General features: G+C 75.3%; 55 protein-coding genes, 4 tRNA genes and 1 pseudogene (1 of these 60 only partly in view). 26 read left to right on the forward strand and 34 right to left on the reverse strand.

The genetic code is table 11. The features are described from left to right. On the reverse strand, window positions 1-546 hold the start of the coding sequence (locus ENKNEFLB_RS03290; protein WP_246535817.1) for an acetamidase/formamidase family protein. The gene continues 777 nt to the left of window position 1, outside the view; the window shows 546 of its 1323 coding nt (coding positions 1-546); the start codon lies at window positions 544-546; its stop codon lies beyond the left edge, outside the window. Window positions 547-700: 154 nt separating this feature from the next. On the opposite strand from ENKNEFLB_RS03290, the gene ENKNEFLB_RS03295 reads away from it, so the two are divergent. From ENKNEFLB_RS03295 to ENKNEFLB_RS03305, 3 genes are all read left to right on the forward strand, one after another. Next, a complete protein-coding gene (locus ENKNEFLB_RS03295) occupies window positions 701-2086 on the forward strand; it encodes a C1 family peptidase (RefSeq protein WP_214057888.1) in 1386 nt (461 codons plus the stop codon). A gap of 47 nt (window positions 2087-2133) precedes the next feature. After that, window positions 2134-2940: an SDR family oxidoreductase gene (locus ENKNEFLB_RS03300; RefSeq protein ID WP_214057889.1), complete on the forward strand. Its 807-nt coding sequence runs from the start codon at window positions 2134-2136 to the stop codon at window positions 2938-2940. Window positions 2941-3037: 97 nt separating this feature from the next. Next, window positions 3038-4618 (forward strand): M28 family peptidase, encoded by a 1581-nt coding sequence (locus ENKNEFLB_RS03305; protein WP_214057890.1) that lies wholly within the window; start codon window positions 3038-3040, stop codon window positions 4616-4618. Here the strand turns inward: ENKNEFLB_RS03305 and ENKNEFLB_RS03310 are convergent. From ENKNEFLB_RS03310 to ENKNEFLB_RS22375, 4 genes and pseudogenes are all read right to left on the reverse strand, one after another. Then, window positions 4587-4829: a hypothetical protein gene (locus tag ENKNEFLB_RS03310; RefSeq protein ID WP_214057891.1), complete on the reverse strand. Its 243-nt coding sequence runs from the start codon at window positions 4827-4829 to the stop codon at window positions 4587-4589. The two genes, ENKNEFLB_RS03305 and ENKNEFLB_RS03310, sit on opposite strands and share 32 nt — an antisense overlap. Before the next feature lie 515 nt (window positions 4830-5344). Beyond that, entirely contained in the window at window positions 5345-6904 is a 1560-nt protein-coding gene (locus ENKNEFLB_RS03315) for an HNH endonuclease signature motif containing protein (RefSeq protein ID WP_214057892.1), read from the reverse strand. Window positions 6905-7065: 161 nt separating this feature from the next. Then, a pseudogene (locus tag ENKNEFLB_RS22370) lies at window positions 7066-7557 on the reverse strand (LOG family protein); the annotation flags it as partial. A 56-nt stretch (window positions 7558-7613) separates the two neighbouring features. Then, a complete protein-coding gene (locus tag ENKNEFLB_RS22375; RefSeq protein WP_246535819.1) occupies window positions 7614-7955 on the reverse strand; it encodes a hypothetical protein in 342 nt (113 codons plus the stop codon). 269 nt (window positions 7956-8224) lie between these two features. Here ENKNEFLB_RS22375 and ENKNEFLB_RS03325 point away from each other — a divergent pair, with 269 nt between their 5' ends. From ENKNEFLB_RS03325 to ENKNEFLB_RS03350, 6 genes are all read left to right on the forward strand, one after another. Next, window positions 8225-8893, forward strand: coding sequence for an HAD family hydrolase (locus tag ENKNEFLB_RS03325; RefSeq protein ID WP_214057893.1), 669 nt, complete (start codon window positions 8225-8227; stop codon window positions 8891-8893). 152 nt (window positions 8894-9045) lie between these two features. Beyond that, the gene (locus ENKNEFLB_RS03330; protein WP_214057894.1) at window positions 9046-10299 is read left to right on the forward strand and encodes a sedoheptulose 7-phosphate cyclase; all 1254 of its coding nucleotides are present in this window, start codon (window positions 9046-9048) and stop codon (window positions 10297-10299) included. Beyond that, window positions 10292-11113 (forward strand): O-methyltransferase, encoded by an 822-nt coding sequence (locus ENKNEFLB_RS03335; RefSeq protein WP_214057895.1) that lies wholly within the window; start codon window positions 10292-10294, stop codon window positions 11111-11113. Before ENKNEFLB_RS03330 ends, ENKNEFLB_RS03335 begins: the two co-directional genes overlap by 8 nt. A gap of 41 nt (window positions 11114-11154) precedes the next feature. After that, window positions 11155-12459: an ATP-grasp domain-containing protein gene (locus tag ENKNEFLB_RS03340; RefSeq protein WP_214057896.1), complete on the forward strand. Its 1305-nt coding sequence runs from the start codon at window positions 11155-11157 to the stop codon at window positions 12457-12459. Between the two features lies 1 nt (window position 12460). After that, window positions 12461-13540, forward strand: a complete 1080-nt coding sequence (locus tag ENKNEFLB_RS03345) for a D-alanine--D-alanine ligase family protein (protein WP_214057897.1) — start codon at window positions 12461-12463, stop codon at window positions 13538-13540. Window positions 13541-13542: 2 nt separating this feature from the next. Further along, complete coding sequence (locus ENKNEFLB_RS03350) at window positions 13543-14319, forward strand: TauD/TfdA dioxygenase family protein (protein WP_214057898.1); 777 nt, start codon at window positions 13543-13545, stop codon at window positions 14317-14319. Between the two features lie 3 nt (window positions 14320-14322). Here ENKNEFLB_RS03350 and ENKNEFLB_RS03355 read toward each other — a convergent pair whose 3' ends face one another. After that, complete coding sequence (locus ENKNEFLB_RS03355; protein WP_246535820.1) at window positions 14323-14541, reverse strand: YbdD/YjiX family protein; 219 nt, start codon at window positions 14539-14541, stop codon at window positions 14323-14325. Then, window positions 14538-16742: a carbon starvation CstA family protein gene (locus tag ENKNEFLB_RS03360; protein ID WP_214057899.1), complete on the reverse strand. Its 2205-nt coding sequence runs from the start codon at window positions 16740-16742 to the stop codon at window positions 14538-14540. The genes ENKNEFLB_RS03355 and ENKNEFLB_RS03360 overlap by 4 nt, the downstream gene beginning before the upstream one ends. A 290-nt stretch (window positions 16743-17032) precedes the next feature. Here ENKNEFLB_RS03360 and ENKNEFLB_RS03365 point away from each other — a divergent pair, with 290 nt between their 5' ends. Beyond that, complete coding sequence (locus ENKNEFLB_RS03365; RefSeq protein WP_214057900.1) at window positions 17033-17527, forward strand: DUF4190 domain-containing protein; 495 nt, start codon at window positions 17033-17035, stop codon at window positions 17525-17527. Window positions 17528-17596: 69 nt separating this feature from the next. Here ENKNEFLB_RS03365 and ENKNEFLB_RS03370 read toward each other — a convergent pair whose 3' ends face one another. The 10 genes from ENKNEFLB_RS03370 to ENKNEFLB_RS03415 all read right to left on the reverse strand — a co-directional run bounded on the left by ENKNEFLB_RS03370 (window position 17597) and on the right by ENKNEFLB_RS03415 (window position 27480). Beyond that, on the reverse strand, window positions 17597-18625 hold the full coding sequence (locus tag ENKNEFLB_RS03370; protein ID WP_214057901.1) for a zinc-binding alcohol dehydrogenase family protein: 1029 nt from the start codon (window positions 18623-18625) through the stop codon (window positions 17597-17599). Between the two features lie 156 nt (window positions 18626-18781). Then, entirely contained in the window at window positions 18782-18928 is a 147-nt protein-coding gene (locus tag ENKNEFLB_RS03375; RefSeq protein ID WP_214057902.1) for a hypothetical protein, read from the reverse strand. Between the two features lie 133 nt (window positions 18929-19061). Then, window positions 19062-19739 (reverse strand): HAD-IA family hydrolase, encoded by a 678-nt coding sequence (locus ENKNEFLB_RS03380; RefSeq protein WP_214057903.1) that lies wholly within the window; start codon window positions 19737-19739, stop codon window positions 19062-19064. Between the two features lie 274 nt (window positions 19740-20013). Beyond that, a complete protein-coding gene (locus ENKNEFLB_RS03385) occupies window positions 20014-21366 on the reverse strand; it encodes a glycosyltransferase (protein ID WP_214057904.1) in 1353 nt (450 codons plus the stop codon). Continuing rightward, complete coding sequence (locus ENKNEFLB_RS03390; RefSeq protein WP_214057905.1) at window positions 21363-22343, reverse strand: hypothetical protein; 981 nt, start codon at window positions 22341-22343, stop codon at window positions 21363-21365. The genes ENKNEFLB_RS03385 and ENKNEFLB_RS03390 overlap by 4 nt, the downstream gene beginning before the upstream one ends. Next, on the reverse strand, window positions 22340-23344 hold the full coding sequence (locus ENKNEFLB_RS03395; protein WP_214057906.1) for a WcbI family polysaccharide biosynthesis putative acetyltransferase: 1005 nt from the start codon (window positions 23342-23344) through the stop codon (window positions 22340-22342). The genes ENKNEFLB_RS03390 and ENKNEFLB_RS03395 overlap by 4 nt, the downstream gene beginning before the upstream one ends. Beyond that, entirely contained in the window at window positions 23341-24150 is an 810-nt protein-coding gene (locus ENKNEFLB_RS03400; RefSeq protein ID WP_214057907.1) for a glycosyltransferase family 2 protein, read from the reverse strand. The genes ENKNEFLB_RS03395 and ENKNEFLB_RS03400 overlap by 4 nt, the downstream gene beginning before the upstream one ends. Continuing rightward, window positions 24147-25178, reverse strand: a complete 1032-nt coding sequence (locus tag ENKNEFLB_RS03405; RefSeq protein WP_214057908.1) for a glycosyltransferase — start codon at window positions 25176-25178, stop codon at window positions 24147-24149. Before ENKNEFLB_RS03405 ends, ENKNEFLB_RS03400 begins: the two co-directional genes overlap by 4 nt. Beyond that, window positions 25175-26305: a glycosyltransferase gene (locus ENKNEFLB_RS03410; RefSeq protein ID WP_214057909.1), complete on the reverse strand. Its 1131-nt coding sequence runs from the start codon at window positions 26303-26305 to the stop codon at window positions 25175-25177. Before ENKNEFLB_RS03410 ends, ENKNEFLB_RS03405 begins: the two co-directional genes overlap by 4 nt. Further along, on the reverse strand, window positions 26302-27480 hold the full coding sequence (locus ENKNEFLB_RS03415; protein ID WP_246535821.1) for a glycosyltransferase family 1 protein: 1179 nt from the start codon (window positions 27478-27480) through the stop codon (window positions 26302-26304). The genes ENKNEFLB_RS03410 and ENKNEFLB_RS03415 overlap by 4 nt, the downstream gene beginning before the upstream one ends. 234 nt (window positions 27481-27714) lie before the next feature. Here ENKNEFLB_RS03415 and ENKNEFLB_RS03420 point away from each other — a divergent pair, with 234 nt between their 5' ends. Continuing rightward, a complete protein-coding gene (locus ENKNEFLB_RS03420) occupies window positions 27715-28899 on the forward strand; it encodes a glycoside hydrolase family 26 protein (RefSeq protein ID WP_214057910.1) in 1185 nt (394 codons plus the stop codon). A 154-nt stretch (window positions 28900-29053) separates the two neighbouring features. Here the strand turns inward: ENKNEFLB_RS03420 and ENKNEFLB_RS03425 are convergent, their stop codons facing one another. Further along, window positions 29054-29332: an HU family DNA-binding protein gene (locus tag ENKNEFLB_RS03425; RefSeq protein ID WP_160012121.1), complete on the reverse strand. Its 279-nt coding sequence runs from the start codon at window positions 29330-29332 to the stop codon at window positions 29054-29056. A gap of 323 nt (window positions 29333-29655) precedes the next feature. Between ENKNEFLB_RS03425 and ENKNEFLB_RS03430 the strand changes: the two genes are divergently transcribed. Further along, window positions 29656-30873: a S8 family peptidase gene (locus ENKNEFLB_RS03430; protein ID WP_214057911.1), complete on the forward strand. Its 1218-nt coding sequence runs from the start codon at window positions 29656-29658 to the stop codon at window positions 30871-30873. Between the two features lie 155 nt (window positions 30874-31028). Here the strand turns inward: ENKNEFLB_RS03430 and ENKNEFLB_RS03435 are convergent, their stop codons facing one another. Together ENKNEFLB_RS03435 and ENKNEFLB_RS03440 are read right to left on the reverse strand one after the other, a co-directional pair. Next, window positions 31029-32570 carry a serine/threonine-protein kinase gene (locus ENKNEFLB_RS03435; protein WP_214057912.1) on the reverse strand — a complete coding sequence of 514 codons (1542 nt, stop codon included), beginning with the start codon at window positions 32568-32570 and terminating at the stop codon, window positions 31029-31031. A 166-nt stretch (window positions 32571-32736) separates the two neighbouring features. Continuing rightward, window positions 32737-32810, reverse strand: a tRNA-Phe gene (locus tag ENKNEFLB_RS03440). A gap of 75 nt (window positions 32811-32885) precedes the next feature. Here ENKNEFLB_RS03440 and ENKNEFLB_RS03445 point away from each other — a divergent pair. The 3 genes from ENKNEFLB_RS03445 to ENKNEFLB_RS03455 all read left to right on the forward strand — a co-directional run bounded on the left by ENKNEFLB_RS03445 (window position 32886) and on the right by ENKNEFLB_RS03455 (window position 33656). Next, window positions 32886-32958, forward strand: a tRNA-Glu gene (locus tag ENKNEFLB_RS03445). A 144-nt stretch (window positions 32959-33102) separates the two neighbouring features. Then, window positions 33103-33176 (forward strand) — tRNA-Asp (locus ENKNEFLB_RS03450). A gap of 123 nt (window positions 33177-33299) precedes the next feature. After that, a complete protein-coding gene (locus tag ENKNEFLB_RS03455; RefSeq protein WP_214057913.1) occupies window positions 33300-33656 on the forward strand; it encodes a metallopeptidase family protein in 357 nt (118 codons plus the stop codon). 6 nt (window positions 33657-33662) lie between these two features. Here ENKNEFLB_RS03455 and ENKNEFLB_RS03460 read toward each other — a convergent pair whose 3' ends face one another. The 3 genes from ENKNEFLB_RS03460 to ENKNEFLB_RS03470 are packed head-to-tail and all read right to left on the reverse strand — an operon-like array spanning window position 33663 to window position 35442. Further along, on the reverse strand, window positions 33663-34001 hold the full coding sequence (locus tag ENKNEFLB_RS03460; protein ID WP_246535822.1) for a fluoride efflux transporter FluC: 339 nt from the start codon (window positions 33999-34001) through the stop codon (window positions 33663-33665). Then, complete coding sequence (locus ENKNEFLB_RS03465) at window positions 33998-34414, reverse strand: CrcB family protein (protein WP_214057914.1); 417 nt, start codon at window positions 34412-34414, stop codon at window positions 33998-34000. Before ENKNEFLB_RS03465 ends, ENKNEFLB_RS03460 begins: the two co-directional genes overlap by 4 nt. Next, a complete protein-coding gene (locus ENKNEFLB_RS03470; protein WP_214057915.1) occupies window positions 34411-35442 on the reverse strand; it encodes an ATP-binding protein in 1032 nt (343 codons plus the stop codon). Before ENKNEFLB_RS03470 ends, ENKNEFLB_RS03465 begins: the two co-directional genes overlap by 4 nt. Window positions 35443-35696: 254 nt before the next feature. Between ENKNEFLB_RS03470 and ENKNEFLB_RS03475 the strand changes: the two genes are divergently transcribed. Continuing rightward, window positions 35697-37256: an NAD(P)/FAD-dependent oxidoreductase gene (locus ENKNEFLB_RS03475; protein ID WP_214057916.1), complete on the forward strand. Its 1560-nt coding sequence runs from the start codon at window positions 35697-35699 to the stop codon at window positions 37254-37256. Between the two features lie 7 nt (window positions 37257-37263). Here ENKNEFLB_RS03475 and ENKNEFLB_RS03480 read toward each other — a convergent pair whose 3' ends face one another. The 5 genes from ENKNEFLB_RS03480 to ENKNEFLB_RS03500 all read right to left on the reverse strand — a co-directional run bounded on the left by ENKNEFLB_RS03480 (window position 37264) and on the right by ENKNEFLB_RS03500 (window position 41522). Next, window positions 37264-37899 (reverse strand): hypothetical protein, encoded by a 636-nt coding sequence (locus tag ENKNEFLB_RS03480; protein WP_214057917.1) that lies wholly within the window; start codon window positions 37897-37899, stop codon window positions 37264-37266. Between the two features lie 64 nt (window positions 37900-37963). Continuing rightward, a complete protein-coding gene (locus ENKNEFLB_RS03485; protein WP_214057918.1) occupies window positions 37964-38746 on the reverse strand; it encodes an enoyl-CoA hydratase family protein in 783 nt (260 codons plus the stop codon). Window positions 38747-38853: 107 nt separating this feature from the next. Beyond that, a tRNA-Lys gene (locus ENKNEFLB_RS03490) sits at window positions 38854-38926 on the reverse strand. A 113-nt stretch (window positions 38927-39039) separates the two neighbouring features. Then, window positions 39040-40233, reverse strand: coding sequence for an MFS transporter (locus ENKNEFLB_RS03495; protein WP_214057919.1), 1194 nt, complete (start codon window positions 40231-40233; stop codon window positions 39040-39042). A gap of 65 nt (window positions 40234-40298) precedes the next feature. After that, window positions 40299-41522, reverse strand: coding sequence for a PP2C family protein-serine/threonine phosphatase (locus ENKNEFLB_RS03500; protein WP_214057920.1), 1224 nt, complete (start codon window positions 41520-41522; stop codon window positions 40299-40301). Between the two features lie 115 nt (window positions 41523-41637). Here ENKNEFLB_RS03500 and ENKNEFLB_RS03505 point away from each other — a divergent pair, with 115 nt between their 5' ends. Genes ENKNEFLB_RS03505 through ENKNEFLB_RS03515 form a run of 3 tightly spaced genes read left to right on the forward strand, consistent with a single transcriptional unit; the run spans window position 41638 to window position 44863 of the window. Continuing rightward, window positions 41638-42564: a phytoene/squalene synthase family protein gene (locus ENKNEFLB_RS03505; RefSeq protein ID WP_214057921.1), complete on the forward strand. Its 927-nt coding sequence runs from the start codon at window positions 41638-41640 to the stop codon at window positions 42562-42564. After that, complete coding sequence (crtI, locus tag ENKNEFLB_RS03510) at window positions 42561-44165, forward strand: phytoene desaturase family protein (protein ID WP_214057922.1); 1605 nt, start codon at window positions 42561-42563, stop codon at window positions 44163-44165. The genes ENKNEFLB_RS03505 and crtI overlap by 4 nt, the downstream gene beginning before the upstream one ends. Beyond that, window positions 44162-44863, forward strand: coding sequence for a CDP-alcohol phosphatidyltransferase family protein (locus ENKNEFLB_RS03515; RefSeq protein ID WP_214057923.1), 702 nt, complete (start codon window positions 44162-44164; stop codon window positions 44861-44863). The genes crtI and ENKNEFLB_RS03515 overlap by 4 nt, the downstream gene beginning before the upstream one ends. Window positions 44864-44902: 39 nt before the next feature. On the opposite strand, the gene ENKNEFLB_RS03520 is transcribed toward ENKNEFLB_RS03515, so the two are convergent. The 5 genes from ENKNEFLB_RS03520 to ENKNEFLB_RS03540 are packed head-to-tail and all read right to left on the reverse strand — an operon-like array spanning window position 44903 to window position 49890. Beyond that, window positions 44903-46411: a phytoene desaturase family protein gene (locus ENKNEFLB_RS03520; RefSeq protein WP_214057924.1), complete on the reverse strand. Its 1509-nt coding sequence runs from the start codon at window positions 46409-46411 to the stop codon at window positions 44903-44905. Next, the gene (locus ENKNEFLB_RS03525) at window positions 46408-47538 is read right to left on the reverse strand and encodes a glycosyltransferase family 2 protein (protein WP_214057925.1); all 1131 of its coding nucleotides are present in this window, start codon (window positions 47536-47538) and stop codon (window positions 46408-46410) included. Before ENKNEFLB_RS03525 ends, ENKNEFLB_RS03520 begins: the two co-directional genes overlap by 4 nt. Continuing rightward, window positions 47535-48353, reverse strand: coding sequence for a carotenoid biosynthesis protein (locus ENKNEFLB_RS03530; RefSeq protein ID WP_214057926.1), 819 nt, complete (start codon window positions 48351-48353; stop codon window positions 47535-47537). The genes ENKNEFLB_RS03525 and ENKNEFLB_RS03530 overlap by 4 nt, the downstream gene beginning before the upstream one ends. Further along, window positions 48350-49027 (reverse strand): hypothetical protein, encoded by a 678-nt coding sequence (locus tag ENKNEFLB_RS03535; RefSeq protein WP_214057927.1) that lies wholly within the window; start codon window positions 49025-49027, stop codon window positions 48350-48352. The genes ENKNEFLB_RS03530 and ENKNEFLB_RS03535 overlap by 4 nt, the downstream gene beginning before the upstream one ends. Continuing rightward, entirely contained in the window at window positions 49024-49890 is an 867-nt protein-coding gene (locus ENKNEFLB_RS03540; RefSeq protein ID WP_214057928.1) for a YhjD/YihY/BrkB family envelope integrity protein, read from the reverse strand. The genes ENKNEFLB_RS03535 and ENKNEFLB_RS03540 overlap by 4 nt, the downstream gene beginning before the upstream one ends. 48 nt (window positions 49891-49938) lie before the next feature. Between ENKNEFLB_RS03540 and ENKNEFLB_RS03545 the strand changes: the two genes are divergently transcribed. Together ENKNEFLB_RS03545 and ENKNEFLB_RS03550 are read left to right on the forward strand one after the other, a co-directional pair. Beyond that, a complete protein-coding gene (locus tag ENKNEFLB_RS03545) occupies window positions 49939-50313 on the forward strand; it encodes a lycopene cyclase domain-containing protein (protein ID WP_214057929.1) in 375 nt (124 codons plus the stop codon). Beyond that, window positions 50310-50702 (forward strand): lycopene cyclase domain-containing protein, encoded by a 393-nt coding sequence (locus ENKNEFLB_RS03550; RefSeq protein ID WP_214057930.1) that lies wholly within the window; start codon window positions 50310-50312, stop codon window positions 50700-50702. The genes ENKNEFLB_RS03545 and ENKNEFLB_RS03550 overlap by 4 nt, the downstream gene beginning before the upstream one ends. On the opposite strand, the gene ENKNEFLB_RS03555 is transcribed toward ENKNEFLB_RS03550, so the two are convergent. Beyond that, window positions 50671-51762: a polyprenyl synthetase family protein gene (locus tag ENKNEFLB_RS03555; RefSeq protein WP_214057931.1), complete on the reverse strand. Its 1092-nt coding sequence runs from the start codon at window positions 51760-51762 to the stop codon at window positions 50671-50673. The two genes, ENKNEFLB_RS03550 and ENKNEFLB_RS03555, sit on opposite strands and share 32 nt — an antisense overlap. A gap of 76 nt (window positions 51763-51838) precedes the next feature. Here ENKNEFLB_RS03555 and ENKNEFLB_RS03560 point away from each other — a divergent pair, with 76 nt between their 5' ends. The 5 genes from ENKNEFLB_RS03560 (at window position 51839) to ENKNEFLB_RS03580 (ending at window position 55515) form a co-directional block, all read left to right on the forward strand. Continuing rightward, the gene (locus ENKNEFLB_RS03560) at window positions 51839-52708 is read left to right on the forward strand and encodes an endonuclease/exonuclease/phosphatase family protein (protein ID WP_214057932.1); all 870 of its coding nucleotides are present in this window, start codon (window positions 51839-51841) and stop codon (window positions 52706-52708) included. Between the two features lie 387 nt (window positions 52709-53095). After that, on the forward strand, window positions 53096-54274 hold the full coding sequence (locus ENKNEFLB_RS03565; protein WP_214057933.1) for an alcohol dehydrogenase catalytic domain-containing protein: 1179 nt from the start codon (window positions 53096-53098) through the stop codon (window positions 54272-54274). A gap of 282 nt (window positions 54275-54556) precedes the next feature. Beyond that, the gene (locus ENKNEFLB_RS03570) at window positions 54557-54760 is read left to right on the forward strand and encodes a cold-shock protein (protein ID WP_160004806.1); all 204 of its coding nucleotides are present in this window, start codon (window positions 54557-54559) and stop codon (window positions 54758-54760) included. A gap of 224 nt (window positions 54761-54984) precedes the next feature. After that, a complete protein-coding gene (locus ENKNEFLB_RS03575) occupies window positions 54985-55152 on the forward strand; it encodes a hypothetical protein (RefSeq protein ID WP_214057934.1) in 168 nt (55 codons plus the stop codon). 66 nt (window positions 55153-55218) lie between these two features. Further along, window positions 55219-55515 (forward strand): metal-sensitive transcriptional regulator, encoded by a 297-nt coding sequence (locus tag ENKNEFLB_RS03580; protein WP_214057935.1) that lies wholly within the window; start codon window positions 55219-55221, stop codon window positions 55513-55515. Window positions 55516-55535: the final 20 nt, after the last annotated feature.

The raw sequence follows: 55535 nt of genomic DNA on the forward strand, positions 1-55535 counted from the left end.
ACCGGGACGGGCGCCCCGCACCGCGACCGGGCCGGTGACCACGTGCGGCCCGGGGCCGTCGTGCGGCGTCCTGGCGGCGACCTCGATCGCGTCGTCGAGCACCTGGCGGCGCGGCACCCCCTGGTCGGCGAAGTACGCCCGCGGGTCCTGGCCCTGGTCCTCCAGCAGACCCTCGTGGCTGATCGTGTCGAGGGTGACGACCGAGCCGCTGCGGACGCGCGCGATCGGCGTGCTGTCGCGGTTCGGCAGCCGTCCCCACAGCACCTCGTCGGCCTTCGCGGGGACGTAGCGGCCGGGGGTCCGGCCGGTGCCCGGCTGCAGGATGCCGGCCCTGCCCTTGCCGGGGCCCTTCCCGGGGCCCTTCCCGGGGCCCTTACCGGGCTTGCCGGGAGCGGCCGAGGCGGCGCCGGCGCCCCCGGCCAGGGCACCGCCGGCGAGCGCGCCGCCGGCGGAGGCGCGCAGCAGGGCGCGGCGCCCGAGCAGGGAGCCGAGGGAGCGGGCGAGCTCGTCGTGGTCGGCGGCGTGGAGGTGGTGGACGGACGGCACGGGGTCTCCTGGGGGTCGGTACGAGCGTGGTGGGTCGTGCGGTGGTCCAGACCACCAGCGTCGTGTTGCCGACGTGTTCCGTCCCCGCGTCGGCGCGGTTGCCGCTCGACGGGGCCCCTCCGACGACGGTGCCGCGCGGCGTACTGTGCGACGCATGGAGCGTGAGATCACCCCGGACCTGGTGGAGCGGCTGACCATGGAGCTCGACGCCGACCCGCGGCACCGGCTGCTGCAGAACGCCGTCACCCGCAACCAGGTCGACCAGGTCGCCCTGGACCACCAGCTGGCCCGGTCGATCGACCGGACGATGAGCCACCAGCTCGACGACTGGGCGGCGACCAACCAGAAGCAGACGGGCCGCTGCTGGATGTTCGCCGGGCTCAACCTGCTGCGCGTCGGTGCGGCCCGGCGGCTGGGGGTGAAGGAGCTCGAGCTCAGCCAGAGCTACCCGCTGTTCTGGGACAAGCTGGAGAAGGCCAACCACTGGCTGGAGTCGGTGCTGGCCACCGCCGACCGCGACGTCGACGACCGCACCGTGGCGCACCTGCTGTCGGCGCCGACCGAGGACGGCGGGCAGTGGAACATGTTCCTGGCGCTGGTCGCCAAGCACGGCCTCGTGCCGCAGTCGGCCATGCCGGAGACCGTCTCGTCGTCCTCCACCCGCCAGCTCAACCGCGACCTCGCCACCGTCCTGCGCCAGGCCGCCCGCGACCTGCGCGGCGCCGCCGCGGACGGGGCCGACGCCGCCGCCCTGGCCCAGGCCAAGGCCGACGTGCTCGAGGTCGTCCACCGGATGCTGTGCCTGCACCTCGGCACGCCGCCCACCAGCTTCACCTGGCAGTGGCGCGACAGCGACAAGACCTTCCACCGCGACGGCGAGCTGACCCCGCAGGAGTTCGCCCGGCGCTACGTCACCGTGCCGCTGGAGGAGTACGTCTGCCTCGTCCACGACCCGCGCGCGAGCAGCCCGTACGGCCGCACCTTCACCGTCGAGCACCTCGGCAACGTCGTCGGCGCCCCGCCGGTGGTCTACCTCAACGTCGAGATGGACGTGCTGAAGCGGCTGGCGATGGAGGCGATCGTCGGACGTGACGGCGGTGAGGGGGACCAGGCCGAGCCGGGCGAGCCGGTGTGGTTCGGCTGCGACGTCGAGCCGATGCGCGAGGCGGAGAACGGCTACTGGGACGCCGCGCTCTTCGACTACGACGCGCTCTACGGGTCCACCACGACGATGACCAAGGCCGACCGGCTGCACCACCACGCCACCGCGATGACGCACGCGATGCTGCTGACCGGGGTGGACGTGGTCGACGGACCCGACGGGCCCACGGCCCGCCGGTGGCGGGTGGAGAACTCGTGGGGCACCGACAAGGCCGACAAGGGCTTCTGGACCATGAACGACTCGTGGTTCGGCGAGTACGTCTTCGAGATCGCGGTCCGCCGCGACGCGCTGCCGGCCGACCTGCGCGCGGCCCTCGACCAGGAGCCGCTGGTGCTCCCGGCGTGGGACCCGATGGGGGCCCTCGCCCGCCAGGGGTAACGGTGGACATCTGTGCACCGACGGGTCGGGTCTGGTAGGACCTCCCCATGAGCCAACCCACCGTCCTGGTCACCGGGGCCGCCGCCGGCATCGGCCGCGCCGTCGCCCTCACCTTCGCCCGGCAGGGCTGGACGGTCGGGGCGTACGACGTCGACGAGGCCGGACTGGCCACGCTGGCGACCGAGGTCGAGGGGCTGGGCGGCACCGTGCGTACGGGCCGGCTCGACGTCACCGACGCGGCCGCCTTCGCCGGGGCCGTCGACTCCCTCGTCGGGGCCACCGGGCGCCTCGACGTGCTGGTGAACAACGCCGGGGTGCTGGTCGGCGGCTGGTTCGCCGACCAGGACGTCGAGCGGCACCGCCGCGAGGTCGACATCAACGTCGGCGGCGTGCTGAACGGCTGTCACGCCGGCTTCGAGCACCTGCGGACGACCGCGGCCGCCCACGGCCGGGCGACCGTGGTCAACATGGCCTCGGCCTCCGCGATCTACGGCCAGCCCGAGCTCGCCAACTACAGCGCCACCAAGTTCTACGTCCGCGGGCTGACCGAGGCCCTCGACCTGGAGTGGGGTCGGCACGGGGTGCGCGTCGTGGCGATGTGGCCGCTGTTCGTGCAGACCGCGATGACCACGACGCTGAAGACCGGGACGACCTCGTCGCTGGGGATCCGGCTCGGCCCCCAGGAGGTCGCCGACGCCGTGTGGGCCGCGGTCCACCCCAGCCGCCCGCGCGCGGCCATCCACCAGGTGCACTTCCCGGTCGGGCTGCAGACCCGGGCACTCTCCCTCGGCTCGCGGTTCTCGCCGGGCTGGTTGACCCGGGTGGTCAACCAGCGTCTCGGCGGCGGTCACTGACCCGCCGGCGACCATTGCCACGGTCGGCGGCGCGCCCTACTCTGCGGCAACCGCCCCGCCGATCGGCTCGGGGCCAGAACACCTCGGGAGCACCATCGTGTCCTCACGTCCCACCACCCGTCGCCGGCTCGGCGCCGGCGGCCTGGCCCTCGGCCTGGTCCTCGGCGCCACCGCAGCCGGGGCCACCGGCCTGTCAGCGGCCACCGCCGCGGAGAAGAAGCCGGGCGCGTCCGCGGACCGCAAGGCAGGTCCGACCGTCGACCGGCTCTCGCGGCAGCTGCAGCGCGCGACCACGCCGCAGGGCGTGCGCGAGCACATGCTGCGCCTGCAGGCCATCTCCGACGCCAACGGCGGCAACCGCTCCACCGGCACCCCCGGCTACCAGGCCAGCAAGGACTACGTCGTCAGCCAGCTGCGCAACGCCGGCTACCGGCCGCAGGTGCAGCCGTTCTTCGTCGACGTGTTCCGCGAGAACGCCCCGACCGAGCTCGAGCAGGTCTCGCCGGACCCGACCACCTACGTGGCCGACGAGGACTTCACGGTGATGGACTACTCCGGCTCTGGCGAGGTCTCGGCCGAGGTCGTCGTCGTCGACACCGACCTCAGCCCGAGCGCGACCTCGACCAGCGGCTGCGAGGTCGACGACTTCGCGACCTTCCCCGACGGCGCGATCGCGCTGATGCAGCGCGGCACCTGTGCGTTCGCCGTCAAGGTGGCCAACGCCACCGAGGCCGGCGCCGCCGGCGCGATCGTATTCAACCGCGGCACCGAGGGCGAGGACGGCGTCGTCGCCGGGACCCTGGGCGGACCGGGCGACTACGTCCCGGCCGTCGGCGCGAGCTACGCCACCGGGCTCGACCTGGCCGACGCCGGCACCGTCGCGCGGATCGCGGTCGACGCCACCTCCGAGAACGCCCGCACCTGGAACGTCGTGGCCGAGACGCGGTCCGGCAACGGCGGCAACGTCGTGATGGCCGGCGCCCACCTGGACAGCGTCGCCGAGGGGGCCGGCATCAACGACAACGGCTCCGGCTCCGCCGGCCTGCTGGAGCTGGCCGAGGCCGCCGCCGAGCGCGGCTCCTTCCGCAACACCGTCCGCTTCGCCTGGTGGGGTGCCGAGGAGCAGGGCCTGTTCGGCTCGGACCACTACGTCAGCGACCTGAAGGCCGACAACCCGGGCGCGCTGGCCGACATCCGGATGTACCTGAACTTCGACATGATCGGCTCGCCGAACTTCGTCCGGTTCGTCTACGACGGTGACGGCTCCGCCGGCGGCCCGGTGGGCCCGGCCGGCTCCGCGGCCATCGAGAAGTCCTTCCGCACGCACTTCCGCGGCAAGGGCCTGACCTCCGCCCCGACCGAGTTCAACGGTCGCAGCGACTACGGCCCGTTCATCGCCGAGGGCATCCCCGCCGGTGGCCTGTTCAGCGGCGCCGAGGGCGTCAAGACCGACGAGGAGGCCGCGCTGTTCGGCGGCACCGCCGGCGAGGCGTACGACGCCTGCTACCACCAGGCCTGCGACGACATCAACAACATCAGCATGCGCGCGGTGAACCAGTTCACCAACGCCATGGCCGACGTCACGGCCCGGTACGGGGCGAGCACCAGGGCGCTGAACGCGGACTACGAGCGCACCTCGCGGGCGTTCACGCCGCGCAGCGACGCCGCCCGCCGCTGACCCGGCCGGGCACCACAGCACGACAGCACGCACGACAGGACGGCCCCGGGACCACGGTCCCGGGGCCGTTCCCCTTCCTGCGGCGCCGACGTCGGAGGGTGCGGAGCAGGTCGCGCATCCGGGCGACCTCGGCGGACTGGCCGGACGACACGTCGAGGGCCAGCTCGGAGACCTGGAGGGCGCCGCCGACGACCGCGACGTCGTCGGCCATCGTCACCGCACCCAGGGCGGCATCTCGGCGTGGAACCTCACCAACGCCGCCAAGCCCCGTGAGATCGGCTGGTTCGCCCGTGGTCCGATCTCGGACGAGCGCCTCGTGCTCGGCGGCTCCTGGTCGGCCTACTGGTGCCGCGGCCACATCGACAGCAACGACATCCAGCAGGGCCTGGACGTGCTGAAGATCGAGTTTCCGCGCCTGGCCCGCTCGCCCGCCAGCCCCGCGGTGCGTCCCGGGAGGGCGCTCGTGAACCTCGACGACAGGTCGACGCGGGGTGAGCGCTCGTGCGGGCGGACTCGGTGGTCGAGGAGCGAGCGCCAGTGTCACCGGTGGTCGAGGAGCGAGCGCAGCGAGCGTCTCGAGACCAGGGCCGGTGGTCGGTCGACGTGTGATCTGCATGCATCTGGTGTGTGCAGATCACCCATCGACGGGGGTGAGGGGGCCTGGGCGTGCCGGTACCGCCGGTGGGCGTGGCCGGTCCGGCGGTACGGGTGCTGCTGAGTGGTGGGTCAGAAGGGTGGGGTGTCGTTTCGGGGTGGAGGCTCGGCGGCGCCGTCGGGATCGTCCGGTACCGGGGGCGGTGCCTGGTACGGGGTGGTGTCGGGTTGCTCGGGCAGTGGGTCGGGTGGTGGCCCTGGTGGGAGCTCGTCGAGGGGGTGGGTCCCGGCGTGGGATCTGAGGTACCGCTGGCCGGCGGGACTCCGCCAGAGGTAGAGCCCGGGTCCGAGGACGTCGTAGTTCCATCCCATGTGGGTCTTGGCGCGGTGGTGCTGGCGGCAGGCGGGGGCGACGTTGCCTGTCTCGGTGGGGCCGTCGGGGTGGGGGATGACGTGGTCCATGTCGGCGAAGACGGCCGGGTTGGTGCACCAGGGGAACACGCACGTCAGATCGCGCAGGGCGGTCTGTTCCTTGAGGCGGTCGGAGCACTCGTAGGAGTCGCAATGGATCGTCTCGGCGAGGTCGATGACGGGCCGGATGGTGATGCTGGCGGCGGTGTGGGCCCACTGGCGGACCTGGGCGGTGGTGATCGGGCCCTTCGCTGGGTGGCGGTGGTCCAGGCGGGAGAGCTGGGACGCGCTGGTGGGGCTGGTGGTGCAGAACAGCGGGTTGAAGACGGCGCCGGGGATGTGGGCGTACAGCACCAGGTGCTTGCCGGTCGCCGGTGACGCCTTCCCGGTGCTGGTCGCGGTGTCGGTGTTGTTGTCGGGGAGGGTCTGTTCGCCGAGGGCGAGGGAGCCGAGGGCCTGGGAGCGGCGGACGTCCAACGAGTCGGTGGATCCGTCGGCGGCGAGGGTCTTCGCCCGGTCGCTGACGGCTGCTTCGAGGGCGATCGCGTCGGCGAGGTCGAGGCCGGCGTCGAGCTGCACCGTGCCATCGACGTGCTCGCTCAGGCCGATGCGGCAGTACCTGCCGTCAGCGGCGGCTTTCCGCTTCTCTTCGGCCGCCTCAGGGTCCCAGCGTAGGAGTGCTTCGTCGGTGATCCGGGTCAGCTGGGCGTAGGAGAGGGCGTGCGCGAAGGGGGCGACGAGGCGGTCGACCTCGGCGGCGCCGTCCTCGCACAGGCTCATGGTCTTCTCTGCGACCTGGCGGGCCCGCCACACCGGACACGCGCCGGAGGTGACGCGTTCCCACAACCGGGGTAGCCGGTAGCGCAGCTCGAGCGTGATCGCGACCTGGTTCGCACCGGACCGGGTCGAGACACCCAGCACGGCGGACAGCTCGATGACCGCGGACTCGCGGACCAGGGGGCAGCCGGTCCCGCCGAGGGTCAGGCCGTGGTCGCCGTACCCGGCGATCCACATCGCTTCGTCGTCGGTGAGGGCCTCGTTGGCCACGCACCAGTCCACGATTGATTGGAGGACCGCGACGTCGGCTGCGGCTTGCACGGCCTTGGCGTTCTTGACCACCGCGAGTGCCTCGACGCGGGTGGTCTCGCGTGTGGTGTCGAGTGCGTGGACCCATTCCCAGAACGAGGGGTCGGGTGACATCACCGCCTCCACCTCCACCTGCACGTCAACGTCGAGCGTCGGGTCGGGCCCGGTGCTGTCGTCGTCGGCGGTGGTGGTCATGCATCCAGTATACTCGAACACGCGTTCGAACGCTAGCTGGATCTGGGGGTTGTGGAGGGGGTCTCGAGACGCTCGCTGTCGCTCCCTCCTCGACCACCGGGGCCGACGCTCGCTCCTCGACCACCGGTGGGGTGCTCCCTCCTCGGCGGGCGGCGGCGACCTCAGGCGCGGGCGGCCATCAGGTCGAGCAGGGTGGCGGGGTCCCCGACGCGGAGGAGGTGGTCGAGGCGGTCGCGGCCGACGAAGCCCTCGTCCACGGTGTGCTCGACCAGAGCCAGCAGCGGGGACCAGTACGCCCCGGTGTCCAGCAAGCCGACCGGCTTGCGCTCCAGCCCGTGCAGGCCGAGCTGGGCCCAGGTGAGGGACTCGAAGAGCTCGTCGAGGGTGCCCAGCCCGCCGGGGAGCGCGACGACACCGTCGGACAGCTCGGTCATCAGCGCCTTGCGCTCGTGCATGCTGCCGACGACGCGCAGGTCGGTGAGGCCGTCGTGGGCGACCTCGCGGTCGGCCAGACCCTGGGGGATGACGCCGACCACCTCGCCGCCCCCGGCCAGCGCGCCGTCGGCGACGGCGCCCATCAGCCCGACGCGGGCCCCGCCGTACACCAGGCGCAGCCCGCGGGCGGCGAGCTCGCCGCCGAGGGCGGTCGCCGCGGCGGCGTACTCCGGTCGTCATCCCGACGCGGACCCCGAGAACACGCAGACGCTCCTCACGCGGCCACCGTACGACGCGCCGGGCGCCGCCCGACCGCCACCAGCGCGTACCCGCAGCCGACCAGGACCGCTCCCAGCACCAGGACCTGTCCGGTCATCAGCAGCGGCCGGGCCGGGTCGAGGGCGTCGTAGACGGCGAGGTCGGCGGAGACGTACCAGGCGAGGTAGACCAGCGGCGCGAACGTCCAGGTCAGCGGGTGCCACCACGGCGCGACCGTGCGCCGGCGACCGACCAGGACGTAGTCGAGGACGACCAGGACGGGCGTGACGACGTGCTCGAGCAGCGACCACGCGCTGAGCAGGTTGCCGTTCTGCATCGGCAGGTAGGCCAGCGCCACCAGGCGCCAGCACCACGCCGAGCAGGCCGCTGAGGGCGACCGTCGACCGCCACGCGACGAGGGGGAGGACGGAGGACGGAGGCACCCGCCGGATCATGCCCCGTTCAGGTCCCGTCCACCATCCGTTCGCCCGGGCACCCGCGCCCACCCGTGCGGAGGGTCCCCGCCCCGGGGGGTCCTGGCAAGGTCGTCATGGCGCCACGGCACGTCGGCCCCGTTCGCGGGCCGCTCCGGCGGCGCCCCCACTTCCACGCGACGACAGGACACCCATGACCGCCCTCCTCCTCGGCTCCATCAGCACGCTCGCCGACACCTCCGAGATCCAGCGCGACGCCTTCAACCGGGCCTTCGCCCAGCACGGCCTCGACTGGGAGTGGGGCCAGGAGGAGTACCGCGGCCTGCTCCAGGGCAACGGCGGCAAGGACCGCGTCGCCGACTACGCCCGCGAGCGCGGGCAGGACGTCGACGCCGCCGCCGTCCACGCCACGAAGTCCGAGCTCTACCAGGCCGCGCTGGCCGAGGCCGACATCGCGCCGCGCGACGGCGTGGTGGAGACGATCCGCCAGGCGCAGGAGGCCGGCACCAAGGTCGCCCTGGTCACCACCACCTCGCGCGACAACATCGACGCCCTGGGCCGCGCGCTGGCCGCGCACCTCGACCTGTCCGGCCTGGACCTCGTCGTCGACGCCTCCCAGGTCGACGCCTCCAAGCCCGACCCGGCCGCCTACCGCTACGCGCTGCAGCAGCTCGGCGAGGAGCCGGGCGCGTGCGTCGCGGTCGAGGACAACGTCGGCGGCGTCCAGGCCGCCAACGCCGCCGGGGTCGCCTCGGTGGCGTTCCCCAACGAGAACACCGCCGGCCACGACTTCTCCGCGGCGTCGGGCCGGCTCGAGCAGCTGACCCTGGTGGACCTGCAGGAGTACCTCGCCGCGTCCTGAGCCCGTCCCACCGCCCCTCGCCCCGTCCGCTCCGGCGGAGGGGTGGTGGGGCCCTCGTACGATCCGACAGCACGACCCTGATGTACCCCTGCCGCCCCACCGCACTGCTCCACCGCACCCAGTCCGGCCCGTGTGGGCCACAGGAGATCATCATGAGCGACCCCCAGGCCCGGCTCGAGGCCACCGAGAACGCCTTCCACGTCGAGGCCTACGAGAAGATCGACTACTCGCTGCTCCTCACGCCCCACGTCTTCGACCCGGCGCGCCCCGAGCTCGCCGACACCTTCCGCCCCTTCGGGCGCTGCCTGATGGTGATCGACGAGCAGGTCCAGGCCCTGCACGGCGAGCGCGCGCAGGCGTACTTCGACCACCACGGCATCGACCTCACCGTCGTGGAGGTCCGGATCGCCGAGACCGCCAAGTCGCTGCGCACGCTCGAGGACATCGTCGACTCCTTCAGCGACTTCGGCCTGCTGCGCAAGGAGCAGGTCCTGGTCGTCGGCGGCGGCCTCACCACCGACGTGGCCGGCTTCGCGTGCGCCTCCTACAAGCGCACCACCGACTACGTGCGCATCCCGACCACCCTGATCGGGCTGATCGACGCCAGCGTCTCGATCAAGGTCGGCGCCAACCACGGCAAGTTCAAGAACCGCCTCGGCGCCTACCACGCCTCGAAGAAGGTCTTCCTCGACTTCTCGCTGCTCCAGACGCTGCCGACCGACCAGGTCCGCAACGGCATCGCCGAGATCATCAAGATCGCGACCGTCTCCCACGCCGGCATCTTCGAGTCGCTGGAGAAGTACGGCGACGAGCTGCTGCACAGCGCCTTCGGGTACGCCGAGGGCGCCGAGCACCTGCGCGAGGTGTCGGACTCGATCACCTACGACGCGATCCGCACCATGCTCGAGCTCGAGGTCCCGAACCTGCACGAGCTGGACCTGGACCGGGTGATCGCCTACGGCCACACCTGGAGCCCCACGCTCGAGCTCACGCCCGAGCCGCCCCTCTTCCACGGCCACGCGATCGCCGTCGACATGGCGTTCTCGGCCACCATCGCCGAGCAGCGCGGCTACATCACCACCGCCGACCGCGACCGCGTGCTGGCGCTCTTCAGCCAGCTCGGCCTAGCGATCGACAGCCCGTACTTCACCGCCGAGCTCGTCGAGCGGGCCACGGCGTCGATCCTGCAGACCCGCGACGGCAAGCTGCGCGCGGCCGTGCCGCGCCCGATCGGCACCTGCCACTTCGTCAACGACCTCACGACCGAGGAGCTCGCCACGATCCTGGCCGAGCACAAGCGCGTCGCCGCGGGCTACCCGCGCGGCGGTGAGGGCGTCGACCAGTACACCTCGAGCGAGAAGGTCGGCCCGCAGGTCCCCGAGCTGCCCGAGGCCGCCAGTGCCTGACCCGCGTCCGGTCACGCCGCTGGGCATCGCCGCCGACCTGCTGGAGCAGGTGGAGAAGCGCCTGGCCGGGGTGGACGGCGTCGGCGACGACGTCCGGGCCGACCTGGCCCGGGCCACGTCGCTGGTCGCCGGCCTCGACCCGTACGTCGCGGCGGTCACCAGCCCGGCCTCGCCGGCGCTCGAGGCGCTCGAGACGCGGACCCGCCAGGCCGACTGGGGCACCCGCACCGAGCAGGCCGGCCTGGTGCTGGAGCAGGAGATGCTCTCGGGGCACGTCGAGGGCCGCTTCCTGGCCTTCCTGGTGCACGCCACCCGGGCCCGTCGGGTGCTCGAGGTCGGCATGTTCACCGGCTACTCCGCGCTGACCATGGCCGAGGCGGTCGGTGCCGGCGGCAGCGTCGTGGCCTGCGAGCTCGACCCGGCCACCGCGGCCTTCGCCCAGGACTGCTTCGCCTCCTCCGAGGCCGGCGAGCGGATCACCGTCGAGGTCGGCCCCGCCGCCGACACCCTCGTCCGGCTCGCCGACGACGGCGCGCTCTTCGACCTGGTCTTCGTCGACGCCGACAAGCCCGGGTACGCCGGCTACCTCGACGCCGTGCTCGGCACCGGTCCGGACGACCCGGGGCTGCTCGCCGACGGCGGCGTGGTCTGCGTCGACAACACCCTGCTGCAGGGCGAGCCCTGGGCGGCGACGGCCGGGTCGGCCAACGGCCGGGCGGTGGCGGCGTTCAACGAGCGGGTGGCCGCCGACCCGCGGGTCGAGCAGGTGCTGGTGCCGCTGCGCGACGGCGTCACCCTGCTGCGACGGGTCTGAGGGTGCGGGTGACGACGGCGGCACGCACACGGGGCCGGACCGTGGGCCGGACGCTGGGGGCGCTCGCGCTGCTGCAGGCGACGCTCCCGGTCGACTCCGTCGTGACCGCCGCGGCCCTGCTGCGCCGGCGACGCGCCGAGCCCGCGCCGGCGGCGCAGCGCCGCACGGTCCTGGTCAGCGGCGGGAAAATGTCGAAGTCGCTGGTCCTGGCCCGGGCCTTCCACGCCGCCGGCCACCGCGTGGTGCTGGTGGAGTCCGGCCGCTACCGGCTGACCGCGCACCGGTTCTCCCGCGCCGTGGACGCCTTCCGGGTCGTGCCCCACGAGACGGACCCGGCGTACGCCGCGGCGCTCGTCGAGGTCGCCCGCAGCGAGGGCGCCGACGTCTACGTCCCGGTGTGCAGCCCGGCCTCCAGCATCGCCGACGCCGACGTGCGCGCGGACCTGGAGGCGGTCGGCTGCGAGGTCGTCCACCTCGGCCCCGCCGACCTGCGGATGGTCGACGACAAGGCGTCCTTCGCCGAGGCCGCGGTGGCCGCCGGCCTGGCCGTGCCGGACTCGTACCGGATCACCGACCCCCAGCAGGTGCTGGACCTCGACCTCGCCGGCCGGCCGCGGCCCTACATCCTCAAGTCCATCCCGTACGACCCCGTGCGCCGCCTCGACCTGACCCTGCTGCCGCGCCCCACCCGCGCCGAGACCGAGGCGTTCGTCCGCTCGCTGCCGATCTCGCCCGAGCAGCCGTGGATCCTCCAGGAGTTCGTCGAGGGCACGGAGTACTGCACCCACGGCACCGTCCGCGACGGCCGGCTCCAAATGCACGTCTGCTGCCGGTCCTCGGCCTGGCAGCTGACCTACGACCACGTCGACCACCCCGGCATCCGGGCGTGGGTCGAGACCTTCGTGGCCGCGCAGGGCGAGGGCTTCACCGGGCAGGTCTCGCTGGACTTCATCGAGGACGCCGACGGCGTCGTGCGGGCGATCGAGTGCAACCCCCGCACGCACTCCGCGATCACGCTGCTGGACGGCCACCCGGGGCTCGCCGCGGCGTACCTCGAGGACGCCCCGGCCGGGGCGCCCGCCCTGGAGCCGGTCGGCGCGCGCCCGACGTACTGGACCTACCACGAGCTCTACCTCGGGCTGCGGCACCCGCGGTCGCTGCCGGGCCGGCTGCGCACCCTGCGCGGCGGGCGGGACGCCGTCTTCGACGCCGCCGACCCGGTGCCGTTCTGGTGGCTGCACCACGTGCACGTGCCGGCGCTGCTGCTCGGCAACCTGGTCCGGCTGCGGCCGTGGCTGAAGATCGACCTCAACATCGGCAAGCTCGTCGAGCCGGCGGGGGACTGAGATGACCGAGCCGACCGCCGTCACCGTGCTGCACCTCGCGGGCTCGTCGACCAGCGACTTCTACGCCGACGTCTCCCGGCTCTACGCCGCCGACTGCCTCGAGGCCACCGCGGGGGAGCGGTACGAGTTCCACGTCGCCTACGTGACCCCCGACGGCCGGTGGCGCTTCCCGGCCGACCTGTCCGCAGCCGCGATCGACGCCGCGGAGCCGACCGACCTGCCCGGTGCCGTCGCCCGCATCGCCGCGCTCGCGCCCGACGTGATGGTGCCGCAGATGTTCTGCGTGGCCGGGATGACCCACTACCGGGCGCTGTTCGACCTGCTCGGCGTGCCCTACCTCGGCAACACCCCCGACGTGATGGCGGTGGGCGCCGACAAGGCCCGCGCCTCGGCGGTCGTCGGCGCGCGTGGCGTCCGGGTGCCGGCCTCGCAGGTCGTCCGGCCCGGCGACGCGGTCACCCTCGACCTGCCGGTCGTGGTGAAGCCGGTCGACGCCGACAACTCCCTGGGCGTGACGCTGGTCCGCGACGCCGCCGACCTGCCCGCGGCCGTCGAGGCCGCCTGCGCGCACGCCGTCGGCGCGCGGCGGGCGCTGGTCGAGACCTACGTCGAGCTCGGCCGCGAGGTCCGCTGCGGCGTCGTCGACGTCGACGGGGAGCTGGTGGCGCTGCCGCTGGAGGAGTACGCCGTCGACGCCACCACCAAGCCGATCCGCGACGAGGCCGACAAGCTGCGTCGCGCCGAGGACGGAGAGCTCGGCCTGGTCGCCAAGGACGCCGAGCACGCCTGGATCGTGGCCGACGACGACCCCGTCGTCGCGCGCGTGCAGGAGGCCGCGCTGCGCTGCTACGACGCGTTGGGCTGCCGGCACTACGGGCTCTTCGACTTCCGGGTCGACCCCGACGGCGAGCCGTACTTCCTCGAGGCCGGCCTCTACTGCTCCTACGCCCGCACCAGCGTCGTGGCCGTGATGGCCGGCGCCGCCGGGATCGACCTCGACCGGCTGTTCGCCCTCGCCGTCGACGACGCCCTCACCAGCCCCCCAGCCAGCCCTGCCGCCCGTCCCCGACCCCAGGAGTGACCATGCAGACCGAGATCCTCGAGCCCGTCGGCGTCCGCGTCACCGACGTCGACCTGACCCACCCCGACGCCGACCTGTGGCCGGTGCTGCGCGCGCTGCTCGCCGAGCACGGTGTGGCGGTGCTGCCCGGCCAGGAGATCGACGACGACGCGTTCCTCGCCTTCCTGCAGGGCTTCGGCGAGCTCGCCTTCACCGCGGGCGAGACGCCCCTGGAGGGCTACCCCGACCTGAACCTGATCAGCAACGTCGGGCGCGAGACGCCGCCGGTGAGCAACTTCCACGTCGACACCTCCTACGTCGCGCAGCCCCCGGCGTACACCGCGCTGCGCGCGGTGAGCATCCCCGCGGCCGGCGGCGCGACGCAGTTCACCAACCAGTACCGCGCCTACGAGACGCTGCCGGCCGACCTGTGCGAGACGCTCGAGGGCCGCACGATCACCCACGTGGTGACCGGCGTCGACCTCGGCCCCGACGACGAGGCCGCCGCCGACCACCCGGTCTTCCGCCCGCACCCGGTCACCGGCCGCCCGGCGCTGTACCTGACCAGCCCGAAGCGCTGCTCGGCGATCAGCGGGATGAGCCCGGCGGAGACCGAGGAGACGGTCGCGACGCTGCTGGCCCACTCCACCCGCCCCGAGAACGTCCTCGACCACGCCTGGGCGCCCGGCGACGTCGTGATCTGGGACAACGCCGCCGTCCTCCACCGTGCCGACCACGCCGGCGTCGTGGGCGACCGGGTCATGCACCGCGGGATGGTCGGGGCGTACGCCGCGGGCTGACCCTCAGCAGCACCGACCCTGGGTCGCGCCCTCCCGCACGTGGTCGCGGTGGCGCTCGAACGCGCGGCGGGTCATCGGCTCGGTGCCGTCGCGGTCGCAGCGGGCCAGGTACTCGTCCCACTTCGCCTCGCCGCTGAGCTCCCGGGCGTACCAGCGCACGCCGGCCAGCGCCCGGCGTACGGGCCCCGGGCCCGGCACGGCCCGCGCCGTCGGGGCGCTCACCGTCGGGCCCCCACGTCCTCGTGCTGCCGCTCCTCCCAGGCGCGCACGGCCTCCTTCTCCTCCGCCGTGGCGACGAAGTCGGCCGGGGCGACCAGCTGCGAGGGCTGGGCCGGGACCTCGGTGGTCGGCAGCGACCCGCGGCTGATCGCGCGCACCCACACCAGCACGGCGTTCGCGAGGATCACCAGCACGAGCACTGCGAAGCTGGCCTGCAGGATCCCGTTGAGGGTCGAGTTGAAGACGACGGTGTCCATCTGGCTCGCGTCCGTCGCCGGGGCGAGCACCTCGCCGGCGTCGCGGGCGGCGCGGTAGCGGTCGGCCTGGGCGAAGTACCCGATCAGCGGGTTGTCGGAGAAGACCTTCTGGTAGCTCGCGGTCATCGTCACCACGAGGTCCCACACCAGCGGGATGCCCGGCACCCAGACCCACCTCAGCCAGCCGTGCTTGAGGAACAGCGTCACGCAGAGCGTCAGCGCGATCGCGGCCAGGAGCTGGTTGGCGATGCCGAACAGCGGGAAGAGCTGGTTGATGCCGCCCAGCGGGTCGGTCACCCCGACGTAGAGCATGTAGCCCCAGCAGGCGACCACGACCGCCGAGGCCGACCACGACGCGGGCTTCCAGGAGGTGTCGCCGAAGCGCTTCCAGACGTTGCCGACGGTGTCTTGGAGCATGAAGCGGCCCACGCGGGTGCCGGCGTCGACGGCGGTCAGGATGAACAGCGCCTCGAACATGATCGCGAAGTGGTACCAGAACGCCGCCAGCCCGCCGCCGAACGCGGTGGCGAAGATCTGCGAGATGCCGAAGGCCAGCGTCGGGGCGCCACCGGTGCGCGAGACCAGGTCCTCCTCGACCGACGCCGCCGCGGCCTCGAGGGTCTCGGGGGTCAGCGTGAAGCCGAGGCCGTTGACGAACTCGGTCGCGCCCTGGATGGTGCCGCCGGTCGCGGCCGCCGGGGAGTTGATGGCGAAGTAGAGGCCCTGGTCGATGACGCTGGCCGCGATCAGCGCGGAGATGGCCACGAAGGACTCCATCAGCATGCCGCCGTAGCCGATCATCCGGACCTGGTTCTCCTTGGCCAGCATCTTCGGCGTCGTGCCGGAGCCGATCAGGGCGTGGAAGCCGGACAGCGCGCCGCAGGCGATGGTGATGAAGAGGAACGGGAACAGCGACCCGGCGAAGACCGGGCCCTCGCCGCTCGAGGCGAAGTCGGTGACGGCCTGGTTCTCCAGCACCGGGCGGGCCAGCACGAGGCCGACCGCCAGCAGCAGGATGACGCCGATCTTCATGAACGTCGACAGGTAGTCGCGCGGGGTCAGCAGCATCCACACCGGCAGGATCGAGGCGACGAAGCCGTACAGCACCAGCGCGATGGTCAGCGTCTCCGGCGAGAGGGTGAGGGTGTCGCCGAGCGCGCTGTTCTCGACGTAGCCGCCGCCGATGATCGCGGCGAGCAGCAGCACGACGCCGATCCCGGTGACCTCGAGGACCTTGCCGGGACGCCAGAAGCGCAGGTAGAAGCCCATCAGCAGCGCGATCGGGATGGTCAGCCCGATCGAGAACACGCCCCACGGCGACTCCGCCAGGGCGTTGACCACGACCAGCGCCAGCACCGCGAGCAGGATGATCATGATCGCGAAGACCGCGATCAGCGCGGCGGTGCCGCCGACCACGCCGATCTCCTCGCGCACCATCTGGCCCAGCGACTTGCCGTCGCGGCGCATCGAGAAGAACAGCACGACCATGTCCTGCACCGCGCCGGCGGCGATCACGCCGACGACGATCCAGATCGTGCCGGGCAGGTAGCCCATCTGGGCGGCCAGGACCGGCCCGACCAGCGGACCGGCGCCGGCGATCGCGGCGAAGTGGTGCCCGAAGAGCACCCGGCGGTCGGTGACCTCGAAGTCGGTGCCGTTCTCCAGCCGCTCGGCCGGGGTGGCCCGCGTGTCGTCGAGCTGCAGCACCCGGCGCGCGATGAACCGCGAGTAGAAGCGGTAGGCGATCAGGTACGACGACAGCGCCGCGAACAGGATCCACAGCGCCGAGACGGACTCGCCGCGGCTGAGCGCGAGGACGACCCAGCAGGTGGCCCCGACGAGGGCGACGAGCACCCAGACGGCGATCGAGCGCGGGGTGGCGCGGTCCGCGCGGCGCGGCTGCGGGGCCGCGTCCCCGGGTGGTCGCGAGGTGGTGGACGTGGACATGGGATCTCCTCCGAGCAGGATGGTGAGCGTCGTCACGTTACCTCCGCGAGGCGCCCGCGCGCCGCACGCCCGCCGTACGGGGGCGCGCCCGGGCCGCGCGTGGCGACCCGGAAGGGGGGTGTGGTGTGAGTACCGTGCGGCCATGTCCACCACGACCTGGCTCGTCCTGCTCGTCCTGGTGCTCGCGGTCCCGCTGGCCGCGTGGGCCGGGGTACGCCTGCTGCGCGACCCGCATCGCAAGCGCTGACCACCCCCAGGCCCGTCTTCCCCCACCGCAAGGAGTCCCTGCCATGACCCAGCCCCCTCCCGAGAGCCCGTACGGCAACAACCCGAACCAGCCGGGCCAGCCGAACCCCTACGGCAGCCAGCCCGACCAGTACGGCAACCAGCCGAACCAGTACGGCAACCAGCCGCCTCAGTACGGCAACCAGCAGTACGGCGGCCAGCCGCAGTCGCAGAAGAAGGGCCTGGCCATCACCGCGCTGGTGCTCGGCATCCTGGGCCTGCTCGGCAGCATCTTCGTGGTCGGCGGCCTGCTGAGCATCTTCGCGATCATCCTCGGCGTCGTCGCGCTGATCCAGAGCAGGAAGCCGACGCACGGCGGCAAGGGCCTGGCCATCTCCGGCATCGTGCTGGGGGTGATCGGCCTGGTGATCGCCGGCGCGATCCTCGCCTTCGTCGGATCGATCTTCGGCGACATCGCCCAGTGCGTCGACGACGCCGGCGGCGACCAGGCCGCGATCGACCAGTGCGAGCGGGAGTTCAACGAGCAGTACACGAACTGACGCACGACCCCGTACGCCCACCGAGGCCCCCGTCGTCCGCGACGGGGGCCTCGCTGCGTTCGCGGGGGATCAGGCGCGGACCGTGAGGACGACCTTGCCGATCGTCGAGCCGGACGCGAGCTGGCGGTGCGCCGCGCGCAGGGTCGCGGCGTCGAGTCCCTCGACGACGGTGGTCGCGGTGTGGCGCAGCGTGCCGGCGTCGACCAGGCGGGCGACCTCGTCCAGGAGCCGGCCCTGCTCGACCAGGTCGGCGGTGCCCTGCATCGAGCGGGTGAACATCAGCTCCCAGCGCCACGCGATCGACTTGCCCTTGAGCGGCAGCAGGTCGAGCTGCTCGGGGTCGTCGATGGCCACGACCTCGCCGAAGGGCCGCAGCACCTCGGCGAACGCCTCGACGTTGCCGGCCGAGTGGGCGGTGAAGACGAGGTCGACCCCGTCCGGGGCGATCTCCCGCACCGCGGCCACGAGGTCGTGGCGGTCGACGACGTGGTGCGCTCCGAGCCCCTGCACCCACTCCCGGCTCTCCTCGCGGCCCGCGGTCGCCACGACGGTGAGTCCCGTCAGCTGCCGGGCGAGCTGCACCAGCACCGACCCGACGCCGCCGGCACCGCCCACGACCAGCAGCGTGCCGGTGCGCCCGCGGTCGCCCGGGGTCAGGCCGAACCGGTCGAAGAGCGTCTCCCACGCGGTGATCGCCGTCAGCGGCAGCGACGCCGCCTGCGCGTGGTCGAGCGTGGCCGGCTTGTGCCCGACGACCCGCTCGTCGACCAGGTGCAGCCCGGCGTCGGTGCCCGGCCGGGTCAGGTCGCCGGCGTAGTAGACCTCGTCGCCCGGGCCGAAACGCGTCACCGCGGAACCGACGGACTCGACCACGCCGGAGGCGTCCCAGCCGAGCTGGCGCGTGCCCTCGGTCAGGCCGGCGTGGACCTTGGTGTCGACCGGGTTGACCGACACCGCGGCCACTCGTACCCGGAGGTCGTGACCCTCGGGCGCGGCCACCTCGACGGTGGTCTCGGCGAAGGCGTCCTCGTCGTCGGGCCCGCGGCCGCCGCGGGCCACCCAGGCGGTCGTGGTGGTGGGGGCGGGGGTGCTGGTCATCGGGCTCCTCGGGTCGGCGCTGGTCGGCGGCACAACCACCGTGGCGGCCGCCGTGTTCCGTCGCCTCACCGGTCGCGCCGGCCGGTGCCGCAGACACGACATCCCCGCCACCGGTGCGGTGACGGGGATGCGCGCGGAGCTCGCTGCGGGTGTCGGTCAGTTGGTGCGCGAGCGCGACCGGCTGCGGCGGTTGCGCCGGCGGTTGCGCCGGCGGCGTCGACCGTCCCGGCTGCGCGAGTCGGTGTTGTCGCCGCGGGCGGCGACGGCGGGGGTGAGGGCGGTGAAGATGCCGGACCGGGCCATGGGGTGCTCCTGGGGTTCGTGGTCCCCCGCGTCCGCGGGGCTGATGTCATGAACCTTGGCTGGCCCCGGTGAGGGGGCCGTGAGACGCCGATGAGAGACCACTCACCTCGGGCGCCGCGCCCGGCCGGGGCGGCTACGCCCGCCGGGCCAGGTCGCGCCGGACCGCCGGCAGCTCGGCGGCGTCGGTGACCTCGTGGGCGGGGGCGGGCCCGTCGGGGTCCACGGCATGGCCCGGACGGACCAGCCGGACGACGTCGATGCCGGCCTCGAGCGCGCCGCGCACGTCGCGCGCCGAGGCGGCCACGTGGATGAGCCGGTCGGGCGCGGCCGCGTCGACGGCGGCGGCGTAGATCCGCGGGTCCGGCTTGAAGGCGCCGAGCCGCTGCGAGCTCAGCACCAGGGACGGGTCGACGAGCGCGTGGGCCCGGGTCAGCCGGGCCAGGTCGTCGTCGACGTTCGACAGCAGCCCCACCCGCGCCTGCTCGGCGACCGCGGCGACGCCGGCAGCGACGTCGGGCCACAGCGGCCAGTCGCCCGCCCCGGCGTGCAGCTCGGCGAGGTCGGCCCCGGCGAGGGCCGGGTCGACGCCGAGGGCGCCGTAGGCCTCCGCGAGGGCGCCCAGCGAGACCTCGCGGAACGAGGTGGGGTGCTCGGCGGTGCGCTGGGCGGCCTTGTTGCAGCCGTCCCACCGGTCGTAGAGCTCCTCACCGGTCTGCGACCACCCGCGCCGCCGGGCGATCGCGTCGAACGTGCGGGAGGCGCCGGTGCGGGTGTCGGTGAGGGCGCTGAACAGGTCGAAGGTGACGATCACGCCGCCCATCCTCACCGAGGCTGGTCGTCCTGCGTAGGGAAGGTGGACCCGCGGCCCCTGCTGCCCGCGTCGCTGCAGGTCAGCGGCTGCCCTGACCGCGCCTCGCGCGATCACTACGCGGGACGACCAGGCGGATGCCGACGGAAGAACGTACACAAGCCGTCCCGCCGTGAGCGCGACCAGAGACACACCTGGCTGACCTGGGACGATGCGGCACGGGCGGCGGCCAGATCGGGTCGGGACCGGGTTGTGTACGTTCTTTCGTCGGCGGCGGTCAGCGCCAACCGCCCCAGCGCGCCTGGACGGTCACGTCCTCGCCGACCGCGGTCAGACCGGGCGACGCAGGGCGGGTGAGGCGGGGGTGCAGGTCGTCGCGCCCCCAGCGGGCGGCGCGGCGCTCGGCGCGCAGGGTCGACCACGTCACGAGCGGCGCGCCGCGGGTCACCTGGACGTGCCCCGCGGCGTCGGCGCCGCGCAGCAGGTCGGCGTGCTCGGTCCAGGCCGCGGGCGGTCCGCTGACCGCGGCGTGCAGGTGCAGGCGCCGCCACGCGGTGCGGGCCGGTGCCGTCGTGAGGTGGTCCGCGCCGGCGGGGTGCACGAGGACCCGGTGGTCCCCGAGCAGCAGCGCGTGCTGCTCCGCCGTCGCGAGCACCCGGGCGCGGGGCAGCGCGGCCAGCAGGCTGTCGACGGCGACGACCAGGGCGTCGCCGCCGAGCCCGGGCGCCAGGGTGACCAGCGGGTCCGCGGCCCCGTCCGGGGACAGCCCGGCCGGGCCCAGCCCGGGGGCGGGGATGCGCCGGCCGACGGCGAGGGTCTCGGCGAGCAGCCGCTCCCGGCCCTCGCCCTCGGTGCCCCAGCCGGGGCGCTCGGCGCGGTCGGGGCCGTCGTGCCAGGCCACCGCGTCGGGCACGTGCGCGAGCAGCGCGCCGTGGGTCCAGGCGCGGTGCGCCCACTCCCAGTCCTCCCCGCCGTACCGGTCGAAGGTCTCGTCGAACCCGCCGACCGCCGCGAACATCGCCGCCGAGCAGGACACGACCGCGCCGAGCACCAGGCGCAACGAGGTCTCGTCGGCGTCCAGGAGGTCGCGGCAGCGTGCGAGCTCGTCGCGCAGCCAGGTGGGCGCCGCCAGCTCGTGCGCCGGCCCGGCGACCTCGACGTCGGCGTCGGCGGGGACGCCGGACAGGTCCGCGTGCCGACGGTGCCCGGTGGTGACGACCTCGGGGGCGAGGCCGGGCAGGCGGGCGACGCGGGAGACGTACCCGGGCTCCGGGGTGGTGTCCGCGTCGAGGAAGACCAGCACCTCGCCGGTCGCGGTCGCGGCGCCCCGGTTGCGGGCCTTGGCGGCCCCGAACCCGTCGTGCACGTGCGTGACCACCTCGACCCCGGCGGGCACCTCCGGCGGCTCCGGGGAGCCGTCGTCGGCGACCACCACCTGCAGCCGGTGGGCCGGGTGGTCCTGGCGTGAGAGCGCGTGGAGGGTCCGCGCCAGCTCGAGCGGCTGCCGGTAGTGGGTCACGACGACGGTCACCGACGGCGGGGCCGGGTCGGCCGGGTCGGCCGGGTCGGCTGGGTCGGCCGGGTCGGTCAGCAGGTCCCAGCGGTTGCCGGGGACGGTGCGGCCCCTCACCGTGGCCACCAGCCGAGGTACGCCGCCGCGACCTCCGGCAGGCCGGGTGCGAGGCCGACCCCGGGTGCGAGCCAGGTGCCTGCCGGGTCCGCCGCCGCCCGGGCCAGCGCACCCGGCAGGTCGCCGGCGAGGGTCAGCGTGCCGGGACGCAGCGCGGCCATCTCGCGGGCGTAGGTGCCGTCGGTGACCAGCGGTCGACGTCGCGCCGCCACCCAGCTGTTGACCGACCCCGACGCGGAGACGTGGTGGTGGGCGGCGACCGGCACGTCGACGTCGGCCAGCGCGGCGGGCAGGTCGGCGTCAGCGACCCACCCGCTCACCTCGAGCCCCACGTCGAGCTCGGAGGCGAGCGCGCCCAGCTCGTCGAGCAGGTGGTCGTGGCCGGCGGCGACGCGACCGAGGGCGCGCAGGACGACCGGGCCCGGCCGGTCGCGGCGCAGCCCGGCGCAGGCGCGGAGCACCTCGTCGTGGCCCTTGCCGGGGTAGACCCAGCCGAGCACGCCGACGACCAGCGGGTCGCCCGCCGCGCGTTCCCGCGGGCCGGCGCCGTGCGGCACCGGCAGCGGCATCACCGGCAGCGGCACCACGACGCCGTCGTCGGTCGGGTCGAGGTGGCGTCGCACCAGCGCCCGCTCGTGCTCCGAGCTGACCACCCAGCCGCGGGCGGCGGCCACCACCGCGGCGTACGCGGGCACGCGCCGCGCGAACACGTCGCCGTCGCCGGGCTGCGGCACGTCGTGCAGGGTCACCGTCATCGGCTGCCGGCGCCCGAGCGCGACCAGCCGGGCGGAGGTCTCCTCGCCGGTGGCGCCGAGGAGCCGGTCGGTGACGTGGACGTGGACCGGCTGCGGGTCGAGGTCGAGCAGCGCCGTCAGGTCGAGGGTGCGCGCGCCGACCGCGGCGGCGACCTGCATGGCGTGCAGCGTGACGCCGTGCCCCGGCAGGTCGGGGACCAGGTGGACCGGCGGCGCGCTCACGGCGTGCCCCCCGGCAGCTCCAGGCCGAGCAGCCCGCGCAGCGCGACCGACCGGGCCAGGACGACGTCGAGGACGTCGGGGCGGGTGGCGTACCAGGCCAGGTGGGCGGCCTCGACCTCGGCGACCGGCACCGGTCGGCCACCCAGCAGCCAGTGGTCGCGTGCGGGTGCGGCGGGGTCGAGCACGGCCGCGACCGAGGCCTCGCGCGGGGCGTGCACGTGGTCCAGCAGCGGCCGGGCGACCCGCGTGGGGCGGTCGGTCAGACCCAGCGCCGTGCGCACCCGTCGGCCGAGGGGCTTGAGCAGGGCGTTGCCGGGGTGGTTGACCGTGCGCAGGTGGGCGAAGGTCGGGGCGAGCAGCAGGTCGTGGGCGACCAGGGTGCCGTGCCGGGCCTCGCGCAGGGCCAGCTGGGCCCGCGAGTCCTCGCAGACCGCGGCCACGGTCGCGGCGTCGGGGGCCGGCCCGAGTGCGGCGCCCACCGGCGGCGGGGTGCGCCCGGCGCGCAGCCACGCGGCGCGGACCGCGGTCCGCACGTCGTGGTAGGCCACCAGCGGCGGGTCGGGGTCGGCCAGGCCGGGCGGGTGCACGACCAGGTGGCAGGGGTACGGCCCGGCGTGCCGCACCGGCGGCACCAGCACGTGCCGCAGGTCGGGGCGGGCCCGGTCGAGCACCTGGGCGGTGCCCAGCGGCAGCCCGCGGTAGTCCTCGCCGACCGGCTGGCTGACCAGCAGGTCGAGCCGGGGCAGCAGCCGGTGCAGCGGCTCCAGGTCGCCCGGTCCGAGCTCGTGCAGCGCGGGCAGCCGGACCGTGCGCACGTCGTCGTCCTGGAGCACCAGGCGCAGCGACTCCGCCTGGCAGTTGCCCAGCACCGCGAGCAGCGGGACGCCCTCGGGGGGTGCGGGCGGACCGTCGTAGAAGTCGCCGTAGTGCGCCCGCTCGGCCGGGGTGCGCGCGGCCGTCCAGGCGGTGGAGGTCGCGGCGGGGGAGGTCGGGGCGCTCATCCGGCCACCTCCCAGCCGTCGGGTCCGAGCCGGACCAGTCCGCGCTCGCCCAGCTGCTCCAGCCAGCCGGCCATCGGCCACCAGCCCCACCGGCGGTGGAAGACGTGGGCGTTGCGGACGATGTCGGCGACGTGCTCGACCGGCGGGCTGCTGACGGGGTGGTGCTGGTGGTAGGCCCGGGCGCCGCCGAGCCAGGTCAGGCCGAGGCCGGCGCGCCGGGCGAGCTGGGCGGCGTCGGTGTCCTCGCCGCCGTACCCGACGTAGTCCTCGCAGAAGCCGCCGAGCGCGTCCAGGTCGTCGGCGCCCAGCGCGAAGGACAGCGACCAGAACAGGTCCCAGTCCTCGGAGTCCTCCTGCTCGCCCGGGGCCGGGGCCGGCCGGGCGGGGTGGGGGGCGTCGGCCGCGGCCAGGCGGGCCAGGTCGTAGCCGGCCGGCGGGGCCGGCGGGAGGTAGGTGACCGGGCCGCACCACACGCGTCCGGGGCGCGAGCGGACCGCGTCGGCGTACGCCGTCACCAGGCCGTCACCGGCCAGGCAGTCGACGTCGAGGTGCACCAGCACGTCGGCGCCGAGCGCCCGGGCGCGGCGGGCGCCGGCGTTGCGGGCCGCCGCGAGCGGCAGCCCGAGGGGGTCGCGGTCGACCTCGACCACGTCGGGGACGAGGCCGTCGGGGCGCCAGCGGGCGACGGACGGGTCGTCCATCGCCACCACGACCCAGTGGTCGGGCGGGTCGGCCAGCAGCGAGTCGTGCTGACGGCGCAGGTGCGGCGACCGGCCGTGGACGATCGTGACGACGGCGGTGCTCACGGTCGGCCTCCGGCGCCCAGCACGACGTCGGCCATCCGGGAGGCGGCGCCCCCGTCGACCCAGCCGGCCCAGCGGCCGCCGTCGAGGCGGGCCGCCCTGCGCACGAGCCCGGCCCAGTCCGCGCCGGCCGGGTCGTCGACGACCAGCGCGGGCCACGCCTCGTCGGCCAGGACCCGTCCGGTCGTGGCCTGCTCGTCGTGCGGGCGGTCCTGCGGCACGACCACGGCGGGGACGCGGGCGGCGGCGACCTCGGCCAGGGAGTTCTGGCCGGCCGCGGTGACCACCACGTCGGCGGCCCGGATCTCGGCCCACGGGTCCGCGCTCCACGAGCCCGGCCCGAGCACCCGCCAGACCAGGTCCGGTGCGGCCGCGGCGCCGCGGGCCGCGGCCTCCTGCAGGACCCCCGAGCCGCCGCCGGTGCCGGCGAGCACCACGACGGAGCCCGCGCGGTCGGACGCGACGGGGGAGGGGTCCGGGGCGAAGCGGGACAACCCGCCCAGCGGCTGCAACCGGGCGGCCACGTCGGCGGGCAGCCCGGGCGCCATCCCGTGCGCGGCGCGCGGCCAGAAGGACACGACCGCGGCCGAGACGCCGAGACCCAGCGCGTGGGCGGCGTCGTCACGGCGCCCGGGCAGCACGACCGAGACCACGGGCACGCCGTGCAGCCGGGCCAGCAGCGTCGCCTCCTGGGACACGTCGGTGACCACGACGTCGGGGTCGGCGTCGGCCAGCCAGGCCGACAGCTGCGCCGTACGACGGGCCAGGCCGCGGTGGTGGCGCGGCACCCAGTGCAGCCGCCCGTGCGCGGTGGCGTCGACCGCCCCGGGGTCGGCGACGGCCGGGTCGTCGTCGCGGTCCAGCGCCACCCACTCCCCGGGCCAGCCGGTCGGGCGGGGCGCCGACGACAGCCCGGTCACCACGACCCCGCGACGGTGCAGCTCGCCGGCCACGGCGGTGGCGCGGTGGGCGTGGCCCGAGCCGTGGTGGTGGACGTAGTAGCCGACGGTGCGCGAGCCAGCGGTGCTCACGCGACCAGGTCGCCCTGGTCGGCGCGGGCGTAGACCCTCTCGTACGCCGTGAGCATGACGTCGTGGGAGTAGTGCCGCACCGCGTGCTCGCGCGCCGCGCCGCGGTCGAGCCGGGCGGCGGTCCTGATCGCCCGGGCCAGGGAGGCGACGTCGCCTGGGTCGGCGAGGGCGCCGACCCCGTCGGTGAGGATCTCCGGGAGCGCGCCACGGGCGTAGGCCGCGACGGGGGTGCCGCTGGACAGCGCCTCGATCGCTACCAGCCCGAACGGCTCCTCCCAGGCGGGGGTCACCACGGCCACGCAGGAGTGCGCGGCGACGTGGCGCAGCGCGGCCCGGCCGAGGTGGCCGAGGTAGCGGGCGTCCTCGGCCAGCAGCGGGCGTACCTGCTGCTCGAAGTAGGCGCGGTCGAGGACCGGCCCGGCGAGGTCGATGGCCACGCCGGCGGCGCGGGCGGCGAGCACGGCCTCGTGCGGCGCCTTCTCGGGGACCAGGCGGCCCGACCACAGCGCGCGGCGCCCGCCCGGCCCGGCGTACCAGGCGTCGGTGTCGACCGCGTTGGGTACGACCTCGGCGCGCAGGGCGTGCCGCCAGGACCGGGCGGTGGCGCTGCTGACGGCGACGAACCGGTGCCGCTCCGAGGCCAGGGCGGCCGCGGACTCCAGCCACGGCACGGGCGGGGTGTGCAGCGTGGTGACGACGGGCTCGTCGAGCACGTCGGCCATCGCGATCGGCAGGTGGTGCAGGGAGTTGTCGTGGACGACGTCGAAGCGGCGGCCGGTGCGGCGGCGCAGGCCGAGCATCAGGTCCAGGTACGCGTGGTGCTCGCGCATCCACCGCTCCGGCGGCGCGCCGACGTCGGCGCGGGCCGCGGTGCTGCTGGTGAAGGTGTCCACGGCGAGGTCCACCGCGGCCAGGCGGGGGTCGCTGCCGGGGGCGGCGAAGACGGTGACGGCGTGACCGCGGCGACGCAGGCCGAGGACCAGGGCGTGGGTGTGGGCCTCGAGGCCGCCCGCGAACGGCTCGACCAGCGGGAAGCGGGCCGGCCCGATGACGGCGACGCGCATCCGGGGCCCGGCCCCGCCGCCCACCGTGCTCGTCGGCGGCGGGCCCGCCACGACCGCCGTCACGCGGCGCCCTCGCTCGCGCCGGCGCGCGCAGGACGGGCGGCGGCGGTGCGGACTGCGTCGCGGTAGACCGCGTCGTGGGCGCGGGCGACGGCGACCCGCTGGGCGTGCCGGGCGTCCGCGTCGAGCCCGGGCAGGCCGGTGGCGCGGGCGGCGAGGGCGTGGTGGACCGCGGCCACGACCGACGCGGTGTCGGCACCCTCCCCGTCGGGGGCGTCGGGGTCGGCGGCGTACGTCGCGTCGGCCCCCTGGGTCGCGTAGTGGCCGGTGCCCGGGGCGACCACGGAGGTGCCCAGGTCGTGGCACATCTCCAGCCAGCCGGAGTGGGTGCCGAAGCGGTAGGGCAGCACCATCGCGTCCAGCGCGGCGACCGCCGACCAGAGGTCGTCGTCGTCGAGCGGCTCGTGCACGACCAGCTCGATCGTGCCGCGGGCGGCGGCGTCGTCGAGCGCGGCGACGAGGCGGGCGGCGCGGTCGTCGCGGGGGTGCCGGTGGGTGGCGCGGTGGATGCTGACGACCGGACGCACCCCGTCGCCCGCCAGGGCCTCGAGGGCCGGCAGGAGGCGCAGGACGTCGGTGTTGGCGCGGAGGTCCTTCACCGCGACGCCGACGCGGGGATCGGCGGTGGGTGCGGCGGAGCGGGACGCACGGACCCGGCGCATGACGTCCAGGTCGACCACGTGCGGGTGCGGGACCACGGTCGGGCGCCGGCCCCAGCGGGCGAGGACCTCGTCCGCGGCGCCGTCGGTCAGCGTCAGCAGCGCGTCGGCGGCCGGCACGAGGACGTCGAGCTGGGCGCGCAGCAGGGCGGGGTCGGTGTGGTGGGGGTTGCGGAGGTCGTGGACGGTCAGCACCAGCGCCCGACCGCGGGCGTGCAGCGCGGTCACGAGCTCGTCGAGCTGCGCCGGCGTGCGGTCGTCGAAGCCGAAGTGGACGTGCATCAGGTCGACGTCGCGCGCGGGCACCCACTCCGGGCGCAGCATCGCCGGCGGCCACCAGCGGCCGTGCGCGGTGCGGGTCGGGTCGCCGGGGTGGTCGGGGTCGGGGTCGGGCAGCCGGACGACGGTGCCGGGCAGCGCGTCCGCGGGGGCGGAGAGGTGGCGCACGTACGGGTGGTCGGCCGGCACGGACGCGACGACCAGCGGCACCGGTGGCGCGGCGGCTGGGCGTGGGCTCATGACGTACCTCTCGGGCGCGGGCGCACCTCTCGAGGACGAGGGTGCGCGGGGTTCAGGGCGGCCGGTGGTTCGGGGCACAGCACCTGCCTTCGCTGCAGCCCACGTTCGTCGGTCGGGGCCGGACCTACTACCCCCCTAGGTGACCCTTTCGCGGGTCCGGCGGTCCGGCCGCGTCACACCGCGGGCCTGGTCGAACCGGCACCGGGGCGCCGCGGCGGGCGTACGCTCGTCCCTGTGGCCTCCCCCCGACCACGTCCCCCCTCCCGCCCGTCGCCCCGCACCCGGTTCCTGGCCGGCACGGTCGTCCTCGTCGCGCTCGCTGCGCTCGCGCTGCGGCTCGACGTCGGTGCGCGGCCGGGCGGGCCCGACGCGTCCGACGCGTCGGTGGGCGGCGCCGACGCGGTGGCGGAGGGCGGCGACGTGCTGACCGGGGTCAGCCTGGACTGGGCCACCGACAGCCTGGCGGCCTACGCCGAGCGGCTCGGTCGTACGCCCGCGGTCGTGGTGACCTTCGCCGAGGTGCCGCTGCGCGAGGAGGACCTCGCGGCGGTGCAGGGCGTGGTGGACCAGGCCGGGGCGGCGGGCAGCAGCGTGCTGCTGACCCTGGAGCCGAACGCCGGGCTGGCGGCGGTCGACGAGGCGGCCACGGCCGACCTGGTCAGGCGGCTGCGGGCGTGGAACGACGGCGGCGTCGAGGTCTTCCTGCGCTACGCCCACGAGATGAACGGGTCCTGGTACCCGTGGGGCCAGCAGCCGGAGGCGTACGTCGCCTCCTTCCGCCAGGTGGCCGCGGCGGTGCACGACGGCGCCCCGGGGACGCAGATGATGTGGGCGCCGAGCTATGCCGGCGGCTACCCGTTCCTGGGGGGTGGCTACCACGCCGACCCGGCCGCCCCGGGCGTGCTCGACACCGACGGGGACGGCGTGCTGACGGAGCGCGACGACGGCTACGCGCCGTTCTACCCCGGCGACGACGCGGTCGACTGGGTCGGCATGTCGCTCTACCACTGGGGCGAGGACTACCCGTGGGGCGAGAACGAGGTGCCCGCGCCGGACAAGCTGGTCGACCAGCTCGGCGGCACCTACGTCTCGACCACGCGCGACGAGCGGGTCGTCCCGGACTTCCACGGCGAGTACGGCGTGGCCCGCGGCAAGCCGGTCGCGGTGACCGAGACCGCGGCGCTCTACGTGCCCGGCGCCGGCGGCGCCCCGGAGGCCGAGGTCAAGGCCGCCTGGTGGGACCAGGTCTGGGACCCCGCGCTGGCCGAGCGGCTCCCGGCCCTGGGCATGGTCGCGTGGTTCGAGTGGGCCAAGACGGAGCCGGAGGTGGGCGGCCAGGTGGACTGGCGGGCCACGGCGGACCCGGGGCTCGCGCAGGCGTACGCCGCCGCCCTCGACCGTTCCGGCCGCGCCCGCTGACGCCGAGATGACGCTCGCGGACAGCCGAGATGACGCTTGCGGCGCGTCGAGATGACGGTCGCGGCGCGTCGGGGGACGCAGAAGCCCCCGCCGGTGACCGACGGGGGCGTGCGTGCGCGCGGGGCGCGCAGGGGGTCCTACGAGGTGCGGTCGATCAGCGACCGGCGACCTTGCGCTTGAGCTCGGCGCCGGCCTTGAAGGCGGGGGCCGTCGTGGCGGCGACCTGGATGGCCTCGCCGGTCTGGGGGTTGCGGCCGGTGCGGGCGTCACGGTCGCGGGTCTCGAAGGTGCCGAAGCCGGGGATGGTGACCTTGTCGCGGGCGACGAGGGCCTCGGTGATGGCCTCGAGGACGGCGGCGACGGCGCGGTCGGCGGTGGCCTTGTCGACGTCGGCGCGGGTGGCGACGTCCTCGACGAGCTGGCTCTTGTTCATGAAAACTCCTTGGTGTGGCGTGCGATCTCTTCTCGGCACCGTAGCGGCCCCGCGGCCCGGAACGCGCGCCCGGGCCCACCGCGGCGTGGTGCGGGGACCACCTGGAGCCGGCCCAGAGCCGGCCCGGAGCGCCCTGGACGGCGGCCGATGCGGGCCCTGGTTGCAGCTTCGTGCAGTGCATCGACCTGCATCACAGGTTCGTGGCGCGGGGGTGCCGGGAGGGGCACAGTGACCGGTGACGGCCCCCCGGCCGTCAGCCCTCCTGTCTCGGGAGGTGCCCGCCACGTGGCCGTCCGCGGCCCGCCGGAAGGTGCTTGGAAACCATGAAGAAGACCACCCCGCTCGCTGCCCTGGTCGCGGCCCTCGCCGCCGCCGGCACCCTCGGCGCCGGCCCGGCCTCGGCCGCACCCGCCGCCCCGTCGGCCGCCGGACCCGCCGCGCCCGCCGCCGCCCCCGACCGCCCCGCTCCGTTGGTCACCTCCGATCGTGCCGTGGCCGGTCGGTACGTCGTCGTGCTCGACGAGGCCGCCGCCGGCCAGGCCCGCAGCGAGGCCCGCGCCGCCGTAGACGGGCAGCGCAGCGACGTCGAGCACGTCTACGGCACCCTCGGCGCCTACGCCGTCTCGCTGACCGACGCCCAGCTGGCCGAGGTCCGCCGGGACCCGCAGGTCGAGTTCGTCCAGGAGGACGCCCGCGTCAGCATCGCGGCGACCCAGAGCAACGCCACCGGCGGCCTGGACCGCATCGACCAGCGCGCTCTGCCGCTCTCGCGCAGCTACACCTACAGCCGTACGGGCTCCGGGGTGCGCGCCTACATCATCGACACCGGCATCTACGCCGCGAACCGGGAGGTCAGCGGACGCGTCGCCGCCGGCGTCACCGCGATCAACGACGGGCGCGGCACCAGCGACTGCAACGGTCACGGCACGCACGTCGCCGGCACCGTGGGCGGCACGACGTACGGCGTGGCCAAGGCGGTCACGCTCGTCCCGGTCCGCGTGCTGGACTGCCGGGGCAGCGGCACCAGCTCCGGCGTCATCGCCGGGATGGACTGGGTGGCCGCCAACGCGACCCGGCCCGCCGTGGCCAACATGAGCCTGGGCGGCGGGGCCGACGCCGCCACCGACACCGCGGTGGCCCGGATGGTCTCCGCCGGGATCACCACCGTCGTGGCCGCCGGCAACGAGAACGTGAACGCCTGCACCTCCTCGCCGGCACGGGCGGCCTCGGCGATCACCGTCGCGGCCAGCACGTTCGGCGACGCCCGGGCCTCGTTCTCGAACTACGGCTCCTGCGTCGACCTCTTCGCCCCGGGCCAGAGCATCACCTCGGCCTGGATCGGCGGCACCACGGCGACCAACACCATCTCGGGCACCTCGATGGCCTCCCCGCACGTCGCCGGCGTCGCCGCCCTCTACCTCCAGGGCAACCCGTCAGCCTCGCCGTCGACGGTGACGGGCGCGCTGGTCGGCAACGCCACGAGCAACGTGGTCAGCGGCGCCAACGGCTCGCCGAACCGGCTGCTGTTCTCCTCCTACTGAGCCGGCCGCCGGGCCGCCCCGGCCCGGTCCACGACGCCCCTGCCGTTCCTCGGCGGGGGCGTCGTGCCGTACGGCCCGGGCCCGGCGGGTGCGCCGGAACCGTCACCTCGAGGCGCCGCGAGCGTCATCTCGGCTGTCCGGAAGCGTCATCTCGGCTACACGGCCTCGTCGTCGCCGATCACGAAGCCGTCGCCGGCGGGGTCGAGGTAGAGCCGGCGGGTCTCGGTCTGCGAGCCCCCGTCGGTCGTGTACGTGACCTGGACGTCGACCGTGGTGCCGTCGTCGGCCACGGTGGTGGAGCCGACCGAGACGTCGTCGATCGTGCGCCAGAAGCCCGCGTACGACTGGAAGGACGTCGACTGCCGGTAGCTCGGCGAGAGCTGGGCGTAGGCGGCCTCGAGGTTGTCCGGCAGCTGGGAGTAGTACGACGTGGCGAACGCCGCGGCGTCACCGGTCGACGCCGAGGGTGACTCCGACTCCGGTTCCGAGGGGGACGGGCTCGACGGCTCGGGCTCGGGGGGCGCGGAGGTCGTCGGCGGCGCCGACGTCTCCGGCTCCTGGGTCGGGGTCGGCTCCTCGGTCGGGGACGGCTCCTCGGTCGGCGTCTGCGCGGGGGTCGCCGACGGTGCCGGCGTGGGGTCCGTGGTGCCGGCGACGGGCTGCGCGTCGTCGCGGCCGACCTGCCACACCACCCCGCCCAGCAGCAGGACCAGCAGGACCGCGGCCGCCACCAGCCAGCCGCCCCGCCGACGGCGGCGGTCATCGGTCGCCGGCCCTGTCGCCGGCCCTGTCGCCGACCCGGTCGCCGGCCCCGAGGGCGGCACCGGCGGCGGCACGGGAGGCACGGGGTGTCCGGCCGCGTCGTCCGGCTCCGGCGGGGCAGCCGGTGCTGCCTCGCCACGGTGCACCGCCTGCAGGGACGCGACCACCATCCCCATCGAGGGTCGCGCGCCGGGGTCGTGGTCCATCATCCGCGTGACGTGGTCGGTGAGCGGGCCGCCGTGCGCGGGCACGGGCGTGGGCTCGGAGACGATCGCGTTCAGCACCGCGAGCGCGTTGTCGCGGTCGGCGTACGGCCCGACGCCCTCGACGGCCGTCCACAGCGTGGCCCCGAGCGCCCACACGTCGGAGGCCGTGCCGCCGCTCTCGCCGCGGGCGGCCTCGGGGGACAGGTACGACGGGGTGCCGGTGACCAGGCCGGTCCGGGTGAGCTCGACGTCGCCGTGGGTGCGCGAGATGCCGAAGTCGGTGATCTTGACGTGGTCGTCCTCGGTGATCAGCAGGTTGCTCGGCTTCACGTCGCGGTGCACCGTGCCGCGGGCGTGGGCCGCGGCCAGGCCCTCGGCGGCCTGCGCCCCGAGCCCGGCCACCCGGACGGGGTCCAGCGGCCCCTCCTCGGCGACGATCTCGGCGAGGGTGCGCGAGGGGACGTACTCCATCACCAGCCAGTTGCCGGTCTCGTCCTCCACGGCGTCGTAGATCGCGACGACGTGCGGGTGGTTCAGGGCCGCCGACGAGCGGGCCTCGCGCAGCGCCCGGGCCACGTCGAAGGTCGTCTCGCCCGGCAGCGCCCCGATCTGCTTGACCGCCACCTGGCGCCCCAGCACCTCGTCGCGGCAGAGCCACACGGTGCCCATCCCGCCCCGGCCGACCGCGCGGTCGACCAGGTAGCGGCCGGCGATGGTCCTGGGTGGCATGCGCTCCTCCGTACGTCCTGGTGCCCGGGCGGGCAGGATCCGGCAGCCCGGGGTGGTCGGCCCATCATGACCCGACGACCCCCGGGTGGCTCCACCCGTCGACGCAGAACGCCCCCGCCGGTGACCGGCGGGGGCGTTCGTCCAGGTCGGGACCTGGTGCTGCTCGTGGGCAGGGGCGGGGTCGAACCGCCGACCTTCCACTTTTCAGGCGGACGCTCGTACCGACTGAGCTACCTGCCCGAGCGACGGTCACCTTACCGGAGCCCGGGTCCCGGCCCGCAACCGGACGGCGTGGTCCTAGGATGTGGCCGCCTGGCCCCCATCGTCTAGCGGCCCAGGACCCCGCCCTTTCACGGCGGTAGCACGGGTTCGAATCCCGTTGGGGGTGCCGAGTCCGAGCCCGGGTCCGAGCCCGGGCGGGGCCTGAGTCGGGCCCGAGTTGGGCCTGAGTTGGGCGGCGCAGCCGCCGTGGGTTAGAGTCCTACCGCTTCGTCCGCGAGGCCCGATCCGGGCTGCGCGGAAGAGCGAACTAGGCCCCGTAGCGCAGTTGGTTAGCGCGCCGCCCTGTCACGGCGGAGGCCGCGGGTTCGAGTCCCGTCGGGGTCGCAGGATGACGCCCCGGACCACTGGTCCGGGGCGTCGCTGCGTTCCGGGGGCGTCGCGTGCTGTCGTGGGTGGAGTCGTGACGAGCCCTGCCGGCGCGTTTCGGGCGTCGGGGAGGATGACCGCGTGCCTCTCGACATCAGCCCCGAGGAGTTCGAGCGCCTGGTCGACGCCGCGCTCGACGAGATCCCCGACGCGCTCGCGGAGCGGGTCAGCAACGTCGTGGTGCTGGTCGAGGACGAACCGCCGGCCGACCAGCCGCGCGACATCCTCGGGCTCTACGACGGCGTCGCCCTGACCGAGCAGGAGGGCGGCAACCTGGCCCGCCTGCCGGACCGGATCTTCGTCTTCCGGCTCCCGCTGCTGGCCTACTGCTCGACGCCCGAGGAGCTCGTCGAGGAGGTACGGATCACCGTCGTGCACGAGATCGCCCACCACTTCGGCATCGACGACGACCGGCTGCACGACCTCGGCTACGCCTAGGCCACCTCAGCCCGCGACGAGCGCGAACGCGACCGTGCAGCCGAGCAGGCTGAGCATGAGGGTCCCCACGGCGTAGGCCGCGCCCCGCGCCCCGCCGGTCCGCCGGGTCTGCACCACGAAGCTCGACCAGGTGGTCAGGCCGCCGCAGAAGCCGGTCGCCAGGAGGGCGTACGCGCTGCCGTCCAGGGCCAGTGCCGCGAAGGCGCCGAGCAGCGTCGAGCCGACCACGTTGACCAGCAGCGTCCCCCACGGCAGCGCCCGGTCGAGGTGGTGCGCGGCCACGAACCGCAGCGGCGCCCCGACAGCACCGCCGAGCGCCACCAGCAGCAGGTCCACCGGGCTCACTCGTCGCCCTCCTCGTCGGCGAGGTCCTGCTCGGGCCCGGTCCCCACCGCGGCGGACACGGCCACCACGGCCAGCAGGCCGACGGTCAGGGAGCTCCCGACGTACGCCGCCGCGGTCACCGTCTCCTCGGCGGCCAGCAGCGCCCGGGTCTGGTCCGAGACGGCCGACAGCGTCGTGAACCCCCCGAGCAGGCCGGGCCCGAGGCCCGCGGCCAGGACGGACGACCGGCGGACGGCACCGAGCGCCGGGAGGGCGGCCAGCGCGACGGCCCCGACGAGGTTGACCACGAAGATCACCCACGGGAAGTCCGTGGGGCCGGCCGGGACGACCTCGCCCACGACCGCGCGCAGCACGCACCCGAGCGCGCCGCCGACGGCGACGGCCGCGACCGCCGCCGGAGCCGGTCCCCTCACCGGACGGTCGTCCGGGGGCGCTCGTCGTCCCCGTCCCCGTCCCCGGGCGCCCCGTCCCCGGGCGCCCCGTCCCCGGGTTCCTCGTCCCAGCGCCGGGGCGCCGCTCCGGCCCCCTGCGCCTCGAGCTCCTCGAGGAACCACCGCTGGAACCGTCGCTGCTCGTGGTCGCGGGCCAGGGCGAGCAGCCGCTCCTCGCGGCAGAACACGTCGGCGGCCTCGAGCAGCTCGGCCAGCCGGCCGAGCTCCGCGGCGCCCTCGCGGGTCAGGTCCACGCGCAGGTCGACCGCGGTGTGGCCCTCGGCGTGGTCGTGCACGGCCGCGTCGGCGGCGTCGGCGATGTCGGCGACGGCGAGCAGGAGCCCGTCGTACGCCGGGGCGTCCAGCGCCGTGAACAGCTCGGACAGGTCGCGGGCCAGCGGGTAGGTCGTGGCGTGCGCCAGCGCGAGCAGCCGCACCTCGCGCCGCAGCTCGCGGTAGTGCCGGACGAAGGCGACGTGCAGGCGCAGCGGGACGCCGGGGAGCACGAAGGTGCGCACGCCCGCGCGGTCCAGGGCGCGGCGCCGCGCGGCCTGCCCGGTCAGGCCGGTGACCACGCCCTCGGTGGCGACGTCCTCGACGTCCTCGGCCGGCTCGAACCAGACGACCTTGCCGTCGTCGTCGATGTCGGCACCCCAGGCCCGCGAGACGCGCGCCACGATGCCCAGGCCGCGCCCGAAGGTCAGCAGCGCGTCGTCGTCGAGGTGGTCGCCGAGCAGGGTGGCCTCGGTGCCCGAGCCGATCCGGGGCGCGTCGGTGGAGGCGTCGCGCACCTCCACGCGCGGGTGGGCGGCGGTGCCGGCGACCCCCACCTGGATCGGGGCGGACCCGTGCAGCAGCGCGTTGCTCACCAGCTCCGAGACGCCCACCTCGGCGCACTCGGCCAGCTCTGGCCGGCCGAGGTCCCGGCAGCGGCCGACCACCCACCGGCGTGCGTCCTGAACGCTCCGTGGCCCGGGGGCCAGGGCGATCTGAGGCGGGGTCGACGTCACGAGGGTCCCTCCGAGAGTGGTGGCCGTCGGGGACAGTGTGGACGCTTTACCCGCAGGGGTGGCGTGTCAAGCCACCCCGGCGGGCTTCCGCGTGTCGCCCGGCGACCTGTTCGATCCGGACGCGAGCCGCTGACCTGCGACGACGCGGCCCCACGTCGAGCAGGGGCGCGTGTGACCGATGAGACGACGCGACGACTGGCACCACCCCGGTCGGCGCGAGACGATGGGGGTGCACCCGAGGAGACGGAGCACCCATGAGCTCGACCCAGGACGGACACGACGTGACGCAGCCCCACCACGAGAACCTTCAGCTGGTCGACCACGGCAACGCGGGCGACGCGAGCGGGGGCGAGGGACAGCGGCACCGGGTCGTCGTCATCGGTTCCGGCTTCGGCGGCCTCTTCGGGACCAAGGCCCTCAAGGGCAGCGACGTCGACATCACGATGATCGCCAAGACCACCCACCACCTCTTCCAGCCGCTGCTCTACCAGGTGGCGACCGGGATCCTCTCCGAGGGCGAGATCGCGCCGCCCACCCGCGAGGTGCTCAGCCGGCAGAAGAACGCCCGCGTCCTGCTCGGCGAGGTGACCGACGTCGACCTCGACGCGCGCACCGTCACCCACCACGTCCTGGGACGCCAGACCGTCACCCACTACGACTCGCTGCTGGTCGCCGCCGGCGCCGGGCAGTCGTACTTCGGCAACGACCACTTCGCCGAGTTCGCCCCCGGGATGAAGAGCATCGACGACGCCCTCGAGCTGCGCGGACGCATCTTCGGCGCCTTCGAGATGGCCGAGGTCGGCGCCGCCAAGGGTGAGGACGTCGACCACATGCTGACCTTCGTGGTCGTCGGGGCCGGTCCGACCGGTGTCGAGATGGCCGGCCAGATCGCCGAGCTGGCCCACCGCACGCTGCGCCGCGACTTCCGCTCGATCAACACCCGCTCCGCACGCGTCGTGCTGGTCGACGCCGCCCCGCAGGTGCTGCCTCCCTTCGGCGCCAAGCTGGGGGAGAAGTCGAAGAAGGAGCTCGAGAAGCTCGGCGTCGAGGTCAAGCTCGGCGCGATGGTCACCGACGTCGACGAGCGCGGCCTGGTCACCCAGTACAAGGACGGCCACACCGAGCGGATCAACTCGATCACCAAGATCTGGGCCGCCGGCGTGCAGGCCAGCCCGCTGGGCAAGCAGCTGGCCGAGCAGACCGGCGCCCCGGTCGACCGGGCCGGGCGGATCGGGGTCAACCCCGACCTGACCCTCCCGGGCTACCCCGAGGTGTTCGTCGTCGGCGACATGATCTCCCTCGACAACCTCCCGGGCGTCGCGCAGGTCGCCATCCAGGGGGCGAAGTACGCCGCCAAGGAGATCGGCCACCGCCTCGACAACAAGCCGGCCCAGAAGCCGTTCAAGTACTTCGACAAGGGCTCGATGGCGATCATCAGCCGCTTCCGCGCCGTGGCGCTGGTGGGCAACGTGCGCCTGACCGGCTTCATCGCCTGGCTGATGTGGCTCGCGGTCCACCTCGTCTACATCACCGGCTTCAAGAACCGGATCACCGCGGTGCTGCACTGGTTTGTCTCGTTCCTGGGACGCGGGCGCGCCGAGCGCACCTCGACCGAGCAGCAGATCTTCGGACGCAACGCATTGGCCAGGTTCGACCGCGGCGCCGTCGACCTGGTCTCCGAGCCCGGCGCCTATGAGGCGGCCCAGGTGATGCTCGAGGCCACCCGCCGCGCCGAGCTCGAGGCCGCGGCCGCCGAGAACGTCCGGCTCACCGACGCCGGCGAGCGCGGCGTACGCATGGAGGAGCGGGTCTGACCCGCCCTCAGGGCCGGTCGACGACGTCCGGGCGGTAGTGCGCCAGGACCCGGGTGAAGTGCACCGGGTCGACCATGGAGGCGTCCACGACGTACGGCGGGTGCCCCCGTCGGGCGAACACGACCTTCCAGCCGCGCCGACCGGGCCGCCCGACCACCTCGACCGGGGTGGCCCGGCCGGCCAGGTCGCAGCGCCAGGTTTCGCCGTTGCGGGTGATCGTCAGGTGCCCGCCGTCGACGGAGAGCCGGGCGACCGAGGTCGACGACCGCACCGCCCACAGCACCAGGCTCAGCGCTGCGGCGATGCCGACCGGGACGAGGTCCCCGGCCACCAGGTCGGTGCGGTTCCCGTAGGCCTCCCACGCCAGCAGGGCGGTGACCCCGAGCGAGGCGAGCAGCAGCAGACCCGTGACCAGCCGGGCCGTGCGACGCGGCCGGAACGTCGGGTGGGCGAGGTCCTCGTCGACCGCGGCCGGCAGGTGGGGCTGCTCGGGCTTGCGGACGGGGCGCGCCGGGGCCGGGGGCGCCGGGGTCGGGGGCGCCGGGCTCAGGGGCTCGACCGGGGCCGCCGGCTCAGGCGGCGAGCGGTGGGCCAGCCACCGGTCGAACAGGTCTGCCTGTCCGTCGGGGGCCGGATCGGTCATGCCCGCAAGGTACGGCGATCCGGGGGGCGACGGGTGCGTTCGGCCGGATCCGCGGGGGCCGGTCTCAGCGCCTGCGCTCCAGGAACGCCGTCATCGCCGTCTTCGCCTCGTCGGAGCCGAAGAGGCGGGCCGAGAGACGGGCGAGGTCGTCGCCCCGGGCGTCGATCCGGTCGACCAGGTCGCGGGCCAGCAGCTGCTTGGTCTCGCGCAGGCCCTGCCGGGCGCCCTTGCCGAGCTCGGCGCAGGTCTCGGCGACGGCGGCGTCGAGGTCGTCGGCCGGCACCGCCCGGGTGACCAGGCCCCAGGCGGCGGCGTCGCGGCCGTCGAAGGTGGCGCCCGACAGGCACGCCCAGGCCCCGGCGCGGCTGGTCATCCGGGGCAGCACGGTCAGCGAGATCGCGGCGGGGGCCAGCGCCAGGCGTACCTCGGTCAGCGCGAAGGTCGCGTCCTCGGCGCAGAGCGCCACGTCGGCGGCGGCGACGATCCCGATCCCGCCGGCCCGCACCGGTCCCTGCACCCGCACCACGACCGGCTTGGCATGCGCGACGATCGCGCGCTGGATCGCCACGATGGTCCGCGCGCCCTCCTCCATGCCCTGCCCGGCCGCCTCGGCCAGGTCGGCCCCCGAGCAGAAGACCTTCCCGGTGGCGGCGAGGACCACCACGCGTACGGCGTCGTCGGCCTCGGCGCGGGCGAGCCCGTCGAGCAGCTCGGCCACCAGCTGCCGCGAGAGCGCGTTGCGGTTGCGCGGGGAGTCCAGGGTCAGCGTCGCGACCCCGTCGGACACGTCGAGGTGGACCAGCTCGGGCGTCGCGCGCGCGGGCGTCGGGGGCGTGGTGTCGGTCATGGCGGGCATCCTGCCCGACGACGGTGCCCGGGGTGGCCGGTGGCGACGGGTCGCGTGCCTGAGGACGGGCCACGGACGGTGCTCGGGCACACGACCCGGACGCGCGGTAGGCCCCGTGGGACTCGAACCCACAACCTAAGGATTAAAAGTCCTCAGCTCTGCCAATTGAGCTAGGGGCCCGGGACCTGCGGAGCCGTGGCGTGCGTCGGTCGCAGTCCGGGCGAGCGCTCGGTGCCGCGCTGCCGGGGGCGAGTCTAGGTGGTCGGGTACGCCCGGCGGACGCGGGCGACGACCTATCGGCGCTCGGGAGACCGCGGGGAACGGGGGTGGCCCGGCGCCGCCATGGCCGCAGCACCCACGGCGACGAGCACCGCCAGCGCCACCAGCACCGCGGACAGCCCGAGGGAGCCCGCGAGGCCGCCGACCACCGCCGGGCCGACCACGGCCGCGAGCGCGCCGACGGCGATGACCGCGGTCATTGCCTCGCTCGAGCCCTCGGGGACCAGGGCAGAGGTCCACACGGCGATGATGGAGGCGCCGATCATGTATCCCGGGGCGAACACCACCGCGGCCGCGAGTGCGGCGGCCCACGAGTCGCCGGCGACACCGAGGACCCCGAGCGCGACGGCGAGCATGCCCAGGCACGAGGCGGCGACCCGGCGGGAACCGATCCGTGCGGACCACCGACCAGTCAGCAGCCCGAGCAGGCCGAGGACGCCGATGACGGCGTAGAGCGCCGGGCCGGCCGTATCCGGCAGCCCGCCGCGGCGCAGCGTCTCGGCGGCGTAGGTGAAGAACAGGGTCGTCGTGACGTAGTAGCCCACGGCGTAGACGGACGGGAGGAGGAGCGGCCGCCACACGGGTCGGGGGCGGCCACGGGGCGCGGGGGCGACCCGCGGGGTCCAGCGCAGGTTGAGCGCCGCGGCCGCGGCGGAGGCGAGGCCGACCGCGGCCCACACCGTCCGCCACCCGGGACCGGCCACCGCGACGACCGCGACCGCAACCAGGCCGGCGCTGGTCCCCGTGGCGACGGCCGCGACCAGCCCGGGCCGGCGCTCGGGCGGGGCGACCGCTGCGACCAGGTCGTTGTACGGGGCCCACACCCAGCCCGCTGCGCTGCCCACCAGCACCGCCCCCGCGGCGAGGACCCCGGGGTGCGGTGCGACGACCACGACCAGCCCGCCGACGGCGCCGCACGCGCAGCCCAGCGTCGTGGGTGCGCGGGGACCGGCGCGCCGGGCCAGCAGCGGGGTCCCGAGGATGCCGATGAGGAAGCCCGCGAACGTCGCCGAGGCGATCAGGCCGACGACCGCGTCGGACAACCCGTTGGCGGAGAGGGCGGGGTCCGTGCGCAGGTCGGGCAGCGTGAGCCCGAACGCGAAGCGGCCCATCCCGAACGCGACCGCCACCACGACCGCCCCGGCGGCACCGACGCGGAGGGCTGGCGCGCCCGCTGGCGCAGGGGCGGCGTCGCTCCGGCCAACCACGGCGACGATCCTAGGCGAGGGTCCGCTCGGGGCACGGCGGCGGCCGAGCCTCCCCCCGCCCGGGGCTACCGCAGCCGGCGCACCGCCACGACCGTGAGGTCGTCCTGGCCCGTGGCGTCGCTCCGGGCGGCGGCGGCCGTGATCTCCTCGAGCGCCGCCCGCGCGGTGGGCGCCGCGGACACCAGCGCCGCGACGTGGGACACGGCCTCCGCGGTGGTGGCGAAGTGGTCCAGGATCCCGTCGCTGACGACCACCAGGGTCTCGCCGGGCGCGACGGAGGTCGCGGCGGCGACCCACTCGTACCCGGGCAGGACGCCCAGCGGGAGGCACGTCGACGGCAGCCGGCGGCAGGCGCCGTCCGCCTGCACGACGAGGCCGAGGCTGTGCCCGGCGTCGACGAAGGACACGGCGCCGGTGGGGAGGTCGACCTGGGCGGCGAACGCGGTGGCGAAGGAGCCGTTCTCGGCGAAGTCGTCCTCGACGAGGGCCGCGGCGAGGTTGAAGCCGCGCGCGGGGCCGGCGCCCGAGGCGGTGGCGCGCAGGGCCGCCCGCAGCCCGGCCGCGAGCAGCCCGGGGCCGACGCCCTTGCCCATCACGTCGACGAGCACCACGTCGAGCCGGTCGTCCTCGGCGTGCCAGCCGTAGAAGTCGCCACCGACCTCGCGGGCGGTCACGCAGGTGCCGGCGACCTCGTAGTCGTCGAGCGTGGGGACCGTCCTCGGCAGGAGGCGTGCCTGCACGTCCGCGGCGTAGGCCATCTCGCTGTCCCGCTCGAGCTCGCGCTCGACCCAGGTCGCGAGGTCGGCCAGCATCTGCTGCTCGGGCCCGGTCAGCGTCCGGGGCTCGTCGTCGACCAGGCACAGCGAGCCGACCCGCTGGCCGTTCGCCGAGAGCGGGTGCCCGGCGTAGAAGCGGATGCCGGGTCCGCCGGTGACCAGCGGGTTCTGCGCGAACCGGGGGTCGGCGGTCGCGTCGGGGACGTGCAGCGTCCTGTCGTCGGCCACGGTGACGGTGCAGAACGAGTCCCCGCGCGGGGTGTTTTTGCCGGCGTTGGCGGCCGGGAACGCGGACTTCGTGTACTGCCGGTCCTCGTCGATCAGGTTGATCTCGGCCATCGGCACGCCGAACAACGTCTCGGCGATCCGCACGATCCGGTCGAAGCGCTCCTCGGCCGGGGTGTCGACGAGCCGGAGCCGGCGGAGGGCCGCCAGCCGGTCGCGCTCGTCGGCCACCGCGCTGCTGCGGGACGAGCCGGGGTGGGGGGTGGGGAGGGGGGAGCAGGTGGACATGGGGGGTGCCTCCTGGGGGTTCCGCCCACCCTGGCACGTCACCCGCGCGCCCGCCCCCGGAACGGGTGGGCGGACCGCCTTCTCCGGGGTGGGACGATGGCGCTCGGAGGGATCGATGACACGAGTGCGCAGCGGACGGGGTACGGGCGGGTCGGCGCAGGCGCCGCACCTGGCCTACGACGACGTCGCCGACGCGAGCGCGGCGCTGGTCATCGAGGCGTACTCCTCGTCCTTCGGCCTGGCCTCGCGCCTGCTCGGTGCCCGGGTCCGCCCGCACGTGCGCAACGTGTACGCGCTGGTGCGCGTCGCCGACGAGGTCGTCGACGCGCCGCGCCCGGGCCAGCCCGTCGGCGACCGCGCCGACGCGCTCGACGCCCTCGAGCGCGAGACGCTCGCCGCGATGGACTCCGGCGCCAGCACCAACCTGGTCGTGCACGCCTTCGCCCGGACCGCACGCACGTGCGGCATCGACGCCGGGCTGGTCCGACCGTTCTTCGCCTCGATGCGCACCGACCTGGAGCTCGAGCAGCACGACGAGCGGAGCCTGCGGACCTACGTCTACGGCTCCGCGGAGGTGGTGGGCCTGATGTGCCTGAACGCGTTCCTGATCGACGACCCGGACCGGGCCCGGCGCTACGACGCGCTCGCCCCGGGCGCCCAGCGGCTGGGTGCGGCCTTCCAGAAGGTCAACTTCCTGCGCGACCTCGGCGAGGACGCCGACCAGCTGGGCCGCCGCTACCTGCCCGGGATCGACCCCGACGCGCTCGACGGGACCGCCGTGCGCGGCTGGCTCGACGACGTCGACGCCGACCTGCGTGCCGGGGCCGCCGTCGTGCCGGCGCTGCCCCGCAGCAGCCGGCTGGCCGTCTGCGTCGCGCACGACCTCTTCTCCGAGCTGTCCCGCCGGCTGCGCGAGACCCCCGTGGCCGACCTGCGGCGCCGGCGCGTCCGCGTGCCTGGCCCGGCCAAGGCGCGCCTGGCCGCGGCCGCCCTGGCGCGCGACGGTCGCCCCCGCGACGCGACCCTGGTGAGGGCCTCGTGAGCGCCCGCCAGCGGGTCGTCGTGGTGGGTGGCGGCGTGGCTGGCCTGGCCACCGCCGCGCTGCTCGCCGCCGACGGCCACGACGTGGAGCTGGTCGAGAAGAACGAGGCCCTCGGCGGCCGCGCGGGCTCCTGGTCGGCCGACGGCTTCCGGTTCGACACCGGGCCGTCGTGGTGGCTGATGCCCGAGGTCTTCGACCACTTCTTCCGCCTCCTCGGCACCACGACCGCCGACCAGGTCACGCTGGGCCGCCTCGACCCCGGTTACCGCGTCTTCCACGACGACCACGAGCCGCTCGACATCGCCGCCGACCAGGCCGGCAACCGGGCGCTGTTCGAGTCCGTCGAGCCCGGTGCCGGCGCCGTCCTCGACGACTACCTCGACTCCGCGCGCGAGGTCTACGACCTCGCCGTGCAGCAGTTCCTCTACACCTCCTACGACTCCACGGCGGCCTACGCCGGGCGGCGGATCCTGACCAACGGGCCCCGGCTGGCCGGGCTGCTCACGCGCTCCCTGGAGAGCCACGTCGCCTCGCGGTTCTCCGACCCGCGGCTGCGCCAGGTGCTGGGCTACCCGGCGGTCTTCCTGGGCTCCTCGCCGGACCGGGCGCCGTCGATGTACCACCTGATGAGCTGGCTCGACCTGGCCGACGGGGTGCTCTACCCCGAGGGCGGGTTCGTCACGCTGGTCGAGGCGCTGGCCGGCCTCGCCGAGCAGCACGGTGTCCGCATGCGCACCGGCACCGCCGCCACCGCGATCGAGACCCGCACCCGCGGTGGCTCCGGCCTTGGGGCCCGGCTGCCCGGCCGGCGGCGTACCGAGGTCTCCGGGGTCCGCGTCGTCGACGCCGACGGCGAGCACGTGCTGCCCGCCGACGTCGTGGTCGGGGCCGCGGACCTGCACCACGTCGAGACCACGATGCTGCCGCCCGAGCTGCAGACCTACCCGCAGACGTGGTGGGACAAGGCCGTCTCCGGGCCCGGGGCGGTGCTGGCCTACCTCGGCGTGCGTGGGGAGGTTCCGGAGCTGGCCCACCACTCGCTGTTCTTCACCGACGACTGGAAGACCAACTTCGACGCGATCTTCGAGCAGCCCACCCGGGTGCCCGACCCGGCCTCGATCTACGTCTGCCGCCCGTCGGCCACCGACCCCTCGGTCGCGCCGGACGGCCACGAGAACCTCTTCATCCTGGTGCCAGTGCCGCCCGACCCCGGCCTGGGCCATGGCGGGCTCGAGGGCGCCGGCGACGCGGCCGTCGAGAAGGCCACCGACGCGGCGATCGACCTCGTCTCCCGCTGGGCCGGCGTGCCGGACCTGGCCGAGCGCGTGGTCGTGCGGCGCACGATGGGCCCCGGCGACTTCGTGACGGACCTGAACTCGTGGTCCGGCGGCGCGCTCGGCCCCGCCCACACGCTGCGCCAGAGCGCGCTCTTCCGGGCCGGCAACAGCTCCAGGAAGGTGGCGGGGCTCTACTACGCCGGGTCGAGCACGGTGCCCGGCATCGGGCTGCCGATGTGCCTGATCAGCGCCGAGCTGGTGCTGAAGCGGCTGCGCGGGGACCGCTCGGTCGGCCCGTCGCCGGAGCCGTCGCCCGCGCCGTGAGCCGCGAGGAGGCGTACGCGCACTGGTCCCGGCTGCACGGCGGCCTGGACCCGCGCACGTCCTTCTGGGTCTCCGGGTGGGTGCGGCTGAGCCACGCCTGCGCGCGGCCGCTGGCGCGACGGGGGGTCCGGCCGGACACCGTGACGGTCACGGCGGTGCTGGTCACCGCGGTCGCGGCCGGGCTGGCCGCCCTCGGGGACGGGTGGCCGCTGCCGGCGCTCGTGGTCCTGGTCGGCGCCGCCGTGCTCGACGGTGTCGACGGCGCGCTGGCCGCGCAGACCGGTGCCGCGTCACGCTGGGGGAGCGTGCTCGACCCGCTCGCGGACCGGGTCGCGGACCTGCTCGCGCTGCTGGCGCTGGTCGCCCTGGCCGGGTTCGCGGGGCTCGCGGTGGCGCTCGGGGTGGCCGCGGGGCTGCTGACGCTGCTGCTGGAGTCGGTGCGCTCCACCGCCCAGGTGGCCGGGATGACCGGACCGGGCGCGGTCACGGTCTGGGAGCGGCCGTCCCGGGTGATCGTGGCGTCGTTCGGCTTCCTGGCCTGCGGGATTGCGTGGGCGGCTCGTCGGTCCGGGGTCGACCTGCTGCCCGCGGTCGACCAGCCCGCGCTGGCCACGACCGCGCTGGTGGTCGCCGTCGCGCTCGGCGCGGCAGGGCTCGTACGCCTGCTGGTCGCGGTCCGCCGGGCCCTCCCGCGCTGACCTCCGCGCCGCAACCGTCACCTCGGGTGTCCGCGAGCGTCACCTGGGCTGTCCGGAAGCGTCATCTCGGCGGACGAGGTCGGCCACGATGCGGGCCGAGAGCACCACGAGCGGCAGCCCGCCGCCGGGATGGGCCGACCCGCCGACCAGGTAGAGCCCGGGCACGGGGGAGCGGTTCGCGGGGCGCAGGAACGCCGCGCGCGCCCCGTTGGAGGACGTGCCGTAGATGGAGCCGCCCGGGGTCGAGGTGCGCCGCTCGAGGTCGGCCGGGGTGAGCACCGTGCGGTGGCGCACCCGGTCGCGGACGTCGAGGCCGCGCTCGGCCATCAGATCCAGGAGCCGGTCGGCGTACGCCTCCGCGAGCCCGGGCCGGTCCCAGTCCACGCCCCCGCCCGGGTCGTGGCGCGGGGCGTTGACCAGGACGAACCACGCGCCCGTGCCCGGCCCGGGGACGACCGCGGGGTCGTCGGGCGCGGAGACGTAGACCGTCGGGCGCTCCACGGGCCGCGCCGGGCCGCCTCGCCCGAACACCGCGTCGAACTCGGCGTCGTAGTCCTCGGCGAAGAGCACCTGGTGGTGCGGCTGGTCGGCCGGCGGGTCGTCGAGGGCGAGCAGCAGCACGAACCCGGCCAGCGACGGCGTGGCCCGCGCGATCGACCGGCGGGCGCGCGCCGCCGCCCGACCCGGCACGAGGTGGCCGTACACCTCGGCGGCGTCGGCATTGGCCACCACCACGTCGGCGTCGAGGACGGTGCCGTCGGCCAGGCGTACGCCGGCGGCGCGGCCGTCGACGAGGACGACGCCGACCACGTGTGCACCCGTGCGCACCTCGCCGCCGAGCTCCTCCACCCGCGTCCGGAGGGCCTCGGCGATCCGGCCGAGGCCGCCGGGGACGTACCAGGACCCCCACGCCTGCTCGGCCCAGGGCACGGTGGCCAGCGCGGCCGGCGCGGCGCGGGGGTCGGAGCCGGTGTAGGTCGCGTACCGGTCGAGCAGCATCCGCAGCCGGGGGTCCTCCAGGTAGCGCGCACCCAGCCCGCGCAGCGACCGCCACGGCGCCACCGTCGCCACGTCGCCCACCCGCCGGGAGAGGCGCAGCATCCCGCGCACGCTGATCGGGGACTCCAGGAACGGTCCGCGCGTGACGTCCCAGACCGCCCGGGCGCGGCCCAGGAACGCAGTCCACTGCGCGCCCCGGCCGGGGCCCAGCGCGGCGTCGAGCGCGCCCGGGACGTCGGCCAGCTCGCCCGGCAGGTCGAGCACGGTGCCGTCGGGGAAGGTGTAGCGGCAGGCCACGGCCAGCCGGCGCAGGTCGAGCACGTCGGCCAGCGGGGCGCCGGTCTCCGCGAACAGCTCCTCCAGCACCCACGGCATCGTCACCAGCGACGGCCCGGTGTCGAAGACGAAACCGTCGACCACCTCCGTGCCGAGCTTGCCGCCGACCGCGTCGGCCTGCTCCAGCACGAGGACCTCGTGGCTGTCCGCGGCCAGCCGCGCCGCCGCCGCGAGCCCGCCCACCCCGGCGCCGACCACCACGACCCGGCTCACGGGCCCACCACCGCCGTCGACACCAGGCGGCCCTTCCACCGCAGCGTCCCGCGCCGGTGGCCGCGAAGCGAGTCCAGCACCAGCAGGCCGAGCGCCACGACCGAGACCGGGTGCGCGAGGGCGTCGCCGGCCCGCCCGCCGGTGCGGCGCGCGACCAGGGCCCGGGAGGCGACGCCGGCGGCGTACCCCACGGTCCCGGCGCGCGAGCCGCCGAGCGCGGCCACCGCCGGCACGACGTGCGCCCAGACGAGCAGCCCCACGACGGCGACGCCGCCGGCGGGGGAGCCGAAGGCCGTCCACAGCGACTTGGCGTAGCCCTCGCGCAGTGCGCGCCCGCCGTCGTACATCCGGCAGGTCGCCACCGCGCTGCCGTCCGCCACCCCGCCGCGCCCCCCGACGGCCTTGAGCGCGCGCAGCAGGGCGAGGTCCTCGAGCACGTCGCCGCGGACGGCGGCGTGCCCGCCCAGCCGGCGGTACGCCCCGGCGTCGACGGCCAGGAGCTGGCCGTTGGCGGCGCCCAGCGAGGGGCGGGGCGAGGTCTCCGCGAGCCCGAGCGGCAGCGTGCTCATCCAGGACCACTGCAGCAGCGGCTGCACCAGCCGCTCGGCCACCCCCTCCGCCTGCTGGCGCGGGTAGGGGCAGACCAGGTCGAGCCCGGCGTCGCGGAGCAGGGCCATGGTCGCCGGCAGCGCGGACGGCGCCAGCCGCACGTCGGCGTCGACGAAGACCAGCACCGCGGCGTCCCCGGCGTGCTGCGCGAGCTGGTGGCAGGCCCACGTCTTGCCGAGCCACCCGGCCGGCAGCGGCGACCCGGGGACCACCTCGACGCGGGCGTCGCGCGCGGCGAGGTCGGCCAGCAGCCGGCCGGTGCCGTCGGTCGACCCGTCGTCGAGCACCACCAGCCGGGCCGGTCCGGGGTAGCGGTCCAGGGTGGCCAGCAGCGCCGCCACGCAGCCGGTGACGTGGCGCTCCTCGTCGCGCACCGGCAGCAGCACGCAGACGGGCTCCGGCGCCGGTCGCGCGGTCGGGTCGGGCGTCCGCACGCGACGCAGGTTGTCGACCGTCAGCGCCAGCGACGCCACGGCCAACGCGCTGCCGAACCGCACCGCCGTACGGCCGGGGGTCACCGTCGCCGCTCGCGCAGCAGCGTCACGACCAGCGGCCACGCGACCAGCCCCATCAGCACGCCCCCGACCAGCGCCACCGGCGGTCGGCCGAAGAACACCGCGTGCGCGAGCACGGAGGAGAAGTAGGTCCACAGGTAGATCGTCAGCGGCACGGCGTCCCGGGGAGCGTCGGTGCTGCGCGGGACCAGCCGGTCCAGCAGCCCGACGACGACCAGCGAGACCACCAGCCAGCCGGCGAAGTTGGTCAGCGGGATGCCCTCCACCCCGGGCAGCGCCGGCGTCGGGTCCGCCCAGGTCCAGTGCCCGGCGTCGACCATCTGCGGGTCCAGGAAGACGTCCCAGGCGGTAAGCGCGTACGCCCCGACCAGCACCGTGGCGACCCGACCGCGGGCCCCGACCAGGCGGCGCGCCACGGCCAGCGCGGGCCAGGCCATCATCACCCAGGCCAGCGGCACCAGCACGGGGACGTCGGCGACCTCCGCGCCGAGCGTGCCGGTGTAGGCGTAGTCGCCGAACGGGAGGCCCGTGCGCACCCCGACGGCCTCCGCGACCAGCCCGACCCCGCCGGCCCCGACCAGCACGGACGCGGCGACCGCCGGCCCGAAGCGCACCGCGGCGTCGGCCACCGCGGCGGCCGAGAACAGCGCCACGCTGGCCACCGTCAGGCCGAGCGTGCCGCCGCCGGTGAGCGGGAAGGCGATCTGGACCAGGACCCCGGCGGCGGCCAGCAGCCACGGCACGGCTCGCGGGGCCAGGGGCGGCGTCCGCGGCACGGTCCGGTCGGTGAGGCGGGCCGCGCGGCTCGAGGTGCTCACGGGGCCCGCCCCTCGAGCGTGCCGCGCACGTCGAGCACGGCGAGGCGGGCGAACAGCTCCTCGGCGTACCAGCGCTCGGGTCCGGTCCGGGCGACCGCGTCGCGGTGCGCGGCGTCCCGGTAGGCATAGGCGACCACGTCGGCCGTCGAGCGCCACAGCGAGAAGGTGCCCTGGAGCCCGATTGGCGCCTCGCCGACGCCCAGGGCCAGGCGCAGGCCGTCGGCGGCGTGCAGGCCGGTGACGACCGGGGGCACCGCGCGCCAGAAGGACAGCGCGCGGGTCGGGCGGAGCCGGGCGCGGGTGATCGCGGCGACCGGGCCGTCCCAGCCGGGTCGCGGCACGGCGTCGAAGGGCTGCCGGCCCGACCACAGGCCGCGGGCGGCCAGGGGCGACATCCGCACCCGCAGCTCCTCCGAGGAGCCGGCGCGCCAGCCGCGCACGACCGGGCCGTCGTCGGCCGCGTCGGCCGCCGCCTCGCCGTCCCATACGGTCAGCAGCGCCCAGCGGTGCGGGTCGGCGTCGCGCGGGGTGAAGGTGCGCGCCGAGCCGGTGCCGAGCAGCTTGGCGAAGCGCAGGCCGGGGGTGCCGCGCAGCGCCCGGCGGCCGGTGGCCATCCGGCCCAGCGCGGGCAGCACCCGCGGGGTGCCCCAGACGTGCAGGTCGACGACGCTCACGCACGACCACCGCCGTCGGCCCGGGCGCGGCGCGCGACGCGGGTCTCGAGGGCCCGGGTGGCCAGCCAGCCCAGGAGCAGGAACGTGTGCAGCACGAAGAGCCACAGCCCGACGGCCACGACGCCGCCGACGACGCCCAGCCCGCCGTACGGGACCCCGACGTCGACCGGGAGCGACAGGAAGAGCTGGAAGCCGTGCAGGAACCCGGCCAGGAACGCGCCGGTGGCCAGCCCGCCGACGACCGTGACCCAGGTGCGCGGCGGGTCGGGCAGGATCACCCGGAACGACCACGCGAGCAGCACGGTCAGCACCAGCCAGAGCAGGGTGAAGCCGACCACGACGCGCAGCACCAGGTCGCCGGCGCCGCCACCGCCGCCCTCGGGCGCCAGCGGGACGAGCAGGTCGCCGACCAGCAGCAGCGGCCAGGCCAGGGCGGGCAGCACCAGCACCGGCGCCAGCGCGAGCGCCCGCGCCCGCCAGGCCGGCAGCCGCGGCGGGTGCGGGTCCGGCACGAGCGCGGTGGCGGCGCGGCGCATCCCCTCGCCGTAGAACGAGGCCGGGAACAGCGCGACCAGCGCGCCGACGACGCCGAGGTGGGTGCCGGCGGCGACCAGGGCGTCGTACGCCGGGCGTCCGCCCATGTCCGGGGGCACCAGCACCCGCAGCCGCGCCCACCGCTCCTCGGCGCCGTCCGCGCCGATGCCCCAGGACGTGGTCCAGAGCACGAGCAGCAGCCAGGCGACCACGGCGATCGCCGAGTAGTAGGTCAGCGTGGCCGAGGCGCCGGCCAGGTCCCGCCCGGACAACCGACGCCCGGCGCCCACGACCAGGCCGCGGCCCTCGGCGGCGGCGGTGCGCGTCACACCCACGTGGGTCCCCCGACGTTGCACGGATGGGGGAGGCTGGGCGCCATGCGGGAGCTCACGTACGGCGCGATGCTGGTGTTCGTGCTCGTCGCGACCCTGCCGCTGGAGGTGCTGCTCGGGATCCGGGTGTACGCCCGGGCCCGCCGGCTCGCGCTGGTGATCCTCTGCGCGGGGCTGCCGTTCGCGGTGTGGGACGTGGCGGCCACCCACGCCGGGCACTGGCGCTTCGACACCACGCAGACCCTGGGCGTCGTGCTGCCGGGCGGCCTGCCGCTGGAGGAGTGGATGTTCTTCGTGGTCGTGCCGCTGGCCTCGGTCATGACGCTCGAGGCCGTCCGCGCGGTGCGCGGGTGGCCGGTCGGCGACGAGCCGGGCCAGCCGGACCGGACGGACCGGCCCGCAGCGGAGGAGGGCCGGTGACGTACACCACCGCGGCGCTGCTCGGCGTCGCCGTCACGGTCGTCCTCGACCTCCTCGTGCTCCGGACGCGGCTGCTGACCCGCAAGGCGTTCTGGGCGTCGTACGCGATCGTGGTCTTCTTCCAGCTGCTCACCAACGAGTGGCTGACCTCGCGCGGTGTCGTGCTGTACGACGAGGCCGCGATCTGGGGCCCGCGGATCGGGCACGCGCCGGTCGAGGACCTCCTGTTCGGCTTCGGGCTGGTCGTGCAGTCGATGGCCTGGTGGGTCTGGTGGGGGCGTCGTGGCGTGCAGGCCACGCCGGGCCCGGGACCGTCCCCGGCGCTGCGGCGTCTCGCCGGCCGGGCGGGCGGGCGCCTCACGCGGCCCGCCAGGCGCACGCCGAGCTGAGGCCGTCGAGCGCCGCGCGCGACCCGTCGTCGAGCGGCACGGTGGCGAGGTCGGCCGCCGCGGCGCCCACCAGCTCGGTGATCCGGGCCTCGACCCGGGCCAGCGCGCCGGTGTCGACCAGGACCTCACGGACCTCGGCCAGGCCGTCGGCGTCGACCTCGGGGTCGCCGAGGTGGCGGCGCAGGGCGGCGCGCTGTCCGGGGCTGGCGCCCTCCTCGGCCCAGGCGACCAGCAGCGTCCGCTTGCCCTCGCGGACGTCGTCGACCACCGGCTTGCCGGTCACGGCGGGGTCGCCGAAGACGCCGAGCACGTCGTCGCGCAGCTGGAACGCCTCGCCCACGGCCAGGCCGAACGAGGCCAGCGCGTCGAGCACGTCGTGGCCGGCGCCGCCCAGGGTGGCGCCCAGGGCGAGCGGGTGCTCGACGGTGTACTTCGCGCTCTTGTAGCGCAGCACCCGCACCGAGGTGGCCGCCGAGCTGATGCCGCGGGAGTGGGAGAGGACGTCGAGGTACTGCCCGGCGAGCACCTGGTCGCGCATCCGCGACCACACCGCGCGGGCGGCCGGGCCCTCGGCCCCGGCGCGCGCGACGGCCTCGGCGGCGAGGTCGTCGGACCAGGTCAGGCAGAGGTCGCCGACCAGGACGGCGACCGCGCTGCCGTACGCCGCGGGGTCGCCGCCCAGGCCGCCGGCGACGTGGTGGTCGGCGAAGGCGCGGTGCACGGTCGGGCGGCCGCGACGGTCGTCGCTGCGGTCCATCACGTCGTCGTGGACCAGCGCCGCGAGGTGGAAGAGCTCCAGCGCCGCGGCCGCCTCCACGGCGCCGTCGACGAGGTCACCGCCGGTCGCCGCGCGGGCGCCCCACAGGCAGAAGGCCGCCCGCAGCCGCTTGCCGCCGCTCACCGCGTCGTCCAGGACGTCGACCACCGGGCCCAGCTCGGGACCGACCTCGGCCAGCGCCCGGCCCCGCCCGGCGACGTGGGCGCGCAGCAGCGCGTCGACGGCCGCCATGGCGGACGGGTCGAGGTCGCGCGGCCGGACGGCCATCCGGGGACGGGGCACCCCTGAACGCTACGCAGTCGTGGGCGGCCCACCCCCACCCGCTCAGGTATACCCGGGCGGGCCTACCGTCGCCGAGGTGGACGGAGAGCTGCTGCGGGTGGCGACCGCGAACGCCGCCTCCGGCCGCGGCGCCGGGGGCCGCCCGGACCTCGACGGCTGGGCCCGCGACGCGGCCCGGCTCGGCGTCGACGTGCTCGGCGTGCAGGAGGTCGACCACCTGCTCCCGCGGGCCGGCGGCGTCGACCAGACCGCGGTCGTCGCGGCCGCGTGCGCCGGCGACGGTCCGCCGTGGACGTCCCGCTTCGCCGCCGCGGTGCTCGGCACGCCCGGCCCCGCGCGCGCCTTCCGCACCGCGACCGGCGCTCCGCACGAGGCCGGCGAGCCGGCGTACGGCGTGGCCCTGCTCTCGCGGCACCCGGTCACCGCGTGGTCGGAGCTGCGGATGCGCCCCTCCCGCGCGGCGCTGCCGCTGCCCGACCCGGCCGGGGGCCTGCAGTGGGCGCCCGACGAGCAGCGCGTCGCCCTGGCCGGCGTCGTCGCCGCACCGGGTGGGCCGGTGACGGTCGTCGTCACCCACCTCTCCTTCGCCCCGCACCGCGCCGCGGGCCAGCTGCGCGAGCTGCGCCGCTGGGCGCGCGACCTCCCGCGCCCGCTGCTCCTGCTCGGCGACCTCAACCTCCCGGGCGGGGTGCCGGCCGCGCTGACCGGCTGGACCCCCCTGGCCCGCGCCGCGACCTTCCCCGCCGCCGCGCCGCGGGTCCAGCTCGACCACGTCCTGCTCGACGCGGGCGGGACCGGCGCGGGCGGGACCGGCGCGACGGGGGAGCACGGCCCGACGGGGGAGCAGGGCGACCACCCCGGGCGCACGCACGTGCTCGGCGGCAGCGACCACCGCGCGCTGACCGCCACCCTCCGCCGAGATGACGCTCGCGGACAGCCGAGGTGACGCTCGCGGACACCCGAGGTGACCGTTCCGGCGCCCCCGGGACGCACGACGCCCCCGGGTCCAAGGGACCACGGGGGCGTTGGTCGGGCCGGTCCGGTGATGATTCACCCGGGCCTGACGGCCGGCGGACCGGCACTGGGTGACCGCGCAGATGATCGTTCATCGGCGGGCTGAGGACGACACTACGGGTCGTCAGAGGGGTGGGTCAGGGTCTTTCGGCCCCGCTCCCCCCGGACCGTGGTCCCGAGCTGTGCGTGACCCGGCCCACGCTGCGTCGCCCCGTCCCCTCACCGGGTGTATCAGCGGCTAAGGGGCCCCGCCTAGCGTCGATGGTCCGGCCGCGCGGGACCGCTCGGCCGGGACGAGCACCACGCGGAGGAGACGACGATGAGAGCAGTGACCTGGCAGGGAGTGCGCGACGTACGGGTGGAGGACGTGCCCGACCCGCGGATCGAGCAGCCGACCGACGCGATCATCAAGATCACGTCGACCGGGGTGTGCGGCTCGGACCTGCACCTCTACGAGACGCTGGCGCCGTTCATGGGCCAGGGCAACGTCCTGGGCCACGAGCCGATGGGGATCGTCCAGGAGCTCGGCTCCGAGCCCGGCGACCTGAAGGTCGGCGACCGGGTCGTGCTGCCGTTCCAGATCTCCTGCGGCAGCTGCTGGATGTGCGACCGCGGCCTGCAGACGCAGTGCGAGACCACCCAGGTGCGCGAGCAGGGCACCGGCGCCGCCCTCTACGGTTTCTCCAAGCTGTACGGCGAGGTGCCCGGCGGGCAGGCCGAGTACGTGCGCGCCCCGCTGGCCGCGGCGAACGCGATGGTCGTGCCCGAGGGCCCGCCCGACGCGCGGTTCCTCTACCTCTCCGACGTCCTGCCCACCGCGTGGCAGGCCGTCGAGTACGCCGCCGTGCCCGACGGCGGGACCCTGGTCGTGATGGGGGCCGGCCCGATCGGCGACATGGCCACCCGGATCGCGCTGCACCGCGGTCTGCGCGTGATCACCGTCGACCTCGTGCCCGAGCGGCTGGCCCGGGTCCGCGCCCGTGGCGCGGAGACCATCGACCTGCGCGAGGTCGACGACCTCGGTGAGGCCGTGCGCGAGATGACCGCCGGGCGCGGCGGCGACTCCGTGATCGACGCCGTCGGGATGGAGGCCCACGGCTCGCCCGCCGCCAAGGCCGTCCAGCGCCTGGTCGGCTTCCTGCCCGAGGCCGTCTCCGCGCCGATGATGAAGACCGCCGGTGTGGACCGGCTCGCGGCGTTGCACGCGTCCTTCGACGTCGTACGCCGGGGCGGGACCGTCTCGGTGATCGGCGTCTACGGCGGCGCCGCCGACCCGATGCCGATGGTGCAGATGTTCGACAAGCAGATCCAGCTGCGGATGGGCCAGGCCAACGTGCGCCACTGGGCGCCCGACATCCTGCCGCTGCTCACCGACGCCGACCCGCTGGGCGTCGACGACTTCGCCACGCACGTCGTCCCGCTGGAGGACGCGGCCCACGGCTACGAGATCTTCCAGAAGAAGCAGGACGGCGCCTGCAAGGTCGTCCTCCAGCCCTGACCTGCGACGATCCGCCCCGCAGGAGGCCGTGGGGGCCTCCCGCGGGGTGGTTCTGCGGCCCGATCCACAACAAGTCGTCCCGGGACGTGGCATCGGGCGCCAAGGTTGGTAGTGTCGGCCCTGCATGAGGTGCAAAGTTCCAGCTGGTCTGACGCCTGCGGAGTTTGTGATCCAACGGCGTTTCTGCTTCGTGGTCCTCCACGGGTCGGAGCGACGTGTCACCGCATCTGATGCGGGCCGCCGAAGTGGCGGCTCTCGCCCCGACTAAGGAGTATCGAGCATATGGCTCAGGGCACCGTGAAGTGGTTCAACGCCGAGAAGGGTTTCGGCTTCATTGCGCAGGAGGACGGCGGCGACGACGTCTTCGTGCACTACTCGGCGATTCAGACCCAGGGCTACAAGTCCCTGGACGAGAACCAGCGCGTCGAGTTCGACGTCACCCAGGGCCCCAAGGGCCCGCAGGCGGAGAACGTCCGCCCCGTCTGACGACGACTCGACCCCAGGTCGACGCGAGGCCCCACCCATCGGGTGGGGCCTCGTGCCATTTCCCCCGTCCGAGGGGTCGGGGACGACGGATCCGGTGGTCCGGACCGGGACCAACCTCCCCGATCGGGGCGTCCGGGGGCTCGCGATGCCGTGTCTGCGTGGCAGGAGCGGGGTTTGCCCGTACGGTGTCGGGAAGGTTTCAACTACCGCGAGGGAGGTTCGGCGTGTACGACCAGTTCGACGTGACGCTCGAGGACGTCGACCTCCTCGGTGAGGTCGAGCTCACGACCAACCTGATCATCGCGGCCAGCGAGTCCGAGGAGCACCTCTCCGCCGCCGAGATCGACGCCGTCCTCGGCGTCGAGCCGGTCCAGGACGACCCCGACACCTGAGCGCAGCCCCTCCCGGCCCACCTGTCGCCGCGCCGGCCACATACCCCTCGGGGGTACGCTGGCGGCATGGACGAGCACCAGCACGGCTACCTCCACGAGAAGGACGCGTACCTCAAGCGGCTGCGCCGCATCGAGGGCCAGGCCCGCGGCCTGCAGCGCATGGTCGAGGAGGAGACGTACTGCATCGACGTGCTGACCCAGGTCGCGGCGATGACCAAGGCCCTCGAGGCGTTCTCCCTCGGGCTGCTCTCCGAGCACCTCCACCACTGCGTCGTCGACGCCGCCCGCGCCGGTGACGACGACGCCGCGCGCGCCAAGGTCGACGAGGCCGTCGCCGCCATCACCCGGCTCGTGAAGTCCTGACCCGCCCGGCCCCCACCAGC

It is taken from the genome of Nocardioides aquaticus, assembly GCF_018459925.1.
In the GTDB taxonomy this organism is placed as follows: domain Bacteria; phylum Actinomycetota; class Actinomycetes; order Propionibacteriales; family Nocardioidaceae; genus Nocardioides; species Nocardioides aquaticus.

Bases quoted from the DNA above. Each gene is read 5' to 3' on its own strand.
- ENKNEFLB_RS03295 (WP_214057888.1), top strand. From the start codon at position 701: ATGGAGCGTGAGATCACCCCGGACCTGGTGGAGCGGCTGACCATGGAG.
- ENKNEFLB_RS03300 (WP_214057889.1), top strand. From the start codon at position 2,134: ATGAGCCAACCCACCGTCCTGGTCACCGGGGCCGCCGCCGGCATCGGC.
- ENKNEFLB_RS03310 (WP_214057891.1), bottom strand. From the start codon at position 4,829: ATGGCCGACGACGTCGCGGTCGTCGGCGGCGCCCTCCAGGTCTCCGAG.
- ENKNEFLB_RS03315 (WP_214057892.1), bottom strand. From the start codon at position 6,904: ATGACCACCACCGCCGACGACGACAGCACCGGGCCCGACCCGACGCTC.
- ENKNEFLB_RS03325 (WP_214057893.1), top strand. From the start codon at position 8,225: ATGACCGCCCTCCTCCTCGGCTCCATCAGCACGCTCGCCGACACCTCC.
- ENKNEFLB_RS03330 (WP_214057894.1), top strand. From the start codon at position 9,046: ATGAGCGACCCCCAGGCCCGGCTCGAGGCCACCGAGAACGCCTTCCAC.
- ENKNEFLB_RS03345 (WP_214057897.1), top strand. From the start codon at position 12,461: ATGACCGAGCCGACCGCCGTCACCGTGCTGCACCTCGCGGGCTCGTCG.
- ENKNEFLB_RS03350 (WP_214057898.1), top strand. From the start codon at position 13,543: ATGCAGACCGAGATCCTCGAGCCCGTCGGCGTCCGCGTCACCGACGTC.
- ENKNEFLB_RS03360 (WP_214057899.1), bottom strand. From the start codon at position 16,742: ATGTCCACGTCCACCACCTCGCGACCACCCGGGGACGCGGCCCCGCAG.
- ENKNEFLB_RS03365 (WP_214057900.1), top strand. From the start codon at position 17,033: ATGACCCAGCCCCCTCCCGAGAGCCCGTACGGCAACAACCCGAACCAG.
- ENKNEFLB_RS03370 (WP_214057901.1), bottom strand. From the start codon at position 18,625: ATGACCAGCACCCCCGCCCCCACCACCACGACCGCCTGGGTGGCCCGC.
- ENKNEFLB_RS03375 (WP_214057902.1), bottom strand. From the start codon at position 18,928: ATGGCCCGGTCCGGCATCTTCACCGCCCTCACCCCCGCCGTCGCCGCC.
- ENKNEFLB_RS03395 (WP_214057906.1), bottom strand. From the start codon at position 23,344: ATGAGCGCCCCGACCTCCCCCGCCGCGACCTCCACCGCCTGGACGGCC.
- ENKNEFLB_RS03415 (WP_246535821.1), bottom strand. From the start codon at position 27,480: ATGAGCCCACGCCCAGCCGCCGCGCCACCGGTGCCGCTGGTCGTCGCG.
- ENKNEFLB_RS03425 (WP_160012121.1), bottom strand. From the start codon at position 29,332: ATGAACAAGAGCCAGCTCGTCGAGGACGTCGCCACCCGCGCCGACGTC.
- ENKNEFLB_RS03430 (WP_214057911.1), top strand. From the start codon at position 29,656: ATGAAGAAGACCACCCCGCTCGCTGCCCTGGTCGCGGCCCTCGCCGCC.
- ENKNEFLB_RS03435 (WP_214057912.1), bottom strand. From the start codon at position 32,570: ATGCCACCCAGGACCATCGCCGGCCGCTACCTGGTCGACCGCGCGGTC.
- ENKNEFLB_RS03475 (WP_214057916.1), top strand. From the start codon at position 35,697: ATGAGCTCGACCCAGGACGGACACGACGTGACGCAGCCCCACCACGAG.
- ENKNEFLB_RS03480 (WP_214057917.1), bottom strand. From the start codon at position 37,899: ATGACCGATCCGGCCCCCGACGGACAGGCAGACCTGTTCGACCGGTGG.
- ENKNEFLB_RS03485 (WP_214057918.1), bottom strand. From the start codon at position 38,746: ATGACCGACACCACGCCCCCGACGCCCGCGCGCGCGACGCCCGAGCTG.
- ENKNEFLB_RS03500 (WP_214057920.1), bottom strand. From the start codon at position 41,522: ATGTCCACCTGCTCCCCCCTCCCCACCCCCCACCCCGGCTCGTCCCGC.
- ENKNEFLB_RS03505 (WP_214057921.1), top strand. From the start codon at position 41,638: ATGACACGAGTGCGCAGCGGACGGGGTACGGGCGGGTCGGCGCAGGCG.
- ENKNEFLB_RS03545 (WP_214057929.1), top strand. From the start codon at position 49,939: ATGCGGGAGCTCACGTACGGCGCGATGCTGGTGTTCGTGCTCGTCGCG.
- ENKNEFLB_RS03565 (WP_214057933.1), top strand. From the start codon at position 53,096: ATGAGAGCAGTGACCTGGCAGGGAGTGCGCGACGTACGGGTGGAGGAC.
- ENKNEFLB_RS03570 (WP_160004806.1), top strand. From the start codon at position 54,557: ATGGCTCAGGGCACCGTGAAGTGGTTCAACGCCGAGAAGGGTTTCGGC.
- ENKNEFLB_RS03580 (WP_214057935.1), top strand. From the start codon at position 55,219: ATGGACGAGCACCAGCACGGCTACCTCCACGAGAAGGACGCGTACCTC.